The sequence below is a fragment of the Streptomyces sp. NPDC054842 genome (assembly GCF_053611025.1).
Genome location: NZ_JBSGZN010000005.1, coordinates 171,829 through 229,499 on the forward strand (window position 1 = coordinate 171,829; position 57,671 = coordinate 229,499).

Sequence of the window (57,671 nt, forward strand, 5' to 3'; positions counted from 1 at the left end):
CCGCTGCCCGTCCTCGTTCCGCTCGGCGGGGCGATCTCGGACTACGCGGACGTGCTGCTGGACGACGAGCAGCCCGACCGGGCGGCCTCCGCGCTCGCCTCCGGGCTGGCGGAGGCCGCCCGTACCGCGCTGATCGACTTCCGCGAGGTGCGTCCGGGCGGCGCGGTCGAGCGGATCTACGAGGGATGGAGCGGGCCGCGCAGGAGCGTGCGGGACTCCGTCTGCATGGAGCTGCCGGCCCTGCCGATGGAGGAGCTGCTGGACCGGCTGCCGGCGTCGCGCGCCCAGCGGGCCCGCGCCAAGCTGCGAAAGCTCGCCTCCCTCGGCATCGAGCACCGTGTCGTGGGGCACGACGAGGTGGACGCGGCGCTGCACCGGCTGCTGGAGCTGCACCGGCTGCAGTGGCAGGGCCGCAAGGTGACGTCCGAGCACGTGCGGGCCCGGTTCGCCGCGCATCTGGTGCGGTCGGTGAGCCGGATGGCGCGCTCCGGGGACGCCCTGGTGACGGAGTTCCTGCTGGACGGCACGGTGGTCGCGGTCGATCTGACGCTGCTGTCGCCGGGCCTCGCGGGCGGCTACCTGTACGGCTCGGACCCGCTGCTGCGGGACCGGAAGGCGGACGTGGCCACGATGCTGCTCCAGGCGACCGCGCGGGAGGCGGTCGACGGCAGGCGGAGCGTGCTGAGCCTGCTGCGGGGCGCCGAGTCGTACAAGTACCGCTGGCGCCCCGAGACGGTCGTCAACCGGCGGCTGCTGCTGTCCCGCCGGCGTACGGCGCCGCTGTTCGCGGCCGTCCTGGCCGGGGTGGGCGCCCGCGGTCTGTGCAGGGACCTGGTGCACCGCTGGAGGGAGCGCGGTGGCGACGGGTCCTGAACGGCCCGTCGCCGTGCGGGGACTGCCCGGTGAGGGGCGCGCCCGGCACGCGCCCCTCACGAGGTCACCGGTTGCGCGACCACCAGTCGAAGCGCAGGCAGAGCTTGCCGCCGATCCAGTGCTCGACCCAGTCGCCCAGTTCCACCGGCGAGCAGTTCTCCGGGTGGCCGGGGGTCGGTTTCGTCGGAGGTGTCACCGGGGGCGTCTTGGTCGGCGGGGCCGTGGGGTCGGGCACCGGATCGGTGCGGCCGGAGAGCATCGTCCGGTAGATCTCCGACGCCCTGGGGTTGTCGTCGCACTGCCACACGCCGTGCGGGCAGTAGTCGGTGACGGTGTTGTACAGCGGCTTGTGCTCGTCCATCCACGCGAGCATGCGCTTCATGTACGTCGCGTTGTCGCCGTTGCGGAACAGGCCCCATTCCGGATAGGAAACGGGCTTGCCGTGGGCCTTCGCGAAATCGACGTGCGCCTGGAGGCCGAACGGTTCCTTGACCTGTTCGTCGAATGACAGACCTCGCGGCTGGTCGTACGCGTCCATGCCGATGATGTCGACCGTGTCGTCCCCCGGATAGCACTGCGTCCAGGGAATGGCGTCCCGGCCGCGGTTCGGTGTGAAGTCGAACCGGAATTTCTGGCCCGGCACCGAACGCATGGTCGTGACGATTCTGTTCCAGTACTTCTTCCACGCCTCCGGATCGGGACCGCAGCGATGGGTGTAGGTAATGCCGTTCATCTCCCAGCCGAGCACGACGACGGTGTCCGGCACCTTCAGCGCGACCAGCCGCTCGGCGAGGGCGCGGAAGTGCCGGTCGTACGCGCCGGACGCGCCCTGGGCCAGCAGTTCGCGGACCTCGGCGTCGGGGACGTGCTCCTCGTTGCGCTCCATCATCGGGACGTTGAGGACCAGGAGCCGGTCGGCCTTCTGGCGGCGCCAGTTGGCCCAGGCGTCGAGGAAGCCGGGCGCTCCCTCGATGTTGCTCCAGCGGTCGCCGGGCAGGTAGGTGTGGGCGACGCGCAGTTCGGCGCCGCCGAGCCACTGGCTGAGCCGGGCGATCCGGGCCACGCCGCGGGGGCCGTAGTCGAGGTAGGCGCCGAAGGCGGGGCGGGGGGCCGCGGGTTGCGGCGTGCCGGAGGGCTCGGCCGTCGGTGCCGGCGGGACGGCCGGCGGGGTGACGGGCGGGGTGACGGGCGCGGGGAGCGTCACGGGTCCGGTGCCCGGGGGCGCCGGTGCCGCGGCGGGTGTCGCCGGGGCGGGTGCTGTCGCGGCGGGTTGCGGCGCCGGCGGGTCCACGGCCCTCAGGGCCCCCGTACCCGCGGCGTGCACCGGTCCCGATGCCAGGGCGAGCGACGTGACGATCGCGGCCGCGACGAAAGCCGACCGTCCGGCCCGGGGCCGTTGCTGCTGTGCGGCCATACCTGCTCCTCTCTCCACGCTTCTCCGCTGTCTCTCCGTCGAGCTGTGCGTTCACGCTTCTCTGTTCACTGACACTCAGTCATATGAATGCGAATTCCGCCAACCGAGGTTCGGGCCTTCGAGTGCCCCCATCGCCCGCACGGGTGAACCGATCAGAAGGAAAAGTCCGTGTCGCTTCTCGACAGCCGCGTCCCCGCCGTTCTTCTGCGGATCGACCGGAATCCCTTTCACCACGGGACACTGGGGGCCGTGCGTTCGCTCGGCCGTGCGGGCGTGGACGTGCACCTGGTCGCCGATTCCCTGCGAAGTCCCGTACACAGATCGCGATTTGTGCGGGAGATGCATCCGCCGCCCGCACCCGGCGCGTCCCCTCATGACATCGCCGCCGTGCTGCACCGGGTGGCGGCCCGGATCTCCCGCCCCGCCGTCCTGATCCCCCTGGACGACGCGAGTGCCGTCGCGGTGGGCCATCTGCGCGAGGAGCTGGCTCCGGCCTACCTGCTGCCGCGTCAGCCCGGCGGACTCGCCGAGCGCGTCGCCGACAAGGCGGAACTGGCCGACCTGTGCGCGCGTATGGACATCGCGCACCCGCCGACCCTCGTCCCGGAGAGCCCCGCGCAGGCCGCCGCGGCGGCCTGGCGGCTGGGGATGCCGGTGGTGGCGAAGTGGAGCCGTCCGTGGCGGGTGCCGCCCGGGACCGGGCTGCGCAGCACGGTCCTCGTGCGTTCGGCACAGCAGGCGCAGACGCTGTACCTGCGGGCGGCGGAGGCGGGCAGCCCGCTGCTGCTCCAGGCGTATCTGCCGCCCGGACCCGACCGCGACTGGTTCTTCCACGGGTACGCCGACCGGTCGGGGGCCGTGCGCGCCGGCGGCCCGGGCCGCAAGCTGCGGGCCCGGCCGCGGACCGCCGGACTGACCGCGGTCGGCCAGTGGACCGCGAACCCGGTACTGCGGGCGCTCGCCGAGCGGCTCACCGGGGAGCTGGGCTACCGCGGCATCTTCGACCTCGACTTCCGCCGGGACGGCGCGACCGGCCACTACCACCTGCTGGACTTCAACCCCCGGCCCGGCGCCCAGTTCCGGCTGTTCACCGACGCCACGGGACTGGACGTCGTACGCGCCCAGCACCTGGACCTGACGAACCGTCCGCTGCCGGACCCGGCGCCGCGCCCGGGGCGGACGTTCGTGGCGGAGAACTACGCCCCGCTGACCGCCCTGGGCGCGCCGCCCGGCGGACGGGAGCTGGCCTGGCACGCGTACGACGACCTCCGTCCCGGCCTCGCGCTGTGGACCCTGTGGTCCCGCCACGTGGCCGTGCGCCTGCTGGACCGTGCGCAGGCCCCGCGGCCGGCCGCGCCGCTCCCCCGGCTCGTACGGCAGCCGGACCCGCGCGACCTGGCGGCCGACCGCGTGAGCCCGGCGGGCGACGGCGCGGTCCCGCTGACCGACGACGAGAAAGCGAGCAGCTGCTGATGTACGACCTGCTGGTGGTGGGGGCCGGTCCCTACGGCCTGTCCATCGCCTCCCACGCCGCGGCCGCCGGTCTGGACCTGCGTGTGCTGGGCAGGCCCATGGCGTCCTGGCGGGACCACATGCCCCGCGGGATGTTCCTCAAGTCGGAGCCCTGGGCGTCGAACCTGTCCGACCCCGCGGGCCGGCTGCGCCTGGACGCGTACTGCGCGGAACAGGGCGTCGGGGCCCGGCACGGCGAGCCGATCCCCGTCGAGACGTTCGCCTCGTACGGCCTGTGGTTCGCGCGCCACGCCGTGCCGGGCGTCGACGAGCGCACGGTGACGCGGATCGCGACGGTCCCGGGCGGTTTCGAGGCGGTCACCGAGGACGGCGAGGTGCTGCGCGCGCAAACGGTGGCCCTGGCCGTGGGCGTGCTGCCGTTCACCGAGATCCCGGCGGCGCTGCGCGGTCTCGGCCCGGCGTACGTCTCGCACAGCAGCCACCACAGCGATCTCGGCCGTTTCCGCGGCCGGGACGTCACCGTGGTCGGCGGCGGCCAGGCGGCCCTGGAGACGGCGGCGCTCCTCGCCGAACAGGGCACCCGGGTCCGGGTGGTGGCCCGGGCGGGCCTGCTCCACTGGAACGACGTGCCGCCGCCCTGGGAGCGCCCGTGGACGCAATCGCTGCGCGCCCCGCACAGCGGCCTCGGCTGCGGCTGGCGCAACTGGTTCTACGCCGAGCGCCCGGGGTTGTTCCGCAGGCTCCCGGCGGCCACCCGGGCCCGGGTCGCGGCGACGGCGCTCGGTCCGGCGGGCGCGTGGTGGGTGCGCGACCGGGTGGAGACCGCCGTCGAGGTGCTGCTCGGGCACGAGATCGCGGCGGCGTACGGCGACGGCGGCGCCGTACGCCTGGAGACGGTGAGCCGGACCGGTGAGGCGGCCGTGCTGGACACCGAGCACGTCATCGCGGCCACCGGGTTCCGGGCGGGCTGCGAGCGGCTCGGTCTGCTGGCGGACGACCTGCGGGGAGGTCTGCGCACGGTCGCGGACGGATCGCCCCACGTCGGACGGGACTTCGAGTCCTCGGTGCCCGGACTGTTCATGGCCGGACTGGTGACGGCGGCGGGTTTCGGGCCGGCGATGCGCTTCGTGCACGGCGCCTCGTTCACCGCCGGGACGCTGGTGCGAGGGGTGCGCCGGCGGCTGCGCACCGGGGCGCGGGGCGGGCTGATCCCGGCTCCCGCGCGCCGTTCGCCGGACGCGCTGGACGCGGCCGGGCGCTGAATCGGGCCTGGGTGCCGGGCACGGCGCGTCCGGCACCCAGGAACGCTACCGGCGGGACGCGGTCCGGCCGCGGCGGTACAGGACGGTCCCGCTGATCAGCAGCGCGGCGCCGGCGGCCGCCGCGGTGAGCACGTCCTCGCCGCCGGTGCGAGCCAGCGCGGACGACGCTGCGGTGGTCGAGTTGACCAGGCTCTCCGACGTGGCGATCCGAGGCACCGCCCGGGTCTCCACCGGGGAGGTGATCGGCCGGGGGCCGGACGGGGTGTCCGGCAGCACACCGGGCGGGGTGTGCGGCTGCCCGGGGGTGTGCGGCTGCTGCGGCTTCCCGCCGGACCGTCCCGGCTCCTCGCCGCACACGTTGCCGAACACCGGGTTCAGCAGCCCGATCACGTCGGCGGAGTTGCCGCACACGTTCACCGGTACGTCCACGGGCGCCTCGGCGTCGTTGCCGCCGCCGACCCCGGGCGAGCCCTGCGTGCCGCCGTGAGCCGAGGACCCGGAGTGCCCGTGCCCGGACGAAGGACCGTGCGAGCCGGGCGCGTCGCCGTACCCGCCCCCGTCGTGCCCGCCCCCGTGGTGGCCGGAGCCGTGGCCCCCGCCGTGGCCCCCGTGCGGGGCGGGCCGGTGGGGCGCGCCGTGGGAGCCGTGCCCGCCCTGCTTGGCGGGGCCGTTGGCACAGGAGTTGCCGAAGGACGGGTTCAGCGCGCCCACCACGTTGACGGAGTTGCCGCAGGCGTTCACCGGAACGTCCACGGGCACGGCCACGTTGTTGCCCGAGCCGACACCGGGTGAGCCCGACGCGGCCCCATCCGCCTGCGAGTCGGCGAGTGCGGGGGTGCCGTACATGGACAGAATGCCCGTCGCGGCGGCGGCCACGACCATTCCCCTGCTCAGGGTCTGTCGCATCGTTGTCTTCCTGCTGGTAGAAGTGGGAAAGCCGGCCTTGGAACCGTGTAGGTCGTCCAAGGCCGGCATGACCGAGCCGGGAGGCAGGTGCGCTCCGAGGTCAGTCGTTGACGCAGGTGTTGCCGAACGCCGGGTTCAGCAGACCGATCACGTTGATCGTGTTGCCGCACACGTTGACGGGAACGTGCACGGGGACCTGGACGACGTTGCCCGAGAGGACACCCGGGGAACCGACCGCGGCACCCTGGGCGCCGGAGTCCGCGAAGGCCGGGGCGGCCATACCGAGAGCCATGATGGCGCCGGCGATGACAGCTGCGCTCTTCTTGTAATTCACGTGCTTTCCCTTCTCTGCGGTCATGCCCCTGTGACGGCCGAAACCGAGCGAGCACATTGGGAACGGCTCGCAGCACGACCTGCATGCGGTAAACGAGGGGCGGAGGCCCGAAGAAACTACGGAACGAAAGCCGCTTGATAATTCACTCGAACGCTCCGCACGAAAACCGGCGACGCCGGTGGAATACACGTGGGCAAAAGCCCGGGTGGCCCGCACGGAAACTCGCGGGCGACCCGGGCTGCACCGGGAACGTCTCAGTCTTCGCCGTTGGCGGAGAGGACGGAGAGGTCCTCCAGGACGTGCGAGAGGGCACCGTCCCGCTTGGCCTGCGTCGAGTTGTCGTCGCACTGCTGAGCCAGGTCGTCCGACAGGATCGGCACGTCCTGGATCGGGACGATGTTGATGACCGCGACGTTGATGTCTTCCAGGCCGACACACGGCTTGTTGAGCGTGCCCTCGACCAGCGACAGCTGCGGGCTCATGTCACCCTTGGTCGCCGAGTTGCCGAAAGCCGACGTCGCGCCGTTGCCGTTGGCAACGGACGGTCCGGCGTCGTCACCGATGGCAAGGGCCTGGGGAGCAGCCGCCACCGTCATACCGATCACAGAAGCGGCGGCCGCCGCGGCGACCATAGCCTTCTTGAGCACTGCGTGTTCCTTTCCTCGTAGCGACGCACTGTCGTACTGCCTCATCAACCCGGCGCCGCGGGATTAGTTGCGGGGGTTCACCCGGTTGGACGCCACGAGTTCGGGACGATGACGAGAAATCAAGGGTTCCAGTGGGTAGAGGCACGCCGCCGCGTATCCGCCGGGTGGGTGAACGACAGAAACCATCCTTGCCAAACGGAGTTGGTCATGGCGCTCCGGTGGACGGGGTTTCTTCAGAAGGGACTGGCCAGTGATTAAAAAGGTTATTGCCGCTGCGGCGATCACCGCTTCCGTCGTGGGTGCCTCCGCTGCCGCGGCTCCGACGGCGATGGCGATCGGCGACGACAACGGGCCGGCCATCGCGAACGGCAACGCGGCCATGCAGAGCTTCGGCAACTCGGCCACGTACGGCAACATGAGCCCCCAGATGGCGCTCATCCAGGGCTCCTTCAACAAGCCCTGCATCGGCCTGAACGACATCAACGTTCCGGTCGTCAACCTCATCCCGATCCAGGACGTGCCGATCCTGTCGGACGACCTGAACCAGCAGTGCACGGAGAACTCCACGCAGACCAAGCGCGACGGAGCGCTGGCGCACCTGCTGGAGGACGTGTCGATCCTGTCCGCGAACAGCGAGGACTGACACTCCGGCACGCGCGGGGCGGGGCCACCGATCACGTCGGTGGCCCCGCCCCTTTTGCGCGTGTCAGCGCTCCTGCCGGTAGAGCGCCTCGATCTCGTCCGCGTACGCCGCGACCGCCGCGTGCCGCCGGACCTTGAGCGAGGGGGTCAGCAGGCCGTTGTCCTCGGTGAACTCGCCCGTCACCAGTCGGAAGGCGCGGATCGACTCGGCGCGGGAGACCGCCTCGTTGGCGTGGTCCACGGCCTTCTGCACGTCGGCGCGCAGCCGGGGGTCGGTGACCAGCTCGGACAGCGGGGTGCCGGCGGGCAGGCGCCGGACGGCGAGCCAGTGGGCCACGGCCTCCGGGTCCAGGGTGATCAGGGCGGCGACGTAGGGGCGGTTGTCGCCGACGACGAGGCACTGGCCGACCGGCGGGCGGCTGCGCAGGCGGTCCTCCAGGACGGCCGGGGAGACGTTCTTGCCGCCGGAGGTGACGAGGATGTCCTTCTTGCGGCCGGTGAGGGTGAGGTAGCCGTCCTCGTCGAGGGCGCCGAGGTCGCCGGTGGCGAACCAGCCGTCGCGCAGGACCGCTTCGGTGGCCTCCGGGTCGTTCCAGTAGCCGCCGAAGACGACGCCGCCGCGGACGAGGACCTCGCCGTCGTCCGCGATGCGGACCGCGGTGCCGGGGACCGGGAGGCCGACCGTGCCGGGGCGGGGGCCCAGCGGCGGTACGACGGTCGCGGCGGCGGTGGTCTCGGTGAGCCCGTAGCCCTCGTAGACGGTGATGCCGGCGGCGTGGAAGAAGAGGCCGAGGTCGCGGTCGAGCGGGGAGCCGCCGCTGATCGCGTAGCGGGTGCGGCCGCCGAGCTCCCGGCGCACGCGGCGGTACACCAGCAGGTCGTACAGGGCCCAGGCCGCCCACAGGCCCGGTCCCGGGCCCCTGCCGCGGCCGAGGAGCTGGTCGAGGTGGGCCCGGCCGAAGCGGACCGCGACCCGGTCTGCACGCTCGAAGGAGGCGCCCCGGCCGATCTTCTCGGCGGTCGCGCGGCCGGTGTCGTGGATCTTCTCGAAGAGGTACGGGACGCCCACGAGGAAGGTGGGGCGGAACTCCCGCAGGGCGGGGCGGAGTTCGTCGGGCTTGATGCCGGGGCAGTGGCCCAGCTCGATGCGTGCCATGAGGCAGGCGATCTGGAGGGAGCGGCCCAGGATGTGGGCGAGCGGGAGGAAGAGGAGGGTCGAGGCCGCCCGGCCGGTGACCGCCCGGAAGACGGGGTGGAGCAGTTCGACGGTGTTCGCGGCCTCGGCGTGCAGGTTGGCGTGGGTGAGGACGCAGCCCTTGGGCCGTCCGGTGGTGCCGGAGGTGTAGCAGAGGGTGGCGACCGTGTCCGGGGTGAGGGCGGCACGGCGCTCGGCGACCACCTCGTCGGGGACGGCCCGGCCGGAGCGGGCGAGGTCGGCGAGCGCGCCGGCGTCCAGCTGCCAGACGCGGGGCGGCTCGGGGTGTCCCGCGGTGGCGGTGGCGACGGCCGCCGCGTTCTCCGGGGTCTCGGCGAGGACGAGGCGGGCGCCGGAGTCCCGCAGGATCCAGTCGATCTGGTCCGGGGAGGAGGTGGCGTAGACGGGGACGCTCTGGCCGCCGGCCGCCCAGACGGCGAAGTCCAGGACGGTCCACTCGTAGCGGGTGCGGGACATCAGGGCGACCCGGCCGCCCGGTTCGAGTCCGGCCGCGATCAATCCCTTGGCGGTGTCGGTGACTTCGCGGGCGAAGGCCGCCGCGGTGACGGGCTGCCAGGAATCGCCCCGGCGGTGGCGCAGCACCACGGCGCCGGGTGCCTCGGCCGCGTTGGTGTACGGCAGGTCGGCGGTGCTGCCGGTGGCGGGCGGCGGTGCCAGCGGGGCGGAACGGGCCTCGCGGACCGCGCCGGTCTCGTCCCGGACCAGCTCGATCGCGCCGCGGGTGGCGAGGCCGGTGCCGCGCCTCGCCCGTTTCAGGTCCTTGCTGCGTACGCCCATGACGGCTCCCGGTCGCGGCTCGTGCGGAGGTTCGGGTGCGGGGGTGCGGGGGTGCTGGAAGGTACTTACTCCGGGGTCAACTTACTCGTGCGTAACAGAAAATCAATGGGTCGCGCACGCTCCTCCCGGAGCTGTCGCCCGTGGGTCCTCGACCTCCGATGGCCTCGCCTCCTTTGCGCCAAAGGGAGTTGTGAGCCCCGTGGGGCCTTGCGTGCTGAGCGGTTCGGTTCGACGCTGGCGGTTCTTGTTGTCTTACGTGCGGAGCCGCAGCGTGAGTGCAGACAGTCCGACCACCAGCCGGCCGAGCCGCCGGACCCTCCTCCTGGCCGGCGGGGCCCTTACGGGGTGGACCGCTTTCACCGCGCAGAAGGGGGCGTTCGCCGCCACGGCCGCCGCCCGCGCGGGAGAGCCCGAGTGGGACGCGCGACCGGGCGTCTTCCAGATCGGCCGCGAGGCCGCGCGGGCCCGCCTCGTGCCGTACGCGAGTGCCGCCGACGCGCTGCGCGGGCGGTTCACCGAGTCGCCGTACCACCGCTCGCTGAACGGGACTTGGCGCTTCCACTGGTCGAGGAACCCGGACCGGCGGCCCGTCGGCTTCGAGGCCCCCGGCTTCGACGACAGCGGCTGGGACCACATCCCCGTCCCGTCCAACTGGGAGATCGAGGGCTACCCGGAGCCCATCTACCTCAACGTCAGGTACCCGTGGACCGGCTACGAGACGCCCGCACCGCCGGAGGTGCCGAAGGACTTCAACCCGGTCGGCTCCTACCGCCGTACCTTCACCGTGCCCCGGGGCTGGGCCGGGCGGCGGACGCTGATCTCGTTCCAGGGCGTGAAGTCGGCGTTCTTCGTGTGGGTCAACGGGGAGCGGGTCGGCTACAGCGAGGACAGCTACACGCCCGCCGAGTTCGACATCGGCCGCCACCTGCGGCCGGGGCGCAACACGCTCGCCGTGGAGGTCTACCGCTGGTCCGACGGCAGTTGGCTGGAGGACCAGGACATGATCGACCTGTCCGGGATCTTCCGGGACGTCTACCTGTACTCCGTCCCGCCGGTGCACGTGCAGGACCTGTTCGTGCGCACCGAGCTGGACGCGGCCTACCGGGACGCGGTGCTCGCCGTCGACGTGACCGTGCGCGACCGGGGCGGTGAGCGGCCGGACGGGTACCGGGTGACGGCCGAGCTGTTCGACGCGGACGGGCGCCGGGTACCGGTCCGGGGGCTCGGCGGGGACGTCGGGTTCGGTGACGGCGACGCGGAGGTCCGGCTGCGGGCGGACGTGGCGGCGCCGGCGCTGTGGTCCGCCGAGGAGCCGAACCTGTACACGCTCGTCGTCACGCTGGCCGACGGATCGGGCCGGGCGGTCGACGTGCACGGCACCCGGGTCGGCTTCCGGGAAGTCGGCTACGGGCCCGGCCGGTTCACGCTCAACGGCAGACCGCTCATGTTCCGGGGCACCAACCGCCACGAGACGGACCCCGACCGCGGGCAGGCCGTCGACGAGGAGCGGATGCTCCAGGACATCCGCCTGATGAAGCGGCACAACATCAACGCCGTCCGCACCTCGCACTACCCGAACCACCCCCGGTGGACGGAGCTGTGCGACGAGTACGGGCTGTACGTCGTCGACGAGACCAACCTGGAGACGCACGGGGTGCGGGACACCGTGCCCGGTTCGCTCCCCGAGTGGACCGACGCCTGCGTCGACCGGCTGCGCTCGCTCGTGGAGCGCGACAAGAACCACGCCTGCGTGGTCGTCTGGTCCCTCGGCAACGAGGCCGGGCAGGGCTCCAACTTCCGGGCGATGGCCGACTGGGTGCACGCCAGGGACGCCTCCCGCCCCGTCCACTACGAGGGCATGAACGCGGTCGCCGACCTGCACAGCGAGATGTACACCAGCCCCGCCGGGGTGGAGCGGTACGGCAGGTCCGGCGACCCGAAGCCGTTCATGCTGTGCGAGTACACGCACTCGATGGGCAACAGCGGCGGCAACCTCCGGGAGTACTGGGACGTCTTCGAGCGCTATCCCAACCTGCACGGCGCCTTCGTCTGGGACTGGGCGGACCAGGCGATCCGGCTGCCCGTTCCCGGCGACGCCCGGCACACGTACCTGTCGTACGGGGGCGACTGGCACCCGGGCCACCCGACGGACGGCAACTTCTCCTGCAACGGGCTGGTGGCCGCCGACCGCTCGCTCCATCCGGGTCTCGCCGAGGTGAAGAAGTGCTACCAGCCGGTGGGGATCGCCGCGGGCGACCTGTCCGCGGGGAGGGTGAAGGTCCGCAACAAGCACCTCTTCAGCGGCCTGGACGCCTACGAACTGCGCTGGTCCGTCACCTGTGACGGCACCCGGGTGCAGCACGGCACCCTCGCCGCGCCCTCCGTCGCCCCGGGTTCCGAGGGGACCGTCCGCATCCCGTACCGCAGGCCCGCGGCGCCGGAGCCGGGAGCCGAGTACTTCCTCGACCTGTCCCTCGTGCTGCGCGCGGCGACGCGCTGGGCGGCGGCCGGGCACGAGGTGGCGGCGGAGCAGCTGGCGCTGGACTGGCACGCGCCCGCCCGGCCGGCCGCCGCCCCCCGGGGCCGCCTCACCCTCGCGGAGACCGCCACCGAGGTCACGGTGAGCGGGCGGGACGTGGAGGTCGTGCTCTCCAGAAAGTCCGGGACGCTCTCCGCGTACACCTGGCGGGGACGGCCGCTGCTGGTCGAGGGTCCGGTGCCGAACTTCTGGCGCGGGCCCACCGACAACGACATCGGCCGCAAGTTCCCGGCCGCCGCGCGGACCTGGCGGGCGGCGGGCACCGGGCGGACGGTGACGTCGGTCGAGGCCCGCCGGTCCGCCCCCGGTGAGGTCGTCATCGAGGTCGGCTGCACCCTGCCCACCGCGCCGGGCGCCTCCACCTGGCACACCGTGTTCACCGTGCGCGCCGACGGCGAGGTCCGGGTGCGGCACACCCTCGACGCCGCGTCCGGGCTGCCGGACCTGCCGATGGTGGGCGCCCTGCTGACCGTTCCGGCCGGTTTCGAGCGCCTCGACTGGTTCGGCCGGGGGCCGCACGAGAACTACCAGGACCGCAAGGCCGCCGCGTTCGTGGGCCGTTACCGGTCGACGGTGGACGAGCAGACGGCGCCGTACGTCCGCCCTCAGCAGATGGGCAACATGACGGACGTGCGGCGGCTGTCGCTGACCGCCCGTTCCGGTGACGGGCTCACCGTGGCCGCCGACCCCGCGGACGGCGAACCGCTCCTGGAGACCAGCGCCCTGCACCACTCGCCGTTCGACCTCGACGGGCCCCGGCACCCGCACGAGCTGAAGCGGCGGGACGAGACCGTGCTGCTGGTCAACCACCGGCAGATGGGCGTCGGCGGGATCAACTCCTGGGGCGCGGCGCCGCTCGGGGAGTACGTGCTGCGCTCCGGCAGGACGTACACGTACGCCTACCGGCTGCGGCCGGCGTAGGACGCGCGCGGCCGGACGGGTGCGGGGCCCGTCCGGCCGGGCGCGCTCAGTCCCGGAGCCGGTCCGCCCGGCGGATCGCGTCGGCCAGCCCGCGCACCGCGTCGTCCTCGGTGGTGGTGGCCAGCCGGTCGGCGCGGTCGGCGAGGGCACCGGGCCGGGGCCTCGCCGGCAGCGGGCTCCAGTGGCCGTCGCCGCGGCGGAGGTGGTCGGCGAAGTAGGCGGCCACCGCGGAGACCTGGAGGCCGGGCGGCGCGCTCCACAGGTCGTCGCCGAGGGCGGCGGCCTCCAGCCGGCCCGACTCCTCGTGCGGGGTGCGGTCGTCCGGGTCGAGCCAGCGGACGGTGGCGGTGGCGAGCGGGCCCGAGGCGCCGGGCCGGGTGCGCACGGCGTACAGGGCGGTGACCGTGTGGCCGGGGCCGGTCTCGCCGCCGTCCACCCGGTCGTCGCGGAAGTCCTCGTCGGCGACCTGCCGGTTGTCGTAGCCGACGAGGCGGAACTCCTCGACGCCCGCCGGGTCGAAGGCGACCTGGGCCTTGGCGTCGCGGGCGGCGAGGTCGACGTTGCGCGGGAGGTCCTCGCAGAAGACCTTCCGGGCCTCGTCGTCGTTCGCGACGTACGCGGTGTGGCCGTCGCCCCGGTCGGCCAGGCGTTCCATCAGGGCGTCGCCGTAGTCGCTGCCGACCCCGACGCCGAACAGGGTGATGCCGTGCTCGCGGCGGGCGCCCGAGACGCGCTCCAGGATGGAGTCCGCGTCGGTGTCGCCGGTGTTGGCGAGCGCGTCGGAGAGCAGGACGACGCGGTTGGTGGCGCCCGCGCGCAGCCCTTCCACGGCGGTGTCGTACCCGGTGCGGACGCCCTCGCCGAGGTCGGTGGAGGAGCGTGGCTCCAGGCGGCTGATCGCGGCGTGGACGCGTGCCCGCCCGGTGCCGAGCCGCGTCATGGGCAGGATCGTCTCGGCGTCGTCGCTGAAGGCGACCAGGGCGACCGAGTCGTCCGCGCGCAGCCGGTCCGTCAGCACGCCGAGGGAGTCCCTGACCAGGTCCAGGCGGCCCGGTTCCGCCATGGAGCCGGAGACGTCGACGACGAAGGTGAGGGCGGCGGGCGGGCGTTCGCCCTCGTCCCGCGAAGCCCGGGTGGCGAGGCCGACGCGGACCAGCGACCAGCCCTCCTCGTCGGTGCGGGCGCCGTCGACGGTGACCGAGAAGCCGTCGCCCTCGGGGCGTTCGTAGCCCTGGCGGAAGCTGTTGACGAACTCCTCGGGGCGGACGGTCGCCGGGTCGGGCAGCCGGCCGTCGGCGAGGGTGCGGCGGGCGTAGCCGTACGAGGCGGTGTCGACGTCCAGAGCGAAGGTGGACAGGAGGTCGCGCGGCGGCGCGAGGTCCTCTCCGGTGTCACCGGTCTCCGCCCGGCGCTCGTCGCCCCGCGGCGCGCTCGGCGGGGGTGCGGGCCAACCGGTGGGCCGCTCACGGGACTTGGCGGCCCCGTCCGCGGCCGAGTCGTGGTCCCCGCCCCCGCCGCAGCCCGCGAGCAGCAGGCCGCTCGCGACCGTCAGCGCGAGCAGCCCGCCGCGCAGTCGCCGTGCATGGTCGATCCCCATCCGTGCCCCCTCGGTGAACGGCCCGGCTCATGGCCCGTGTCTGTGACTGTGACGTCCGAGGGGGTCCGTCCGTGCGCCACGGGGTGTTGCGGATGGATCTCGAAGCGGCCACGGCGGGGGCCGCCGAGACCGGTAGGTGACGCTCCGGAGACCTACGACACGATGTCCTTGCGCCGGAAGCCCCGGAAGGCGAGGGCGAACAGGACGAGCGCGTACGTCACCGAGACGGCCGTGCCCTGGATCATGCCGCCCCACTCCGGGGTCGGCTGGAGGGCGTCCGCCCAGGCGAACTGCCAGTGCGCGGGCAGGAAGTCGCGCCAGTCGCCGAGCGCGGTCACCGCGTCCAGGACGTTGCCGACGATCGTCAGGCCGACCGCGCCGCCGACCGCGCCGAGCGGGGCGTCCGTCCGGGTCGACAGCCAGAACGCGAGCCCGGCGGTGACCAGCTGGGACACGAAGACGTACGCCACGACGATCAGCAGGCGCTGGGTCGCGGTGCCGCTGGACAGCTCGCCGCCGGTGGGGATCTCCAGCGGGCCCCAGCCGTACGCGGCCGTGCCCACCGCCAGCGCCACGACGGGCAGCAGCACCATGGCGGCGAGGCTGAGGCCGAGCGCCACGGTGAGCTTGGACCACAGCAGCCGGGTCCTCGGGACGGGCGCCGCCAGCAGGTACCGCAGCGAGGACCAGCTCGCCTCGGAGGCGATGGTGTCCCCGCAGAACAGCGCCACCGGGATCACCAGCAGGAAGCCGGCCGAGACGAACAGGTTCACCGCGGCGAAGTTCGCGCCGGACGCGGTGGCCGTGTCCATCAGCGTGACCTGGCCGTTGCGCGCCCCCGGTTCGCCGCCGATCGCGAAGGCGGCGACGAGGACGAAGGGCAGCAGCGCGAGCACGGCCCCCATCACGAGGGTGCGGCGGCGCTTCAACTGCCGTACGAGTTCGACCCGCAGCGGCAGGGTCCGCCGCGGGCGGTAGCCGTCGGCCGTCTCGGCGCGCTCGGTGAGGGTGCTCACGCGGAGCCTCCGATCAGGGTGAGGAAGGCGTCTTCGAGGCGGCGGTTGGGGCCGACCGACCGCACCGGCACGTCGAGCCGGACCAGCTCCACGACCAGGCGTTCGGCGCTGCCGCCGGGGGCGAGCCGGACCAGCAGCCCGTCGTCGGTGACGAGGGCCGAGAGCACGTCGGGCAGCGCGCCGACCTTCTCGGCGAGCGGCTCGGGCAAGGGGGCGCCGGTGCCGACCAGGAGGGTGTCGCCGGAGCCGATGATCTCGCTGACCGGGCCGGCCTGCACCAGCCTGCCGCGGTCCATCACCACCAGGTGGGTGCAGGTCTGCTCGACCTCGGCGAGGAGGTGGCTGGAGACGATGACGGTACGGCCCGCCGCGGCGTACCGGATCATCACCTCGCGCATCTCGCGGATCTGGGGCGGGTCGAGGCCGTTGGTCGGCTCGTCCAGGATCAGCAGGTCCGGCAGGCCCAGCATGGCCTGGGCGATGGCGAGGCGCTGGCGCATGCCCTGCGAGTAGGTGCGCACCGCGCGGGCCAGGGCGTCGCCGAGTCCGGCGATCTCCAGGGCCTCGTCCAGGTGGGAGTCCTCGGGCGGGCGGCCGGTGGCCTGCCAGTACAGCTCCAGGTTCTCGCGCCCGGAGAGGTGCGGGAGGAAGCCCGCTCCCTCGACGAAGGCCCCGACCCGGGAGAGCACGGGTGCGCCCGGCCGGATCGCGTGCCCGAAGACGCGGATGCCGCCGTCGTCGGGCGTGATCAGGCCCATGAGCATGCGCAGGGTCGTCGTCTTGCCCGCGCCGTTCGGCCCGAGCAGGCCGAGGATCTGGCCCTTGTCGACGCGGAAGGACAGGTCCCGGACCGCGTACCGGTCCGCGGACTTCGCGTACCGCTTGCTCAGGCCGGTGATCTGGAGCGGCACCTCGGCCAGTTCCGGGTCGGGCGGTCCGGCGGCGGTGCGGCGGCGGCCGGTGAGCAGCAGGGCGAGCGCGGCCAGGGCGCCGGCCACGGGCAGCCACCACACCCAGGAGGGCAGCGGCGCGGCGGCGGTCGTGACGCCGGGGGCGCTCGGGACCCGCAGGTCGCCCTTGAGCGAGACGGTGTACGTGGCGGGCGCGGCCGGGGAGGCGTAGCCGAGGTCCGTGGAGGCGAGGACCAGGCGCAGCCGGTGGCCCTTGCGCATCTCGTGGTCGACGGCGGGCAGGGTCAGGCGGACGTCCTTGCCCGCCCTGGCGCCCTCGACCCGCACGGGCGCGACCAGCTGGGCGGGCAGCACCTGCCGGGAGCCGCCCGGTCCGACGTCGTACACCTTGCCGAAGAGGACGGCGTCGTCGGTGGTCGACCTCACGTGGACGGTCGCCGTCGGCGAGCCGGTGATCCGCACGTCCTCGGTGAGCGGGGCGGAGGTGAATTTCGCGAACTGGCCCGGGAAGTCGATGGAGATCCCGACGCCGAGGGAGGACAGCTGGGAGATGCCGCCGGAGTCGCCGAGGCCGGGGAGGGCGGAGATGGCGGGCGGGCTGGCTCCCGCGGGGTTGCGGACGGCCTGCGCGCCTCCGCTCAGCGCGATGTCCCGCCCGCCGCTGTCCAGGCCGGGGTAGGTGTCCGCGCTCGCGCCCCGCAGTCGCGCGGCGCCGTCCGTGGAGTCGACGCCGCCGGTGCGGGTGACCCGGAAGGCGGGGCCGGTGTCGGCGCCGGCGTCGTCCTTCAGATAGCGGTCGAACCAGGCGCCGACGCGGGCCCGCACCCGGTCGGTCTCCATGTCGCCGCCGTCGTGGCCGCCGGAGATCCAGTCCACGTCGACCGGTGCGCCGTTGGCCCGGATCGCCTTGGCCGCGGCGTCGGCCTGGCCGAGCGGGAACAGCGAGTCGGTCTGGCCCTGCACCAGGAGCGTGGGCACCTTGATGCGGTCGCCGACGGCGGACGGGGAGCGTGCGTCGAGCAGGGCGCGGGCCCGCGCGTCCGGCTTCCCGGCCTCGGCGACCCGGTTGTACATGGCGCACAGCGGGGCCTCGAAGCGCTCGCAGCCGCCGCCGGAGTTGATGAACAGGCCGGCCCACAGCTTCTTGAGGACGCCGTTCGGGGAGAGGGCGTCCGCCAGGTTCCAGTAGGTGATCTCCGGGGCGATGGCGTCCACCCGCCGGTCGTGCCCGGCGGCCAGCAGGGAGACCGCTCCGCCGTAGGAGGCGCCGCTGAGGCCCACCCGCGGGTCGCCCTTCGCGTCCAGCTCGACCTCGGGGCGCTCGGCCAGCCAGTCGATGAGGCGGGAGACGTCGGCGACCTCGCCCTTCGGGTCGTTCAGGCCGATCTTTCCGGTGGAGCCGCCGAAGCCGCGCGCCGACCAGGTGAGGACGGCGTACCCGTCGCGGGCGAGCTGCTCGGCCTGTTCCCGGACGTCGGCCTTGCTGCCGCCGAAGCCGTGCGCCAGCAGGACGGCGGGGCGGCGGCCGGTGCCCGCGGTGAAGTACGACGTGTTGATCTTCACTCCGTCGCCCACGGCCATGGCTCTGTCGGCGCGGTGCACGGGCGGGGCCTCGTCCGAGGCGGCGGCCGTCCACGTGCCGGCGCCGGCGAGCACGACGACGGCGGCCGCCGCGGCGGCCCACCGTCGCGGCCCCCGCGGTGCGGGCATGCGCGGTCGGGGCAGTCGAAGATCCATGCGTCCACCGTAAGGGGGCCCGCCGGCGACCGATGCAGCCGCCGGGTTGAACCCGTCCCCCTCCCCTGGGAGTACGCTCGCGCCCCCGCGTACCGCACCCGTGGTACGAACGCCCCATGGAGATCCGCCGCGCCACCACGGTCGGGGAACTGGCCGCCGCCGAGCACCTCTTCGACCGTCCCGTGCGCCCCGAGTGGGCGCGGAGGTTCCTGGAGGCCGGGGGCCACCACCTGTTCCTGGCGTACGCGACGCCGCAGTCCGGCGGCCCGCCCGAGCCCGTGGGCTTCGTCAGCGGGGTCGAGACGGTGCACCCCGACAAGGGCACCGAGATGTTCCTGTACGAGCTGGCGGTCGCCGAGCCCCACCGGCGGCGCGGGGCCGGGCGGGCGCTGATCCGGACGCTCGCCGCCCTCGCCCGCGAACGCGGCTGCTACGGGATGTGGGTCGGCGTGGACACCGGGAACGACGTCGCCCTCGCCACCTACCGCAGCGCGGGTGGCGAGGACGACGGGACGTGCACGGTGGTGGTGTGGGACTTCGCGCCGGAGGCGCCGTCCCGGCCCTGACTAGGACTGACCGTCCTCGGGGACCGACACCAGCCAGCGGGTGTCGCGGCGCGGGCGCAGGTAGAAGGCCCAGTACAGGGTGGCGACGGCGGTGATGCCGCCGGTCCAGAGCAGGTAGCCCGTCTCCTGCTGACTGAGGATGTACGCCAGGACGCCGATCAGCAGGACCGGTACGGCGGGCCACAGCGGCATGCGCCAGGCGGCGGTGTGCCCGTGCGTCCCGCGCCGGGCGAGCAGGGCGGCGACGGCGACCAGCAGGTACATGCCGGTGACGGAGACGCCGGTGACGCCGTACAGCGTGTCCAGGTTGACGAAGCACAGGACGGCGCCGGGGATGCCGACGAGCAGGGTGGCGACCCACGGGGAGCCGAAGCGGCCGAGGCGGGACAGGCCGCGGTTGACCGGCTCGGGCCAGGCCTTGTCGCGGGCGGAGGCGAACAGGACGCGGGAGTTCTGGATGACCATGACGATGCCCGCGTTGATGATGGCGAGCGCCACGCAGAGGCTGACGAAGGTCCCGACGGCGGAGTTCGACCAGGCCGTGACCATGGTGCTGATGTCGCCGCCGGTCAGGGCCGCCAGGTCGGGGGCGCCCATGGTGATCGCGACGACCGGCACCAGGATGATCACCGTGGAGATGGCGAGGGTGGCGAGGACGGTGCGGGCGACGTTGCGGCGCGGGTTCTCCAGCTCCTCGGAGAGGTAGACCGCGGTCGAGAAGCCCTGGGTGACGAAGAGGGCGATGGCGAGGCCGGAGACGATCAGCATGGCCGTGACGGTGTCCGTGTGGCCGCCCGCGGCGGCGACCTGGAAGGAGACCAGGCTGCCGGCGCCGCGCTCACCGTGCGCGAAGCCGAGGACCGCCACGACGGCCGCCGCGATGACCTCCAGGACGAGGAAGACGCCGGTGATCCAGGCGTTGGCGCGCAGGTCGAGCAGGCCGGCCAGGGTGGCGAGCAGCATGACGGCGGCGCCCGCGTAGGACGGGTCGAGGTGCACGAGGGGGGCGAGGTAGTCCGCCGTGCCCATCGCGATCACCGGCGGCACGATCATGACGACGAGCAGGGAGAGCACGAAGACGAGCCAGCCGGCGAGGCGTCCGGCCATCGTGGAGACCATGGCGTACTCGCCGCCCGCGCTGGGGATGAGGGTGCCCAGCTCCGAGTAGCAGAACGCCACGGCGATGCAGAGAAGCGAGCCGATCGCGATGGTGAGGGCGGTGGCCGTGCCGAGGGACGAGAAGAGGTCGGGCACGACCACGAACAGCGTCGAGGCCGGGGTCACGCAGGAGAGCGTCAGCAGGGTGCCGCCGACGATCCCGATGGAGCGCTTGAGCTTGAGGGGGCCGCCGGGCGCCGTGGGGGCGGCGGCCGGGACGGCGGTCTCGACAGGGGGGAGCGTGTCGGTCATGGAGCGGTTCCGATCGACTCGTGCGTCAGGTGTTTCGGGCGGGAGCGATATCGCCTCCGGCGGCTCGCGTCGTTCATCTCTTCGTCCGCTCCCGGCGCTGAATGGAACCCCGACGAAAACCAGCACGTCAATGGCTGTTTACCTACGGAATCCGCAGCCGTGCAGCGACCCACGTCACATCACTTTCGCAGGCGTCGACGCCCTGATATGGCAATCATCAAGCCGTTCGCGGTGGTGACCTTGCTTTCCAAGATCGAATAGCAATGTGGCCTGCGCCACCCGTTTCATCCCCTCTGAACGGGAACCGCAGCGCGGGCGTCAAAAAAAGGTGAGGCCGTCCGCAATGCGGACGGCCTCCCTGCCTGCGTCGATCACTCTCAGTGATTGCGCGGGAACCCCAGGTCGACACCGGCCGGGGTGTCCGCCGGGTCCGGCCAGCGGGTGGTCACGACCTTGCCGCGGGTGTAGAAGTGCGTGCCGTCGTTGCCGTAGATGTGGTGGTCCCCGAAGAGGGAGTCCTTCCAGCCGCCGAAGGAGTGGTAGCCGACGGGCACCGGGATCGGCACGTTGACGCCGACCATGCCCGCCTCCACCTCCAGCTGGAAGCGGCGGGCGGCGCCGCCGTCCCGGGTGAAGATCGCGGTGCCGTTGCCGAACGGCGAGGCGTTGATGAGGTCGACGCCCTCCTCGTAGGTGTCCACGCGCAGGACGCACAGCACCGGGCCGAAGATCTCGTCCCGGTAGGCGTCGGCGGTCACCGGGACCCGGTCCAGCAGCGACAGCCCGATCCAGTGGCCGTCCTTGAAGCCCTCGACGGTGTAGCCGGTGCCGTCCAGGACGACCTCGGCGCCCTGGGCCGCCGCGCCCGTCACGTACGAGGCCACCTTGTCGCGGTGGGCCGCCGTGATGAGGGGGCCCATCTCGGAGGCCGGGTCGTTGCCGGGACCGATCTTGATCTTCTCTGCGCGCTCGCGGATCTTGGCCACCAGCTCGTCGCCGACCGCGCCGACGGCGACGACCGCCGAGATCGCCATGCAGCGCTCGCCGGCCGAGCCGTACGCGGCCGACACCGCGGCGTCCGCGGCGGCGTCCAGGTCGGCGTCGGGGAGGACCAGCATGTGGTTCTTGGCCCCGCCGAGGGCCTGCACCCGCTTGTGGTTCGCGGCGGCCGTGGTGTGGATGTGGCGGGCGATCGGCGTGGAGCCGACGAAGGACACGGCCGCGACGTCCGGGTGCTCCAGCAGGCGGTCGACGGCCACCTTGTCGCCGTGCACGACGTTGAAGACACCGTCCGGCAGGCCCGCCTCGGACAGCAGCTCGGCGATCTTCATGGACGCCGACGGGTCCTTCTCGGACGGCTTCAGCACGAAGGTGTTGCCGCAGGCGATGGCCATCGGGAACATCCACATCGGCACCATGGCCGGGAAGTTGAACGGCGTGATACCGGCCACGACGCCCAGCGGCTGCCGGATGGAGGACACGTCGACGCGGCTGGCGACCTCCGTGGACAGCTCGCCCTTCAGCTGCACGTTGATGCCGCAGGCCAGCTCCACGATCTCCAGGCCTCGGGCGACCTCGCCGAGCGCGTCCGAGTGGACCTTGCCGTGCTCGGCGGTGATCAGCTCGGCGACCGCGTCCCGGTTCGCGTCGAGCAGCGCCCGGAACCGGAAGAGGATGTTGGTGCGCTGCGCGAGCGAGGACCGGCCCCAGGTCGCGTACGCCTCCTTGGCGGCGGCCACCGCCGCGTCGACCTCCTCGACGCTCGCGAAGGCGACCTCGGTGGTGACGGCGCCGGTCGCCGGGTCCGTGACCGGGCCGTACGCACCCGACGTGCCTTCGGCGGGCTTGCCACCGATCCAGTGGTTGACGATCTTCGTCATGCCAGAAACTCCCTCACAGATGGCGGCGTCGGGTGGTGACGTGCCGGTCGTACTCGTCGCGCGCCTTGACCGCCGACGGGCGGGTCGCGGTCTCGGCCACAGGTACATCCCACCAGGCCTGGGCCGGAGGCGCGCCCGACACTGTGTCTGCCGTTTCGGTCTCCACGTAGACACATGTGGGAGTGTCCGCGGCCCGGGCCACGGCCAGCGCCTCCCGCAGCTCACGCACGGTCTTCGCCCGCAGGACCCGCATGCCGAGGCTGGCCGCGTTGGCGGCGAGGTCCACGGGCAGCGGCGCCCCCGTGTAGGCGCCGTCGCCCGACCGGTGGCGGTAGGCGGTGCCGAAGCGCTCGCCGCCCACGGACTCCGAGAGGCCGCCGATGGACGCGTACCCGTGGTTCTGCAGGATCACCACCTTGACCGGCACGTTCTCCTGGACCGCCGTGACGAGTTCCGTCGGCATCATGAGGTAGGTGCCGTCACCGACCAGCGCCCACACGGGCCGGCCGGGCGCCGCCATCCGCACCCCGATCGCGGCCGGGATCTCGTAGCCCATGCACGAGTACCCGTACTCCACGTGGTACTGGTCCCTGGACCGCGCCCGCCACAGCTTGTGCAGGTCGCCGGGGAGCGAACCGGCCGCGTTGATGAGGATGTCCTCCTCGTCCACCAGCGCGTCGAGCAGGCCGAGCACCTGGGGCTGGGTCGGCCGGACGTCGGGGTCGTCCGTCTCGAAGGCCGCGTCGACGCGGTACTCCCAGCGCTCCTTGTCGTCGGTGTACTCGGTGACGTAGGCGGGCTCCGCGCGGTGGCCGTGCAGGGTGAGCGCCTCGGTGAGCTCCTCCAGGCCGGCCCGGGCGTCCGCGACCAGCGTCCGCCCGGACAGCTTGTGCCCGTCGTACGGCGCGATGTTGAGGTTGAGGAAGCGCACATCCGAGGCCGCGAAGAGGGTGCCGGACGCCGTCGTGAAGTCGGTCCAGCGGGTGCCGACGCCGATCACCAGGTCGGCGGTGCGCGCCAGTTCGTCGGCGGTCGCGGTGCCGGTGTGGCCGATGCCGCCGACGTCCTGGGGGTGGTCCCACCGCAGGGAGCCCTTGCCGGCCTGGGTGGAGGCGACCGGGATGCCGGTGGCCGCGGCGAGTTCCGCGAGGGCGTCCTCGGCGCGGCTGTGGTGCACCCCGCCGCCCGCGACGATCAGGGGGCGCCGGGACTCGCGGACGGCCCGCACCGCCGCGGCCAGTTCACCGGAGTCGGGTGCCGGGCGCCGGACGGTCCACACCCGCTCCGCGAAGAACTCCTCCGGCCAGTCGAACGCCTCCGCCTGCACGTCCTGCGGCAGCGCGAGGGTGACCGCGCCCGTCTCCACCGGGTCCGTGAGCACCCGCATCGCCTGGAGCGCCGCCGGGATCAGCGCCTCGGGGCGGGTGATCCGGTCGAAGTACCGGGACACCGGGCGCAGGCAGTCGTTGACCGACACGTCGCCCGCGTACGGGACCTCCAGCTGCTGGAGGACCGGGTCGGCCGGGCGGGTGGCGAAGACGTCGCCGGGCAGCAGCAGCACCGGCAGGTGGTTGACCGTCGCGAGGGCGGCGCCGGTGACGAGGTTCGTGGCGCCGGGGCCGATCGACGTCGTCACGGCGTGCGTGGACAGCCGGTTGCGCTGGCGCGCGTAGCCGACGGCCGCGTGCACCATGGACTGCTCGTTGCGGCCCTGGTGGTACGGCATCTCGTCCGCGTACTCGACGAGTGCCTGGCCGATCCCGGCGACGTTCCCGTGGCCGAAGATGCCCCAGGTGGCGCCGATCAGCCGCTGCCGCTCGCCGTCCCGTTCCGTGAACTGGGAGGCCAGGAAGCGCACCAGCGCCTGCGCGACCGTCAGACGGGTCATCGGTATCCCTCCGCGCTCTCTCCGTGTCCGGGGTGGAAGCAGATCCGCCACTCCCGTTCCGCGCCCGGGCCGGCCATCACGTTCAGGTAGTACATGGTGTGCCCGGGAGCGGCGACGGACGGGCCGTGCCAGCCGTCGGGGACGAGGACGGCGTCGCCGGTCCTCACCTCGGCCAGCACGTCGGCGCCGCCCTCGCGTGAGGGGAACACGCGCTGGTAGCCGAAGCCGTTCGGGCCCTCGATCTCGAAGTAGTAGATCTCCTCCAGCAGCGACTCCACGCCGGGGCGGTGCTCGTCGTGCTTGTGCGGCGGGTACGAGGACCAGTTGCCGCCGGGGGTGACGACCTCGACGGCGATGAGCCGGTCGCACGCGAAGGCGTCGGCCGAGGCGAAGTTGCGCACCTTCCTGGCGCAGGTGCCGCTGCCGCGGTCTTCGACGGGAACCTCCGGCGCGGGGCCGTAGCGGGCGGGGAGTCGGCGCTCGCACTTCGCTCCTGCCAGGGCGAAGCGGCCTCCCGCACCGGAGGCGATCAGTGCCCGGGCGTCGCGGGGTACGTAGGCGAAGTCACTGACTCCGCCGAACACGCTTTCCCTGCCCAGGAGATGGAACTCCTCACCCTCCGTATGTACCGTACAACCACCTTCCAGGGGCAGCACGATCCACTCGCTGTCGCCGCTGGTGAAGATGTGCGTGCCGCCGGGTGCGAGGTCGACCACGCGCAGGCTGCTGTACTCCCAGCCCGCCCGCTTCGGGTCGATGTCGACGGCGTACGGCGGGCTCGCGGCGGCGCCGCTCGGGACGTACAGGTCGTTGCTCGTCATCCGGTCCTCACAGAAGTCCGACGGCGGTGTCCACGGCCGCGGCCACATCCCCGTCCGCCGGGTAGAGCAGGGAGCGGCCGACGACCAGCCCCTGCACGGTGGGCAGTTGGAGGGCGCCGCGCCACTTCTCGTACGCGCCCTCCTGGTCCTCGCCGACGTCGCCGCCGAGCAGGACGGAGGGCAGCGTGGAGGTCTCCATGACGCGGGCCATGTCGTCGGGGTTGTCGGTGACGGGGACCTTCAGCCAGGTGTACGCCGACGTGCCGCCCAGGCCGCTCGCGATCGCGATGGACTTGGTGACCGCCTCGGCGCCGAGGTCGTTGCCCAGCGCCCCGGTCGCCGGGTCGCGGCGGCACAGGAACGGCTCCACGAACACCGGGAGCCGGCGCGCGGCCATCTCGTCGACGACGCGGGCGGCGGACTCCAGGGTCCGCAGCGAGCCCGGGTCGTCGTAGTCGATGCGCAGCAGCAGTTTGCCCGCGTCGAAGCCGAGCCGCTCGATGTCCTGGGGGCGGTGCCCGGTGAACCGGTCGTCCAGTTCGAAGGCGGCGCCCGCGAGGCCGCCGCGGTTCATCGAGCCGAGGACGACCTTGTGGTCCAGGGCGCCGAGCAGCAGCAGGTCGTCGAGGATGTCGGCGGTGGCGAGGACGCCGTCGACCCCGGGCCGGGACAGCGCGAGGCAGAGCCGTTCCAGCAGGCCGGCGCGGTTCGCCATGGCGAACCTGCGGTCGCCGACGGCCAGCGCGCCCCGGGCCGGGTGGTCCGCCGCGATGATCATCAGGCGGCCGCCGCCGTCGACCAGGGGGCGCCGGGGGCGGCGGGCCGCGGCCTCGGCGACCGCCTCGGGGTGGTGGGCGCGCACGCGGACCAGCTCGGACACGTCCACCGGGCCGAGGGGCCCCGGAGCGGCGCCTCGGCCGTCGCCGCCGCCCTCCTCCTGCCGCGCCCCGCCGACGGGTCCCGCCCTCACCGCACCGCTCCCGCGGCGAGCGCGCCCTCGACCTCGTCCGGGGTCGGCATGGCCGAGGAGCACTCCAGGCGGGAGGCGACGATCGCGCCCGCCGCGTTCGCGTACCGCATGATCCGCTCCAGGTCCCAGCCGGCCAGCAGGCCGTGGCACAGGGAGCCGCCGAAGGCGTCGCCGGCGCCGAGGCCGTTCAGGACGGTCACCGGCAGCGGCGGGACCTCGGCGGACGTGCCGTCGCGGTGGACGGCGAGGACGCCCTTGGGGCCCTGCTTCACCACGGCGAGTTCGACACCGGCCGCCAGCAGGGCGCGGGCGGCGGCGTGCGGGTCGCGCTCCCCGGTGGCGATCTCCACCTCGTCCACGTTGCCGACGGCGACGGTGGTGTGGCGCAGGGCCTCGGCGTAGAACGGGCGCGCCGAGCCGGGGTCCTGCCAAAACATGGGGCGCCAGTCGAGGTCGAACACCGTCGTGCCCGTCCGGGCCCGGTGGGCGAGCGCCGTGAGCGTCGCGGTGCGGCTGGGCTCCTCGCTCAGTCCCGTGCCGGTCACCCAGAAGACGGAGGCGGCGCGCACCGCCTCCAGGTCGAGCTCGCCGGCGCCGATCTCCAGGTCCGGCGCCTTGGGCTGCCGGTAGAAGTAGAGGGGGAAGTCGTCCGGCGGGAAGACCTCGCAGAACGTGACCGGGGTCGGCAGCCCGGCGACCGGCGTCACCCAGCGGTCGTCCACGCCGAAGTCCCGCAGCGCCTCGTGGAGATACGCGCCGAAGGGGTCGTCGCCCGTACGTGTGATCACCGCCGTGCGCCGGCCGAGCCGGGCGGCGGCCACCGCGACGTTCGTGGCCGACCCGCCGAGGAACTTCCCGAAGGACGTCACCCGGGCCAGCGGCACGCCCGTCTGCAACGGGTAGAGGTCCACGCCGATCCGCCCCATGGTGATCAGGTCGTACGCCATCGAGATCCCTTCGCTTGGGCTGTCCCCAGGTCTAGCGTCGCCCGGGGAGCCCTGTCAACGCTTTGTCCAGACATTCGGACCAGGGCTTGACACCTCCCGGGGGCGGTCCGAAGCTGACGCCCATGACGTCGTTGTCACCGCAGCCATCGCCCGAGCCGTCACGCCCGTCGTCACCCGGACCCGCACGCCCTTCGTCACCCGAGCCGTCACCGCGGCCGTCGCCTCCGTCCTCACTGTCCCGCATCCGGATCGGTTCGGCTCCCGACTCCTGGGGGGTCTGGTTCCCCGACGACCCGCGACAGGTCCCCTGGCGGCGCTTCCTCGACGAGGTCGCCGCGTCCGGATACGAGTGGATCGAGCTGGGCCCCTACGGCTATCTGCCGACCGATCCCGCCGTCCTCGCGGAGGAGACCGCGCGCCGCGGGCTCACGGTCTCGGCCGGCACGGTGTTCACCGGCCTGCACCGGGGCCCGGCGGTGTGGGAGTCCACCTGGGCGCACGTCTCGGCCATCGCCGAGCTCACCCGGGCGATGGGCGCCGAGCACCTCGTCGTCATCCCCTCCTTCTGGCGCGACGACAAGACGGGCGCGGTGCTGGAGGACAGGACCCTGACCCCGACGCAGTGGCGCAGCCTCACCGCCCAGACCGAGCGCCTCGCCCACGAGGTGCGGGAGCGCTACGGGCTGCGGATCGTCGTCCACCCGCACGCCGACACGCACATCGACAGCGAGGAGAACGTCACCCGCTTCCTGGACGCCACGGACTCCTCGCTCGTCTCGCTGTGCCTGGACACCGGGCACTACGCCTACTGCGGCGGCGACAGCGTCAAGCTCATCGAGACGTACGGCGAGCGCATCGGCTACCTCCACCTCAAGCAGGTGGACCCGCTGGTCCTGGCCGAGGTCCGGGCGGGCGAGGTGCCGTTCGGGCCCGCCGTGGCCCGCGGGGTCATGTGCGAACCGCCGTCCGGCGTGCCGGCGCTGGAGCCCGTCCTCGCCGCCGCGCAGAAGCTCGACGTCGACCTCTTCGCGATCGTCGAGCAGGACATGTACCCGTGCCCGCCGGACAAACCGCTGCCGATCGCGCAGCGGACCCGGGCGTTCCTCCGGTCCTGCGGGGCCTGAACGCGCGAGGCGCGCGGGTCCGGGCGCCGGGCTGACTGCGGAACCGGCCCCTCGGTCCGACGCGGGCCGAGGGGCTACGGGGGCCGAGGGGTCAAGGGCCGGCCGTTCCCAGGGGGCTCAGGGCGTCCAATGCGTCACTCGTGTCACAAAGACCCGCTTCCTGTCACACATGTCGCGTATACGCGGGTCTTGGGTCACACCCGGGCGACAGGGCCAGCCTCCCGTCACGGAGTGTCGTTCAACGGGCACAGGCTTTGTGATCGCCAGCGAAGCGCCCGGCTCCCCCGACGGCCGCCCCCGGCCGCCGCCGCGGCGCGCGCAGGGAGGTGCCACTGATGACCGACCGTCGGCTCTGGTCGTACAAGGAGATCGCCGCGCACATCCGGGTGCAGCCGGACACCGTGAGGTCGTACCGCAAACACGGCCTGCTGCCGCCACCCGACCATGTGGAGGGCGGGAAACCGTACTGGTACGCCGACACCGTGCGGGCCTGGGTCGCCTCCCGCCCGGGCAACCGCGGGCGCCGGGAGGACTGACCCCGGGGGTACGGGCCCGCGCAGGCGACAGAGCGCCGCCCGCGGCCGGTCCGGCGGGCGGGAAGCCGGGCCGGGGCTGCGCCGCGGGCCCGGATGCGGGCGGTGGGCCGCTCGGCGACGGCGATTCGGCCACTCTCCTCGCCCTCAGGCCCACGGTTCGATGACCGTGACCCCGGAGCCCGGGGCCGTGCCCATCGCCGCCAGCGCGGCCGGTGCGGCGTCCAGCGGGACGGTGGACGTGACGAGCAGATCGGGGCGCAGCACACCGGCCCGCACCAGCTCCAGCATCCGGGGGTAGGCGTGCGCCGCCATCCCGTGGCTGCCCAGCACTTCGAGTTCGAGGCCGATCACCCGCGCCATCGGAACCGGGGTGGAGCCGGTCGGCGAGGGCAGCAGGCCCACCTGCACGTGACGGCCGCGGCGGCGCAGGCCGTTCACGGAGGCCGCGCAGGTGGCGGGGGAACCGAGGGCGTCCAGGGAGAGGTGGGCGCCGCCGCCCGTCACCTCCCGCACCGCCTCCGCCGTGTCCGCGGCCCCGGAGGCGTCGACGCACTCGGCCGCCCCGAACGTCCGCGCCAGCTCCAGCGCCCGGGCGGAGACGTCCACCGCCACGACCCGCGCGCCCGAGGCCGCCGCGATCATCACGGCGGACAGCCCGACGCCCCCGCACCCGTGCACGGCGACCCACTCCCCCGCCGCCACCCGCCCCTGCGCCACGACCGCGCGGAACGCCGTGGCGAACCGGCAGCCCAGCGAGGCCGCCGTCCCGAAGGACAGCTCCTCGGGCACCGCGACCAGGTTCACGTCGGCGTGGTCCAGCGCCACGTACTGCGCGAAGGACCCCCAGCGGGTGAAGCCGGGCTGGGTCTGGCGCTCGCAGACCTGCTGGTCGCCCGCCGCGCAGGCGGGGCAGGTGCCGCAGGCGCAGACGAAGGGCACGGTGACCCGGTCCCCGGGGCGCCATCCGGTCACCCGCGCGCCCACGGCCTCGACGACCCCGGCGAGCTCGTGACCGGGCACGTGCGGCAGGGTGATGTCCGGGTCGTGCCCCTGCCAGCCGTGCCAGTCGCTGCGGCACAGCCCGGTGGCCCCGACGCGCACCACGACCCCGTGCTCGGCCGGTGCCGGGTCCGCCACCTCGCGCACCTCCGCCGGCTCGCCGTACCGCTCGAACACCACTGCCCGCATCCGTCCCGCCCCTCACCCGGAGACCGTGTCCGCGGGGAACGCTATCCGCGTAGCCCGGTCCTGTCCCGGTCCGGTCGCGTCCCACCCGACCGTTTAGTACCCCCTAGGGGTATAGTGTGGAGTGCGGTGAGTGGGAACCCGCATCTCACAGGTCCCCCACCCGCCCCGGAACGCCCCCTGCCTCGACGAGGAGCAACGCCATGACCGCCCAGACCGGCACCCCGCACTCCGTCACGACCGTCTACCGGGTGAGCGGCATGAGCTGCGGCCACTGCGAAGGATCCGTCTCCAGCGAGATCTCGGAGATCGCCGGCGTCGACTCGGTGAAGGCCGTGGCCTCCTCCGGCGAGGTCACCGTCGTGTCCGCCGCGCCGCTCGACGACGACGCCGTACGCGCCGCCGTGGACGAGGCGGGCTTCGAGCTCGTCGGCCGCGCCTGACCCCGCCCGACCCCGGCTGCGGCACCGTCCGCAGCACCTCGTCCCCGCACCGGGCCGTACCGGCCGGCAGACACCGACTCCGTACGGCCCGGCCCATCGACTGGAGCCGGACATGACCACCGCAGCAGCCAGGACCCCGGCGGCGGACACCCCCGCACCGCCCGTCCCGGCCTCCGAGGTCGAACTCGTCATCGGCGGGATGACCTGCGCCTCCTGCGCGGCCCGGGTCGAGAAGAAGCTCAACCGGATGGACGGCGTCACCGCCACGGTGAACTACGCCACCGAGAAGGCGAAGGTCACCTACCCGGCGGGGACACAGGTCGCCGACCTCATCGCCACCGTGGTGAAGACCGGCTACACGGCCGAGGAGCCCGCTCCCCCGCCCGCCGAGGACACGGAGGCGCCCGCCGGGGACGACCACGACCCCGAACTCGCCTCCCTGCGGCAGCGGCTGACCGTCTCCGCCGCCCTCGCCCTGCCCGTCGTGCTGATGTCGATGATCCCGGCGCTGCAGTTCGACAACTGGCAGTGGCTCGCGCTCACCCTCGCCGCGCCCGCCGTCGTCTGGGGCGGACTGCCCTTCCACCGGGCCGCCCTCACCAACGCCCGGCACGGCGCGGCCACGATGGACACCCTCGTGTCCGTCGGCACGCTCGCCGCCTTCGGCTGGTCCCTGTGGGCACTGTTCTTCGGCGACGCGGGCATGGCCGGCATGCGGGACGGCTTCACGTTCACCGTCTCGCGGCACGACGGCGCGTCCACGATCTACCTGGAGGTCGCCGCCGGCGTCGTCGCGTTCATCCTGCTCGGCCGCTATCTGGAGGCCCGCTCCAAGCGGCGCGCCGGGGCGGCCCTGCGGGCGCTGATGGAACTCGGCGCGAAGGACGTCAGTGTCCTCAGGGACGGCCGGGAGGTGCGCGTCCCCGTCAGCGGGCTGGCCGTCGGCGACCGCTTCGTCGTACGGCCCGGCGAGAAGATCGCCACCGACGGCACCGTCGTCGAGGGGACCTCGGCGATCGACGCGTCCATGCTGACCGGCGAGTCGGTACCGGTGGACGTGTCCGCCGGCGACGGCGTCACGGGCGCCACCGTGAACGTCGGGGGACGCCTGGTCGTGGAGGCCCGCCGCGTCGGCGCGGACACCCAGCTGGCCCGGATGGCCCGGCTCGTGGAGGACGCGCAGAACGGCAAGGCGGAGGTGCAGCGCCTCGCCGACCGGATCTCCGCGGTCTTCGTGCCGGTGGTGCTGCTGATCGCCGTCGGCACGTTCGGTTTCTGGCTCGGCCTCACCGGTGACACGGTGGCCGCCTTCACCGCCGCCGTCGCGGTGCTCATCATCGCCTGCCCCTGCGCCCTCGGCCTCGCGACCCCTACCGCGCTGATGGTCGGCACGGGGCGCGGTGCCCAGCTCGGCATTCTCATCAAGGGCCCCGAGGTCCTGGAGTCCACCCGCCGTGTCGACACCGTCGTCCTGGACAAGACCGGGACGGTGACGACCGGCCGGATGACCCTGCACGAGGTGTACGCCGCCGAGGGCGTCGGCGAGAGCGAGCTGCTGCGGGCCGCCGGGGCCCTGGAGCACGCCTCGGAGCATCCGATCGCCCGGGCCGTCGCCGCGGGCGCCGAGGAACGCACCGGCGCCCTGCCGGCTCCCGAGCACTTCGAAAACGTCCCCGGACTCGGCGTCCGCGGGCGCGTCGGGGGACGGGAGGTCACGGTGGGACGGCTGCCGCACGGCACGCTCCCGCCCGAGCTGGCCCGCGCCCGCGCCGAGGCGGAGGCCGGGGGCCGTACGGCCGTCGTGGTCACCCGGGACGGGACGGCGATCGGCGTCCTCACCGTCGCCGACACGGTCAAGGAGACCAGCGCCGAGGCGGTACGGGCCCTGCGCGCCCTCGGGCTCACGCCGGTGCTGCTGACCGGCGACAACCAGGCGGTGGCCGAGTCCGTGGCGCGCGCCGTCGGCATCGACCGGGTCTTCGCCGAGGTGCTGCCCGAGGGCAAGGTCGAGGTGATCGAGCGGCTCCGGGGCGAGGGCCGGACGGTCGCCATGGTGGGCGACGGGGTCAACGACGCCGCCGCACTCGCCACCGCCGACCTGGGCCTCGCCATGGGCACCGGGACCGACGCGGCCATCGAGGCCGGCGATCTGACCCTCGTCCGCGGTGACCTGCGCGTCGCCGCCGACGCGATCCGGCTCTCGCGCCGGACCCTCGCCACGATCAAGGGGAACCTGCTCTGGGCCTTCGGATACAACGTGGCCGCACTGCCGCTGGCCGCCGCGGGACTCCTGAACCCGATGATCGCGGGCGCCGCCATGGCCTTCTCCTCGGTGTTCGTGGTGACGAACAGCCTTCGGCTCAGGGCATTCTCATGACGACGAGGCGGGAGTCCCTCTAGAGTCCAACGGAAGGCTCACATAAGCTCTTCACAAGGCTCGCGCAGCATCCTTACGCTTGCCCTCCGATCGACGTATCGGGGCTCTTGCGCATTTTCAGGACATACGCAAGAGACGCAGGTCACAGTGATGTGAACGTAACCAACGAAGGGGTTCGTGAGTCTAAGTTGGCGGTGTCGGCAACGTCTTGGGGGGCGGAGCCGGCATCTGGGGATGTCTTGGGGGACGTTCCCGGAACTGCGTTGCCGGGGCACGTACGCCGGAGAGCTTTGAGCGGCCCTCCCGGTCCGTACGGGTCCCGGCAGACCGCACCGCGTCACGCAGTGGTGTCACCAGTTTTGCTCGTTTAGCTCGCAGCGATTCAGGCGCTGTCCCACAGACGCCCGGCCGGATCCCGTGGGGGGAATCCGTACCGGGACAAGGAAAGCGCCCTGACTGCCGGCCCGTGGGGGGACCGGCAGCAGGGCGCTTTCCGTATTTTTCAGCTCGGTTCGCTCGCCTCCGGGGCTCCCCTTTTTTCAGGCGCTCGGTTCGCCTCCGGGGCGCGGAAGCCTGTGTCGAGGGGCCGATCGTGCTCGACCCCTCCTTCGTCGCGGCCCCCGCGCGTTCGGCCCCTCGACACAGGCGCGCCCCTTCGGCTCACTCGCTTTCGGGAGGAGCCGTCGGGGCGGTTGACCTGGAGGAGCTTCGCTGTTTAGCGGGCTTCCACCGGGACGAAGTCGCGGAGGACCTCACCCGTGTAGATCTGACGCGGGCGGCCGATGCGGGAACCCGGCTCCTTGATCATCTCGTGCCACTGGGCGATCCAGCCCGGCAGACGGCCGAGGGCGAACAGGACCGTGAACATCTCGGTCGGGAAGCCCATCGCGCGGTAGATCAGGCCCGTGTAGAAGTCCACGTTCGGGTAGAGCTTGCGCTCGACGAAGTAGTCGTCGGCCAGCGCGTGCTCCTCGAGCTTCAGCGCGATGTCGAGCAGCTCGTCCGACTTGCCGAGGGCGGAGAGGACGTCGTGCGCGGCGGCCTTGATGATCTTCGCCCGGGGGTCGAAGTTCTTGTAGACGCGGTGCCCGAAGCCCATGAGCTTCACGCCGTCTTCCTTGTTCTTCACCTTGCGGATGAAGGTGTCGACGTCGCCGCCGGACGCCTGGATGCCTTCGAGCATCTCCAGCACCGACTGGTTGGCGCCGCCGTGCAGCGGGCCCCAGAGAGCCGAGATGCCGGCGGAGATCGAGGCGAACATGTTCGCCTGCGAGGAGCCGACCAGGCGCACGGTGGAGGTCGAGCAGTTCTGCTCGTGGTCCGCGTGCAGGATGAGCAGCTTGTCGAGCGCGGAGACGACGACCGGGTCCAGGTCGTACTCCTGGGCGGGGACCGAGAAGGTCATCCGCAGGAAGTTCTCGACGTAACCGAGGTCGTTGCGCGGGTAGACGAACGGGTGACCGATCGACTTCTTGTACGCGTAGGCCGCGATCGTCGGAAGCTTGGCGAGCAGGCGGATCGTCGAGAGGTGGCGCTGCTTCTCGTCGAACGGGTTGTGGCTGTCCTGGTAGAAGGTGGACAGCGCGCTGACCACGGACGACAGCATCGCCATGGGGTGGGCGTCACGCGGGAAGCCGCGGAAGAAGTTCTTGACGTCCTCGTGCAGCAGGGTGTGCTGCGTGATCTCGCCCTTGAAGGTGGAGAGCTGGTCGACGGTCGGCAGTTCGCCGTTGATCAGCAGGTACGCCACCTCAAGGAAGGTGGAGCGCTCGGCGAGCTGCTCGATCGGGTAACCGCGGTACCGCAGGATGCCTTCCTCGCCGTCGAGGTAGGTGATCGCGGATTTATAGGCGGCGGTGTTGCCGTATCCGCTGTCGAGCGTGACCAGACCGGTCTGGGCGCGGAGCTTCCCGATGTCGAAGCCCTTGTCGCCGACGGTGCTGTCGATCACCGGGTAGGTGTACTCGCCATCGCCGTACCGCAGTACTACAGAGTTGTCGCTCACGTCATCCCTCACCGACGTTGTGCCTCTTCTTCGAGGTGCCCTGACTGTCTCTACCATCCCCCATTTGGCCCTGGAGAGTGCACTCGGGGTCGACCATTGGGCCTATTGGCGGCACTCAGTGCCGCCAACCTGCTCATCCTGCCCCCCTCCGCCCCGCTTCCGGAAGTGGAGTGTGACCTTTGTGACTCATTTGATCGATCATTTTCTTCGATACCTGCGACGGCGGGCGTTGTGACCCGTTCTCACGGGGCGCCGCGGCCCTTGGTCAGGCGTGCGCCGGGCGCGGCGCGAGGCGGTGGTCCAGGGCCGTGCACCGGCGGCCCGCGGAGACCGTGCGGACCGCCTGGCCCATCGCCTTGCGGGAGCCGACGAGGACGACCAGCTTCTTGGCGCGGGTGACCGCCGTGTAGAGCAGGTTGCGCTGGAGCATCATCCAGGCGCTGGTGGTGACCGGGATCACCACCGCCGGGTACTCGCTGCCCTGGGAGCGGTGAATGGTCACGGCGTACGCGTGGGCCAGTTCGTCCAGCTCGTCGAACTCGTACGGCACCTCCTCGTCCTCGTCGGTGCGCACGGTCAGGCGCTGTTCGTCCGGGTCGAGCGAGGTGACGACGCCGACGGTGCCGTTGAAGACGCCGTTCTCGCCCTTCTCGTAGTTGTTCCGGATCTGGGTGACCTTGTCGCCGACGCGGAAGACCCGGCCGCCGAAGCGCTTCTCGGGGAGGTCGGGGCGGGCCGGGGTGACGGCCTGCTGGAGCAGGCCGTTCAGCGCTCCGGCGCCCGCCGGGCCGCGGTGCATCGGCGCGAGCACCTGCACGTCGCGGCGCGGGTCGAGGCCGAACTTGGCCGGAATGCGCCGGGCCACCACGTCCACGGTGAGCCGGGCCACCTCCTCGGTGTCGTCCTCGACGAAGAGGAAGAAGTCCTTGAGGCCCTGGGTGACGGGCTGCCGGCCGGCGTTGATCAGGTGGGCGTTCGTCACCACCCCGGACTGCTGGGCCTGGCGGAAGACCCGGGTCAGGCGGACGGCCGGGATCGGGCTGCCGTCGGCGAGCAGATCGCGCAGGACCTCGCCGGCGCCGACGCTGGGCAACTGGTCGACGTCGCCGACGAACAGCAGGTGGGCACCCTCGGCGACCGCCTTGACCAGCTTGTTGGCGAGCAGGAGGTCCAGCATCGACGCCTCGTCCACCACCACCAGGTCGGCGTCGAGCGGCCGCTCCCGGTCGTACGCCGCGTCCCCGCCGGGCTTCAGCTCCAGGAGCCGGTGGACGGTGGAGGCGTCGGCGCCGGTCAGCTCCGCGAGGCGCTTGGCCGCCCGGCCCGTGGGCGCCGCCAGCACGATCCTGGCCTTCCTGGCCCGGGCCAGCTCCACGATCGAGCGAACCGTGAACGACTTGCCGCAGCCCGGTCCGCCGGTGAGGACGGCGACCTTCTTCGTCAGCGCGAGCCGGACGGCCGCCTCCTGCTCGGGGGCCAGCTCCGCGCCCGTACGCCCCTTCAGCCAGGCGAGGGCCTTGTCCCAGTCCACGTCGTGGAACCCCGGCATCCGGTCCTCGCCGGTGCGCAGCAGCCGCAGCAGCTGGGCGGACAGGGAGAGTTCGGCGCGGTGGAAGGGGACCAGGTAGACGGCGGTGACCGGGTCGCCGCCGTCGGGCGCCGGGACCTTCTCGCGCACGACGCCGGGGTCCTCGCCGTCCTCGCCGGGCGCGGCCAGCCCGGCCAGGCACTCGATGACGAGGCCCGTGTCCACCTGGAGGAGCTTCACCGCGTCCGCGATGAGCCGCTCCTCGGGGAGGTAGCAGTGGCCCTGGTCGGTGGACTGCGAGAGCGCGTACTGGATACCGGCCTTGACGCGCTCCGGGCTGTCGTGCGGGATGCCGACGGACTGGGCGATCCTGTCGGCGGTCAGGAAGCCGATGCCCCAGACGTCCGACGCGAGGCGGTAGGGCTGGTTCCGCACCACCGAGATCGACGCGTCGCCGTACTTCTTGTAGATGCGGACGGCGATGGAGGTCGACACCTCGACGCTCTGGAGGAAGAGCATGACCTCCTTGATCGCCTTCTGCTCCTCCCAGGCGTCGGCGATCTTCCTGGTGCGCTTGGGGCCGAGGCCGGGGACCTCGATGAGCCGCTTCGGCTCCTCCTCGATGATCCGCAGCGTGTCGACGCCGAAGTGCTGCGTGATGCGGTCCGCGAAGACCGGGCCGATGCCCTTGACCAGGCCCGAGCCGAGGTAGCGGCGGATGCCCTGGACGGTGGCGGGGAGCACCGTCGTGTAGTTCTCCACCGTGAACTGCTTGCCGTACTGCGGGTGCGAGCCCCAGCGGCCCTCCAGGCGCAGGGACTCGCCGACCTGGGCGCCGAGGAGCGAGCCGACGACGGTCAGCAGGTCGCCGGCACCACGGCCGGTGTCCACCCGGGCCACCGTGTACCCGGTCTCCTCATTGGCGTACGTGATGCGCTCCAGTACGCCTTCCACCACCGCCAGGGTCACCTGGCGGGTCCCCGCCTGATCAGCCATGCCCCGACGGTACCCGGGGGGTGTGACAGCCGTCAGCGATCGGCGACGGGGGCCTTCTTGAGCCCTTCGACGAAGGGGGCGAAGGCGGCGACCGGGAAGGTGAGCGTGGCCCGGGCAGGGGTCTTCGAGTCACGTACGGCGACGTGGGTGGGGCGGGTGGCGACCTCGACGCAGTTGTTGCCGTCACCGCCACCGGAGTAGGACGACTTCCGCCAGTTGCCAGGGCGGGTCACGGGGTGGCTCCTGACTCCTCCACCGGCTCCTTGAGCGCCTGCACGAAGGGCACGAAGGCCGTCACGGGGAAGGTGAGGGTGGCTCGGGCAGGGATTTTCGAGTCACGGACGGCCACGTGAGTGGCGGAGTTCGCGATCTCCACACAGCTGTTGCCGTCGCCTTCGCCCGAGTGGGACGACTTGCGCCAGGTCCCGGGCGAGGCCATGGGGCGGGTCACAAGCCCAACCCCTCGGGCGCCTTCTTGAGGGTCTGAACGAAAGCGTTGAAGGCTGTGGAAACGAAGGTGAGGGTGGCCCGAGCGGGCGCCTTGGTGTCGCGAACGGCAACGTGAGTGGTGGAGTTGGCGATCTCCACGCAATCGTTGCCGTCGCCCTCGCCCGAGTGGGAAGACTTCCGCCAGTTGTCGAAGACCGTCATGGGACGCCTCACAATTCCTTCGCCAGGTCGTTGATGAGTTCGCGGGACCGTCCGGGGGCGAGCGATACACCCTGCACCCTACGGAAGTTCCTTCGGTAGGTCTCCAACTGAGCGTCGGAATCGATGAAGACCGAGCCATGGGGTGCATCGCGAACCACCGTGTCCAGTCTGGGCAGCGGCCCACCTGCGTAGGTCATCGCGCTTGAGGCGTTGGCGAATCCGTCGAGGTCGAAGGGGATCACCTGCAGCGTGATGTGGTCCGCCTCGGAGGCTTCGAGAAGCCGGGCGAGCTGGGACCGGGAGGCGGAACGGCCACTGACCCTGATGCGCAACGCCGCCTCATGGATCACCACGTTGTACGGGATGGCGGCCTTCTGGCGTTCCATCCGGTGCAGCACACGCAACTCCAATTCCTCGTCCGTGAGTTCCGGGACACGAGCCGAGAAGACGGCACGTGCGTACTCCTCCGTCTGCAAAAGACCCGGCACGTACAGGACGGCCACCTGGTTCCGGTACTCCGCGTGGTGATCCAGTTCAGCCAGGTCCAGAAAGGACGTGGGCAGCAACCCCCGGTACTGCTCCCACCAGCCCCGCGTCCGGTCCGTCGCCATGGCCACCAGCGCGTCGACGAACTCCTCGTCGGTGCAGGCGTAGTGCGAGGCGAGGCGGCGCAGCCTCTGCTCGCTCACTCCCGCGAGACCGGACTCGATCTGGCTGATCTGCACCCTGTTGACCCCGAGCAGCGCCGCCGCTTCCGTCGGGGTCAGGCCGGCCGCCTCGCGGAGACGGCGCAGTTCGGTCCCCAAGCGCACCTGACGCGCCGTGGGTTCACGCCTCAGGACCATCGTCCGCTCCTTCTCCAACGAGTGCGCTGCTGCGACTCGTCCGGGGCCAGATTACGCGATCGGGTTGCTCCGTCTTATCTGTAAGACCTACCGTCAGTGACGCGACGCACACCCTGCGGCACCACCAGGACCCCGGAAGCGCACCGCCCCGTCCTGCCATGACGGGCGCGACCCTGCCACCGCCCGCTCGCCGCAACCCCCCATCCACCGAACGGAGTTGCCGCATGCCCGAACCCGAGTCGTGGGAGTACTCCCTCCACGTCCCCAACGATCTGCGCGCCGTCACCGTCAGCCGCCGCACCGTCCGCCTGATCCTCACCATGCACGGGCTGATCGGCCTCACCGACGTCGCCGAGCTGCTCGCGACCGAGCTGATCTCCAACGCCGTACGCCACACGAAGGGCCCCGCCGCCCTCCGGGTGCGCTGGTCTCCGCCGGCCACGCTGCGGATCGGGGCCTGGGACACGGACCCCGAGCCGCCCGAGCCACCGGTGCCGTCCGGACAGGAAGGGCAGGAGGGGCAGGCAGGACAGGGAGTGCACCTGGAACAGGGGCGAGGACTCGCCCTGGTGCGCGCCTGCTCCACCGGCTGGGGCTGGCATCCGCTGGCGCGGCACGGCAACCGGGGCAAGTACGTGTGGTGCGAGCCGGCCGCCGCCTGAGCGCCTCCGGAGGGGCCGGGGGGGCGGAATCACGCCGTGGGTCACGATTGAATCTCGGCCATCGCCAGCCCCTTGCCCTTCCGCATGTAATCGATTCCAATCCTCCGTGTAATCGATTCCACGAGGAGGTGGAGCGACGATGGCGAGCATCAAGGACGTCGCTGCCGAGGCGGGCGTGTCCGTCGCCACGGTCTCGCGCGTCCTGAACGACCATCCGTCGGTCAGCGCGGACGCCCGCGCCCGTGTCCTGACCGCCGTGCAGACCCTGGGCTACCGCCCGAACGCCGTCGCCCGCTCCCTGCGCACCGACCAGACCCGCACCCTCGGCCTGGTCATCAGCGACGTGCTCAACCCGTACTTCACCGAGCTGGCCCGCTCCGTCGAGGAGGAGGCCCGCGCCCTCGGCTACAGCGTGATCATCGGCAACGCCGACGAGCGGCCCGACCTCCAGGACCACCACGTCCGCACGCTGCTCGACCGCCGGATCGACGGCCTCCTCGTCTCCCCCGCCGACGGCGGCTCCCCCGGGATGCTGGACGCCGCCCGCGCGGGAACCCCGATGGTCTTCGTGGACCGCTGGATCCCCGGGGTGGACGTGCCGGTCGTCCGGGCGGACGGGCGGGCGGCGGTACGCGATCTGGTCGCCCACCTGTACGGGCTCGGCCACCGGCGGCTCGCCATCATCGCGGGACCGGCGGCGACCACCACCGGCAGTGAGCGCGTGGAGGCGTTCCGGGAGGCGCTCGCCGAGTACGGCATCGGCCTGCCCGACGCCTACACGGGCCAGGGCGACTTCCAGGCGGAGAGCGGGCGCCGGGCCACCGAGGCCTTCCTCGACCTGCCCGAACCCCCCGAGGTCGTCTTCGCCGCGGACAACCTGATGGCGCTCGGCGCGCTGGACGCCGTCCGGGCCCGCGGGCTGCGGGTCCCGGAGGACATCGCCCTCGCCGCCTTCGACGACATCCCGTGGTTCGTGCACACCGACCCGCCGATCACGGCGATCGCCCAGCCGACCGGCGAACTGGGCCGGGCCGCCGTCCGCGCCCTGGTCGACCGCATCGAAGGGCGGCCCCCGCAGTCCGTCACCCTCCCCGCCCGTCTCGTCGTGCGCCGTTCGTGCGGCGAGCCGGCACCCGTACCTCCCGTGCAAAGGAGCAACCCGTGAGCCGTACGGACGAGTTGCTGCGTATCGAAGGGATACGCAAGACGTTCCCCGGCGTCGTCGCCCTCGACAGCGTCGACTTCGACCTGCGCCGCGGCGAGGTGCACGTGCTGCTCGGGGAGAACGGCGCGGGCAAGAGCACCCTCATCAAGATGCTCTCCGGCGCCTACCGCCCCGACGCCGGGCGCGTCCTCGTCGACGGCGAGGAGGTGCGCATCCACGGCGCCCAGGACTCCGAGCGCCTCGGGATCGCCACCATCTACCAGGAGTTCAACCTGGTCCCCGACCTGACGGTGGCCGAGAACATCTTCCTGGGCCGGCAGCCGCGCCGCTTCGGGCTGATCGACCGGAAGAAGATGGAGGCCGACGCCGCCGAACTGCTCGACCGGGTCGGCGTGCGCGTGTCCCCCCGCGCCCGGGTGCGTGAACTGGGCATCGCGCGGCTCCAGATGGTCGAGATCGCCAAGGCGCTCAGCCTGGACGCACGCGTCCTGATCATGGACGAGCCGACCGCGGTGCTCACCTCCGAGGAGGTGGAGAAGCTCTTCGCGATCGTGCGCAGGCTGCGCGAGGACGGCGTCGGCATCGTCTTCATCACGCACCACCTGGAGGAGATCGCCGCCCTCGGCGACCGGGTCACCGTCATCCGGGACGGCAGGAGCGTCGGCCAGGTGCCCGCCTCCACGCCCGAGGACGAACTCGTACGCCTCATGGTGGGCCGGTCGATCGAGCAGCAGTACCCGCGCGAACGCGCCGACACCGGGGCCGCGTTGCTGACCGTCGAGGGGCTCACCAGGAACGGCGTCTTCCACGACGTGTCGTTCGAGGTGCGCGCCGGTGAGGTCGTCGGCATCGCGGGACTGGTGGGCGCGGGACGCACCGAGGTCGTCCGGGCGGTCTTCGGGGCCGATCCGTACGACAGCGGCACCGTCGAGGTCGCCGGGGCGCGGCTGCCGCGCCGCGACGTCACCGCGGCCATGACCGCGGGCATCGGGCTGGTCCCCGAGGACCGCAAGGGCCAGGGACTGCTGCTCGACGCCTCCGTGGAGGAGAACCTCGGACTGGTCACCCTGCGCTCGGCGACCCACGGCGGGCTCGTCGACCTCAAGGGCCAGCGGGCGGCCGCCGCCCGGATCGCCGGGCAGCTCGGCGTCCGGATGGCCGGACTCGGCCAGCACGTCCGCACCCTGTCCGGCGGCAACCAGCAGAAGGTCGTCATCGGCAAGTGGCTGCTCGCCGACACCAAAGTGCTGATCCTCGACGAGCCGACGCGCGGCATCGACGTCGGCGCCAAGGTCGAGATCTACCAGCTCGTCAACGCGCTCACGGCCGCCGGAGCCGCCGTCCTGATGATCTCCAGCGACCTGCCCGAGGTGCTCGGCATGAGCGACCGCGTGCTGGTCATGGCCCAGGGCCGGATCGCGGGCGAACTCCCCGCCGCCGACGCCACCCAGGACGCGGTGATGGCACTCGCCGTCAGCACACCCGCTACCGCCAACACCGGAACTACCGCAGTGGAGGACTCCCGTGGCCACTGACACGCTCAAGAGCTCATCGGGCGCCAGTGGCGCCTCGGCGGTCCGCCGCCTCCTTCTCGACAACGGCGCGCTCACCGCGCTCATCGTCCTCGTCGTCGCCATGTCGGCGCTGTCCGGCGACTTCCTGACGACCGACAACCTGCTCAACATCGGCGTCCAGGCGGCCGTCACCGCCATCCTCGCCTTCGGCGTCACCTTCGTGATCGTCTCGGCGGGCATCGACCTGTCGGTCGGTTCCGTCGCCGCGCTCTCCGCCACCGTCCTCGCCTGGACGGCCACCTCGCACGGCGTCCCGGTGTGGATCGCGGTCCTCCTCGCGGTCGCCACCGGCATCGCGTGCGGGCTGGTCAACGGCGTGCTGATCTCGTACGGGAAGCTGCCGCCGTTCATCGCGACGCTGGCCATGCTCTCGGTGGGCCGCGGACTGTCCCTGGTGATCTCCCAGGGCAGCCCGATCCCCTTCCCCGACTCCGTCTCGCACCTCGGCGACACCCTCGGCGGCTGGCTGCCGGTGCCGGTCCTCGTGATGATCGTGATGGGCCTGATCACGGCCCTGATCCTCGGCCGCACGTACATCGGGCGCTCCATGTACGCGATCGGCGGCAACGAGGAGGCGGCCCGCCTCTCCGGTCTGCGGGTGAAGAAGCAGAAGCTCGCGATCTACGCGCTGTCCGGGCTGTTCGCCGCCGCCGCGGGCATCGTGCTCGCCTCCCGGCTCTCCTCCGCGCAGCCGCAGGCCGCCCAGGGCTACGAGCTCGACGCGATCGCCGCGGTCGTCATCGGCGGCGCCTCGCTGGCCGGCGGCACGGGCAAGGCGTCCGGCACCCTGATCGGCGCGCTGATCCTCGCGGTGCTGCGCAACGGCCTCAACCTCCTCTCCGTGTCGGCGTTCTGGCAGCAGGTCGTCATCGGTGTCGTGATCGCGCTGGCGGTGCTGCTCGACACGGTGCGGCGCAAGGCCGGGGCGACCCCGACCGCCGCCGGGACGGGCGGCCCGGGCGGCCGGGCCCGGCAGGCCGGCACCTATCTGCTGGCCGCGGTGGTCGCGGCGGCCGTCGTCGGCGGCATGTCCTTCCTGCACAACGGCTCCTCGGGCGGCACCGACAAGAAGGTCGGACTGTCCCTGTCGACCCTGAACAACCCGTTCTTCGTCCAGATCAGGGCCGGTGCCCAGCAGGAGGCGAAGAAGCTCGGCGCGGACCTGACCGTCACCGACGCGCAGAACGACGCCTCTCAGCAGGCCAACCAGCTCCAGAACTTCACCAGTTCGGGCCTCGGCTCGATCATCGTGAACCCGGTGGACTCCGACGCGGCGGGCCCCGCGGTACGCGCCGCGAACAAGGCCGGCATCCCCGTGGTCGGCGTCGACCGGGGCGTCAACAAGGCGGACACGGCGGCGCTGGTCGCCTCCGACAACGTGGCGGGCGGCAGGCTCGCCGCCCGGACCCTCGCCGAGAAGCTGGGCGGCAAGGGCACCATCGCGATCCTCCAGGGCCAGGCCGGCACGTCCGCCAGCCGGGAGCGGGGCGCCGGTTTCGCCGCGGGCCTCAAGGAGTTCCCCGGCATCAAGGTCGTCGCCAAGCAGCCCGCGGACTTCGACCGCACCAAGGGCCTCGACGTCATGACGAACATGCTCCAGGCCCACCCGGACGTCCAGGGCGTCTTCGCCGAGAACGACGAGATGGCGCTCGGCGCGATCAAGGCCCTCGGCTCGAAGGCCGGCAAGTCGGTCGCCGTCATCGGCTTCGACGGCACCCCGGACGGGCTGAAGGCGGTCGAGGCGGGCACCCTGTACGCCTCCGTGGCCCAGCAGCCCAAGGAGCTCGGCCGGATCGCGGTGCGCAACGCGCTGGACGCGGCCGAGGGCAGGAAGGTCGACGAGACCGTGAAGGTGCCGGTGAAGGTGGTCACGTCCGAGAACGTGGCCGGGTTCGGCGGCTGACGCCCGGCCCGCCGGCCGGCTGCCCCGCCGGTCCGCGGGCCGTTCGCCGGTGGCCGGGCCGGGTCCGCCTCACGCGGACCCGGCCCCCACCGGCGTACGGGGGCCGGTCCCGGCTCCCGTGGACGGACGGGGTCCGCCCCGTCGACGTACGGAAAGAGTGTGCTGATGTACGACTACGACCTGCTGGTCGTGGGCTCGGCCAACGCCGACCTGGTGATCGGGGTCGAGCGGCGGCCCGCGGCCGGGGAGACGGTGCTCGGCTCCGACCTCGCCGTCCACCCGGGCGGCAAGGGCGCCAACCAGGCGGTCGCCGCCGCCCGGCTCGGCGCCCGTACCGCCCTGCTCGCGCGGGTCGGCGACGACGCGCACGGACGGCTGCTGCTCGACTCCCAGCGCGCGGCCGGCGTCGACACCTCCGGGGTGCTCGTCGGCGGGGCGCCCACCGGGGTCGCGCTGATCACCGTCGACCCGTCCGGGGACAACAGCATCGTCGTCTCGCCGGGCGCGAACGGGCGGCTGACGCCCGCCGACGTCCGCGCGGCGGAGGGGCTCCTGCGGGCCTCGCGGGTGGTCTCGGCGCAGCTGGAGATCCCGCTGGAGACGGTCGTGGAAACCGTACGGAGCCTGCCGTCCGGCTCCCGCTTCGTCCTCAACCCGTCGCCGCCCGTGCCGCTGCCCGCCGAGCTGCTGGCGGCCTGCGACCCGCTGATCGTGAACGAGCACGAGGCCCGCGTCCTGCTCGGCGGGGCGGCGGGACGCGAGCCCGGGGATTGGGCTCGGGCGCTGCTCGCCCTCGGTCCGCGCTCGGTCGTCGTCACACTGGGCGCCGCCGGCGCGCTGGTGGCGGACGGGAGCGGGACGGTCCGCGTCGCGCCGGTGACGGTGGAGGCGGTGGACACCACGGGGGCGGGCGACGCGTTCACCGCGGCGCTGGCCTGGCGGCTGGGCGCGGGGGCGTCCCTGCCCGTGGCCGCCGCGTACGCGGCCCGGGTCGGCGCCGCCGCCGTCACCCGGGAGGGCGCCCAGGTGTCCTTCCCGACCGCCGAGGAGGTCGGCGCGCCGTGAAGAGGGCCGGGATACTGAACCGTCATCTCGCGGGCGCCATCGCCGAGTTGGGCCACGGGGACGGGGTGCTGGTGTGCGACGCGGGGATGCCCGTCCCGGACGGGCCCCGGCTGGTGGACCTGGCGTTCCGGGCCGGGGTGCCGTCGTTCGCCGAGGTCCTGGACGGGCTGCTCGCGGAGCTGGTGGTGGAGGGCGGGACGGCCGCCCACGAGGTGCGGGAGGCCAACCCGGAGGCGGCGGCGCTGCTCCGCTCGCGGCTGCCCGTACTGGAACTGGTGTCCCACGAGGAGCTGAAGTCGCGTTCGGCGGGCGCGCGGCTGATCGTGCGCACCGGGGAGGCGCGTCCGTACGCGAACGTGCTGCTGCGGTGCGGGGTGTTCTTCTGAGGAGTCCGGCGTACCGGGGCCGTGAGGCGCGTGGTCGCGGCCGTCCGCCGGGGCAACGCTCTCAGGTCCGGGGATTTCGAAGGGGCCCGGTCCGTCGACCGGGCCCCTTCGGCTTTCCCCTCCGTATCAGAACCCCCGCGATCCCCCCGGATCCCCCTCCAAGAGTCCTGACGCAAGCTAGACCCGCGGACTCCCGGAAGGGTTGCACGGACTTCCGAAGTTTTTTCGCGGGATCCGTCGGCACCCCGCGAGAACCCCTCGGGAGCCCCTCGGGAGCCCCGGGGACGACGCATTGCGAACAAGTCCGTGTTACGTCCTGATCGTGTCACTTGACGGCCAACGGCGTTGCCGCTGCAACGCGTTATGGGTCACGATGTTCGACGTACTGGTGAGTCATACGCGATACACGGGGGTGGATACGTGAAGTTCGACATGGGGGCCACGACCCTTGCGGACCTGGGCAAGAGCACGGTCGGATCCAGCGACGACCTGGGCACCCTGATCAAGTGGCTCGTGCAGGCCGCGGAGCCGCTGGAGGGGAAGTTCAACGGAGCCGGCAAGGCCGCGTTCGACTCGTTCAAGAACCGCGCGGACGAGATCACCGACGCGCTGAACGGTTCGCTCGGCGCGATCCTCGGCGGCCAGGGCGGGATGGACACCGCGTTCGGCACCGGTGACACCGAGCAGCAGGACAACGCCCACCAGAACATGGGGCAGGCCAACTTCGACGCGGCCCGCTTCGGCGCCCGATAAGACGACTCAGGGGGATCTGAATCATGGGTCAGAACCAGGACCGCCGCTCGTACGACACCGGCGCCTCCACCGAGGTGCAGGGCAGTCTCCAGGGCATCATCGGCCAGCTGGAGCGCGTCCTCGGGGACCGCGACCGCGCGGTGCAGGCCGCGATGGCCGAGTTCCAGGCCGACGGTGTCTCCGACGACTACCACGGCAAGGAAGTCCGCTGGAACCGCGCGGCGAACGAGGTCCGCGACATCATCCGCCTCGTGCGCACGACGCTGGAGCAGAACGACGGCACCGCGCAGGCGACGCTCGCCAAGGCGCGCGCCGCGGTCGACAACATCGGCTGAGGCCGGCCGGCCCGGGCCGCGGCGGACGTCCGCGGCCCTGGGCCCGGCACACCGGGCCGCGGCGGGGGAACCGCGGACGGGATCCCCCGGATCCCGGCGAACGGCACGTCCATGCCGAAGGGAACACGGTGACGGCCCAGGAGTACGACAGCCAGCTGCTGGAGTCCGTGTCGGTACGGCGCCGGCGGCTGCGGGACGCCCTGCTGTTCGGGGCGCAGCGGCAACGCCGCGCGGTGGACGAGCGGTTGGGGAAGATGTTCGCCGGGGTGGTGATCGCGGCGGTGCTCTGCGCGGGATGCGTGGGGTGGTCGTTCGTGTCCCACCGGATCATCGGGAAGAGCCCGAACGGCGGCCCCGTACAGCCCTCCCCGGGCGTCTCCGCCCCTGCGTCCCCGGGGTCCTCCCCGCAGCCCTCCGCTTCCTCAGCGACCCCTTCTACCCGGTGACAGGAACGACATGGTGATCTCCACGGGCGCTTCGAGCCGGACCGCGCCGACGGGCCGCACGGCGTTGAGCCGGGTCACCCTGGTCGGCGAGCGACGGCGGGTGGATCTCGTCCTGCCGTCCCGGGAACCCGTCGGGCTGCTGCTGCCCGAGGTGCTGCGGCTGCTGGGCGACCGGGTCTCCGAACGCCCCGAGCTGCGTCACCTGGTGACCGCCGACGGCTCCGCGCTCGCGCACGACGGCACGCTGGAGTCCGCGGGGGTGCCCGACGGCGCCGTGCTGCGGCTGGTGCGCGCCGAGGACGCGCCCTCGGCGCCGGTGGTGCACGACGTCAGCGACGAGACCGCCGACGACCTGGACGTCCGTGCCTGGCGCTGGCGGCCCGCCGTCCGGCGGATCGTGGCGGGGCTCGCGACCGTCGGCTGGGCGCTCGTCGCCGGTGTCGTCGCGCGGGCGCACTACGCGCACGGGTCCGTCGGCGCCGTGCTGCTCGCCGTCGCCGCGGTGTGCCTGCTCGGCGGTGCGCTGCTCGGGCGGGCGGGACGGCGCGGGCTCGCGGCCACGCTGCTCACCACCGGCGGGGCGCTGGGGGTGCTCGGTGCCCGGACGCTGGGCGACGCCCGCGACTGGCCGGGCGCGGTGCAGGCGGCGGGAGCGGTGGCGGCGGTCGTCGTGACGCTCGTCCTGCTCGGCCGGTTCACGCCGCTGGGCCGGGGCGGGCTCGTCGGCGGTGCCGCGCTGGCCGCGACGGGCGTCTGCTGGGAGGCGGCCGTCGCCCTCCAGCCCGGCATGTCGGGCGCCGGGGAACAGGCCCGGGTCGGCGCCGTGCTCGCCGTCGGGTCCGTCGTCGTCCTGGGGCTGCTGCCCCGGCTGGCGCTGATGGCGTCGGGGCTGTCCGGTCTCGACGACCGGCGCTCGGGCGGCGCCTCGGTGAGCCGGTACCAGGTGTCCGCGGCGCTCGCCGCCACCCACCGGGGACTGGCGCTGGCGACGGTCACGGTGGCCGTCTCGGCGGTCGCCGCGGGTGTCCTGGCGCTGCGCGAGCCCACCGTGTGGACGGTGCTGCTCGCGGTCGTCACGACCGTGGTGGCGGCGCTGCGGGCCCGCGCCTTCCCGCTGGTCGCGGAGGTGGTGGTGCTGCTGGCGGCGGCGGCCGTGCTCGCGGTGCGGCTGCTCCTGGTGTGGCTCGACCGCTCCGGGGCGGCGGGGCCGCTGGCCGTGCTGGCGGGCCTCGCGGTGCTGCCGCTGCTGGTCCTGTCGGTGCAGCCCGCCGAGCACGTGCGCGTGCGGCTGCGGCGCGTCGGCGACCTGCTGGAATCCGTCGGGGTGATCGCCCTGTTCCCGCTGGTTCTCGGCGTCTTCGGCGTGTACGGACGACTGCTCGACACCTTCGCGTAAGGGGCGGACATGGCGCAGGAACAGGGACGGGGAGGGGACTGGCAGCGCGACGTGCTGCGCCGGCTGGGACAGACCACCGGGGAGCCCCGGGCCGTGGGCGACACCGGTGTGCCCGCGACGGCCGGCGACTCCGGTACGGCCGCCGCACCGGACGGTGCCGCGCGCAACCCCGCCGCCACCGCGCCGACGCCCGGCCCGGGGCACGCCGGTGTTCCCGGCGCCGGGGCCCCCGGCGGGCGGCGGGGCGAGCCCGCGCTGCGTCTCGTGCATCCGCCGCGCCCGGGAGCGGAGCCCTCCGCTGCCACGCCGCCCGCCGCACCGGGCGCCGAACCGGCGTACCCCGCCCCGCCGTTGGAGACCGCGCCCCCCGCCCCGGCCCACCCGGACCCGCACGCGGCATCCGCGCCCGTACGCCCCGCGCCGTCGCAGGCCCACCCGGACCCGCACGTGGCGCCCGCCCCCGTACGCCCCGCGCCGTATCCGGCCCACCCGGACCCGCACGCCGCGCCTGCGCCCGTACGCCCCGGGACGTCACCGGCCCTTCCGGACCCGCACGCGGCGCCCGCCGCCGTGAACCCCGCGCCGTCCCCGGCCCCCGCGCACCCGGCCCCTTCGGCCGCGGCGGGTGGCGGGAACCCCGGGGACAGTCCCGTGCCGCGGGGGCCGCACGATCCCCGGCTGCCGGAGTCGGCTCCGGAGGCCGTGCCGACCGTCGACCCGCGGCTCGCCCGCGCCCTCGGCCGGCCGCAGCACGGGGACTCGCTCACCCGGCGCACCGGACGCTCGCTGCGCCGGCTCACCGCGTCCGCCGCGCAGGACGTGGCGGAGGAGACCCGGATGGCCCGGGAGCTCCAGCAGCCGGTCACCACCGGGCGGGTCATCGCGGTGACGTCGATCCGCGGCGGCGTCGGCAAGTCGACGGTCTCCGCGCTGCTCGGCCGGACCTTCAACCACTACCGGCACGACCCGGTGCTGACCCTGGAGGCCGACGCGGCGCTCGGCACGCTGCCCGTGCGGATGGGCGCCGAGTCCGTGCGCTGGGCCTGCGCGGACCTGGCGCAGGTCCTCAGCCCCTCGATGCGGCTGAACGACGTCACCGGCTACCTGGTGCCGGTCGCGGACGGCGGCTGGCTGCTGCCCGCGAGCCGGGGCCGCGTCGGCGCCCCGCTGGACGTCCCCACGTACCGCACGGTGACGCTGGCGCTGCGCCGCTACTTCGCGGTGACGGTGGTGGACTGCGAGAGCCTGCCCGGCGAGGTGGCCCGTACGGCGATGGACACCGCCCACGCCCGGGTGGTCGTCGCCCCGACCACCGCCGAGGGCGTCAACGGCACCCGCCAGGTCCTCAACTGGCTGGCCCAGCTGCCGCACGCCGCGCTCGCCTCGACGGTCGTCGCGCTCACCGCCGGCTCGCCCGACCTGGTGCTGGACGTCAAGGCCGCCACCGCCCACCTGAAGGAGACGGGCGTCACCGTGATCCCGCTCCCCTACGACCGTCATCTGGCGGGCGGCGGCCCGATCCGCACCGAGCTGCTCGGGCAGACCACCCGCGACGCCACGGTCCGCCTCGCCGCCGAGGCCATGCGGCGCGCGACGAGGGTGCGATGAGCGTCCGCCGTACCGCCGCGCCGCGTCACGCCACAGGAGCCGTACGAGAAAGGGTCCGTCCGTGACCCAGAGTCTGATACACCGGCCCGCCCGCTCCACCCGGCCGCTCGCGCCCGCCGGGCCGCGCACGGTGGAGCCGCCGCCGAACCTGCCCGAGGGCAAGCTGGGGAACGCGGCGACGGCGCTGCTGCCGATGGCCGGCGTCATGGGTTCGGTCGTCATGATGACCGTCATCCGCAACAGCCAGTTCGCGGCGCTCGGCGCGATGGTGCTGGTCATCGCGCTGCTCGGCGCGGTCGGGCTGTTCCTGTCGCAGCGCGGCAAGGCGCAGCGCACCCGGCGGGCCCAGCGCGAGCGGTACCTGGAGTACCTGGAGGAGCTGCGCGAGGACTTCGGGGCGGCCGAGCGGGAGCGGCGGCAGCTCGCCCGGGTCCTCAACCCGCCCCCGGAGGCGCTCTACGACCTGGTGCGGGACCCGGCGCGGCTGTGGGAGCGGCGCCGTCAGGACCCGGACTTCCTGCGGGTGCGGGTGGGCACCGGCGACGTGCCGGTGCAGGACCTGGCCATCGGCTCCGACTCCGGCGGCGTGATGACCCCGCCGGACCCGTTCATGCTGAACGAGGCGCGGGCGCTGCTGGCGCGGTACTCGGTCGCCAGTGACTGCCCGCTGACGGTGCCGCTGGACCGGGCGGGCAACGTCAGCATCGTCGGTGACCGCGAGGGGGTGCTGCGGGTCGCCCGCGCGCTGCTCGTCCAGGCCGCCGTCACGCACGCGCCCGACGACGTCGCGATGGCGCTCGGTGTGCCGGGCGACCGGCTGGCCGAGTGGGAGTGGGCCAAGTGGCTGCCCCACGTGCTGGATCCGCAGGAGCAGGACGGTCCGGTGGCCGCCCGCCGGATCGCCCCGAGCCTGCCGCAGCTCGCCGCGCTGTGCCGGCACGAGCTGGGGCAGCGTGCGTCGTACGCGGCGGAGGTGCGGCGCGGGCTGTCCGGCCGCGACGCGCTGCGGCTGACGAGCCGGCTGCTGGTGGTGAGCGACGAGTACGGCGCGACGGCCGCCGAGCTGCCGCGGCCCGACGCGGCCGTGGAGCTGCGGGACATGGGCGTCACCGTGCTGCACCTGCTGGAGCGGCAGGTGCACGAGCCGGACCAGGTCGGCGTCCGCATCCGCGTCGACGGCGACCTGGTGACCGTGGAGGACCTGCGGGAGCCGTCCCCCGTCGCGCAGGGCACGGCGGACGCGGTGAGCCCCGCGGGCGCCGAGGGGCTGGCGCGGCTGCTCGCCCCGCTGCGGCTGTCGGCGGAGTCCGCGGCCGAGGGGACCCCGGTGTCCGGGCCCGTCGACTTCCCGGGGCTGCTCGGCGTCGAGGACCCGGCCGCGCTGGACCTGGAGCGGCTGTGGGCGCCGCGGGGCGAGCGGGAGTTCCTGCGCGTGCCGATCGGCCTGACGGACCGTCACGAGCCGGTGCTGCTCGACCTGAAGGAGTCCTCCGAGCTGGGCATGGGGCCGCACGGGCTGTGCGTGGGCGCGACCGGTTCCGGCAAGAGCGAGCTGCTGCGCACCCTGGTCCTCGCGCTCACCGCGACCCACGCCCCCGAGGACCTGGCGCTGGTCCTGGTCGACTACAAGGGCGGCGCGACCTTCGCGCCGTTCACCGAACTCCCGCACGTGGCCGGGGTGATCACCAACCTGGAGAACCAGGCCGGGCTCGTCGAGCGCGTCCACACCAGCCTCGCGGGCGAGGTCAAGCGCCGCCAGCAGGTGCTGAAGGACGCCGGGAACGTCGCCGACATCGGGCACTACGCGGCCCTGCGCGCCGCCGGGCGCCCCGACCTGGAACCGCTGCCGCACCTGTTCGTCGTCATCGACGAGTTCGGTGAACTCCTCACCGCCAAGCCGGACTTCATCGACCTGTTCCTGTCCATCGGCCGCATCGGCCGCTCCATCGGCGTGCACCTGCTGCTGTCCAGCCAGCGCATCGAGGGCGGCAAGCTGAAGGGCCTGGACACCTACCTGTCGTACCGCCTGGGCCTGCGCACCTTCTCCGCCGACGAGTCGCGGACGGTGCTCGACACCACCGACGCCTTCCACCTGCCGCCGCTGCCCGGCTTCGGTTACCTCAAGGTCGACACCTCGCTGTACGAGCGGTTCAAGGCCGGGTACGTGTCCGGCGCCTACCGCGGTCCGGCGCTGCGCGACCAGCAGGACGACGAGCCGCTCGCCTGGCCCTACCCCGCCTTCAACACGCTGGACGCGGCCCCCGCCGAGGGCGCCGCGGAACCCGCGGCCACCAAGCGGGAGACCGGGCCGACCGTGATGTCCGTGATGGTCGGCCAGCTCACCGGCGCGGCGCCGCAAGTGCGCCGGATCTGGCTGCCGCCGCTGCCGGACGCCGTCACGCTGGACGCCGCCGCGGGGCCCGTCGAGGTGACCGGACGCGGGCTGCACCTGGCGGCCGGGCGGGCCGGGGCCATGCGCGTGCCGCTCGGGGTGCTGGACGACCCGGCCAGCCAGTGGCAGGGCAAGTGGCTGCTCGACCTCACGGTCGCGGGCGGGCACGTCGCCGTCATCGGCGGTCCGCAGTCCGGCAAGACCACGCTGCTGCGCACCCTCGCCCTGTCGCTGGCGACCACGCACACCCCGTACGACGTCGCCGTGTACGGGCTCGACCTGGTCGGCGGCGGTCTGTCGGCGCTGGCCGGGCTGCCGCACGTCGGCGGGATCGCGGGCCGCGCCGACCACGAGCGGGCCGCGCGGACCGTCGCCGAGGTGCGCGCGATGCTGGCCGCCCGCGAGGACCTCTTCCGCGAGCACGGCATCGACTCCGTGGAGCAGCTGCGCCGGCTGCGCGCGCAAGGGCGGCTGACGGAGCTCGGCTCGACCGACGTCGTCCTGCTCGTCGACGGGTTCGGGGCGCTGCGCGACGAGTTCGCCGACCTCGACGACTCGGTGACCGACCTGCTCAAGCGCGGCGGCGGCTACGGCATCCACGTGGTCGCCGGCATGCTCCGCTGGAACGACGTGCGGATCGCGACCCAGTCCATGTTCGGCACGCGCGTGGAGCTGCGGCTCAACGACCCGGCCGACTCCTCCGTCGACCGCAAGCTGTCCGAGACGCTGTCCGCGGACACCCCGGGCCGGGTCCTCACCGACGGGAAGCTGTTCGCGCAGGTCGCGCTGCCGCGCATCGACGGCTCGCCGTCCACGGACGACATCGGCCCCGCGCTGGAGGAGGCCGCGCGCACCATCCGGGCCACCTGGCACGGGGACGTGGCGCCGCCCGTACGGGTGCTGCCGACCCGGATGCCGGCGGCGCAGCTGCTCTCCGTGGCCGCCGAGCCGCGGCGGGTGCCGATCGGCGTCGACCAGGACGCGCTGGCGCCGGCCCTCCTCGACCTGTTCGGGAGCGACCAGCACCTGCTGGTCCTCGGCGACAACGAGTGCGGCAAGACCAACCTGCTGAAGCTGATCGCCGGGCAGCTCGTCGAGCGGTACAGCGACGAGGAGCTGGTGTTCGGGGTCTTCGACCCGCGCCGCGGGCTGCGCGGGGTGATCCCGGAGGCGTACCGCGGCGGCTACGCGCACAACGCGAAGCTGTCCGCCGCGCTGGCCTCCGGGATCGCGGCCGAGCTGGAGAAGCGGCTGCCGGAGAGCGCGGACCCGGACACGCTCGGCACGGAGCCCGCCTTCAGCGGGCCGCGGATCGTGATCCTGGTCGACGACTACGACATCCTGACGACCGCGGGGCAGCAACCGCTGAACCCCTTCCTGCCCTACGTCTCCTCCGCGCAGGACATCGGGCTGCACTTCGTCATCGCCCGCCGCGTCGCCGGGTCCTCCCGCGCGCTGTACGAACCGCTGCTGACGACGCTGCGCGAGACCGGCACCGCGGCGCTCGTGATGACCGGCGACCGGACCGAGGGACAGCTCTTCCCCGGCCTGTACGCCTCCCCGCAGCCGCCGGGACGCGGCACGATCGTCCGCCGCGGCCGCCGGCACCAGCTCGTCCAGACCGCCCTCTCCGACACCGAGGAAGCAGACCGCCCGTGACCAAGGACGTCATCGCCCTCACCCCGAAGATGCCCGACATCTGGGACCTGCTGACCGGCCTGTACGCGGGCGGCCCCGACCTCGGGGTGTCCGCGGCGGCCGACGGCGCGGTCGTGCAGCTGCACGGTCCCGGGGGCCGCCCGCTCGTCTCCGTCGAGGCGCCGGTGCTCGTCCAGGTGCCCGGGGAGGCGCGGCGCCTGCTCGGCCCGTCGGCCGACGGCGTGCCGCTGCCGTTCTGGTGGACCGAGGCCCGCGCCGCGACGGCGGTCCCGGAGGCCGAACGGCTCGCCGCCTCGGTCTGCGGGCGCCTCAACGCCCTGCTGGGCGGCGTGACCTGGCCCGCGGGGGCGGCGCGCACCGAGGTCGTGGACACCTCCGCCGTACCGGCGCCGGAGACCGGGCCCGGCGCGGACGGAAAGCCCCGGGAGGGCGCGGACGGAAAGCCCCGGGAGGATGCGGACGCCGGCGGTGCGCCGGACGGGGACGGAGAGGTGACGGCGCGCGCGGCGGTGGGGCTGCCCGCAGTGGACGTGCTCACCGACAGCACCGCCGTGGTCCTGGCCGACCGTCCGGTGGTCGCCCTGACCTCCTGGCTCTCGGAGGTCCTGCGCGAGGCGTCCGGTTCGCGCCGGGCCCTGCAGATCGTCACCCCGCCCGACGTGCGGCTGAGCCCGGCCGCCCGCACCACGCTGGCGCAGGTGCCCAACCGCTGGGTCGTCCAGGACCCGGACTGCGGGTACTACGACGGGCTGTCCGGGGCCGTGCTGCGCTGGCAGGACGGCACCTTCACGCCCGCCCTGACGGCCGACGGGAGGTCGACGGTGGCCAAGGCCTTCTCGCCGGCCGGCCCCTCGGCCGGGCGGCAGCTCCACGTCGCGTTCCGCACGCGGCACGCGGCCGACCCGAACCTGCTCCTGGGCGGGGCGCTGGAGACGGCGTGGCGGACGCTGACCGGCGCCCCGCCGGCCGGCTGGGGCACGGCGGAACCGGTCAACCTGCCGTGGTCCACGCGGCAGTTGACGGACCTGGCGCAGGAGCGCGCTCCGCAGGCCACGCACCTGGTCGGCGTGGGCTCCCCGGACCGCCCTGCGGTCGGGACACTCCGGGTGACGCGGACCGGAGCGGGGGTGGAGGAGGACGTGCACCTGACGCTCGGCTACGGCGCGGACGAGGAGCTGCCGCTGGACGCCGTCCAGGGCCTCGCCGGGACCCTCGTCGGCGAGCACGGCCTGGTCACGATGCTCGTCTCGGTGCGCCGGGCGAGCCGGGACCTGATGACGCCGCCGCGACTGGAGGCCCCGCCCGTGCCGTTCGCGTTCACGCTCGGCCCGGACGACGTGCGCGCCGTCGGTCTCGACCACGCCGGCCGCCCGCCCGTCGCGCTCCAGCCGGTCCGGCTGGGTGCCGCGGCCCGGCCCGCGCTGCACTATCCGCTGGGCGACGGGACGGACCCGCAGTCGTGGACGACGCTCCAGCACCTCACCCGGCACCTGAAGCGGGGCTGACGGGCGGCCGGTGAGCGGTCACCGGCCGCCCCGCTCACATGGCGTGCGCCGCGAACCGCGCCGCCGTCTCCGCGAGCACCTCGCGGCCGTCCCGCGCCCACAGCCCCTCGTTGAACAGCTCGACCTCGATGGGGCCGCGGTAGCCCGCCGCCTCCACGTACCCGCGCCACTCGCGCAGGTCGACGGCGCCGTCACCGAGCTGCCCGCGCCCGTTGAGGACGCCCTCGGGCAGCGGGGTGACCCAGTCGGCGAGCTGGAAGGTGTGGATGCGGCCGCCCGCGCCGGCCCGGGCGACCTGGGCGGGCGCGGTGTCGTCCCACCACAGGTGGTAGGTGTCCACCGTGACGCCCACCTGGTCCGCCGGGAAGCGCTCCGCGAGGGACAGGGCCTGGGCGAGGGTGGAGACGACGCAGCGGTCGGCGGCGAACATGGGGTGCAGCGGCTCGATCGCCAGCCGCACACCCCGCTCGGCGGCGTACGGGCCCAGCTCCGCGAGGGCGTCGGCGATCCGCTCGCGGGCGCCGCGCAGGTCCCTGGAGCCCGCGGGCAGGCCGCCGGAGACGAGCACGAGCGTGTCCGTGCCGAGGGCCGCCGCCTCGTCGATCGCCGTCCTGTTGTCGTCCAGGGACCGGGCCCGCTCGTCCGCTCCGGTCGCCGTGAGGAAGCCGCCGCGGCACAGCGTGGTCACGGTGAGTCCCGCGTCGCGCACCAGCTTCGCCGCCGCCTCGACCCCGTACGCCTGGACGGGCTCGCGCCACAGACCGACGCCGGGCACGCCGAGCTGTGCGCACGCGTCCACGAGGTCGGGCAGCGACAGCTGCCTGACCGTCATCTGGTTGATCGAGAAACGGGAGAGATCAGCGGTGCTCACTGGGCGACTCCGTGCAGGGCGAGCAGGTGTTCCATACGGGACCGGGCCAGCTCCGGGTCGGGGAACAGGCCGAGTCCGTCGGCGAGTTCGTAGGCGCGCGCCAGGTGCGGCAGGGAGCGCGCCGACTGGAGGCCGCCCACCATGGTGAAGTGCGACTGGTGGCCCGCGAGCCAGGCGAGGAGGACGACCCCGGTCTTGTAGAAGCGGGTCGGCGCCTGGAACAGGTGCCGGGACAACTCGACCGTGGGGTCCAGGAGTTCGCGGAAACCCTTGGTGTCACCGGTGTCCAGGACGCGCACCGCCTCGGCGGCGAGCGGTGCGAGCGGGTCGAAGATGCCGAGCAGGGCGTGGCTGAAGCCCTGTTCGTCGCCCTCGATCAGCTCGGGGTAGTGGAAGTCGTCGCCGGTGTAGCAGCGCACGCCCCGCGGGAGCCTGCGGCGCAGCTCGACCTCCCGCCGGGCGTCCAGGAGGGAGACCTTGACGCCGTCGACCTTGTCGGGGTGCGCGGCGATGACGTCGAGGAAGGTCTCGGTCGCGGCGTCGAGGTCCGCGGAGCCCCAGTAGCCCTCCAGCGCCGGGTCGAACATCGGGCCGAGCCAGTGCAGGATCACGGGCTCGGCGGACTGGCGCAGGAGATGGCCGTAGACCGCGAGGTAGTCCTCGGGGCCCTCCGCCGCCGCGGCCAGCGCCCGGGACGCCATGAGGATCGCCTGTGCGCCCGTCCCCTCCACGAGCGCGAGCTGCTCCTCGTAGGCCGCCCGCACCTCGTCCAGCGAGCCGGCGGCGATCTGGTCGGTGCCCGCCCCGCAGGCGATGCGGCCGCCGACCGCCTTCGCCTCGGCGGCGGAGCGCCGGATCAGCTCGGCGGCCGTGGGCCAGTCCAGGCCCATCCCGCGCTGCGCGGTGTCCATCGCCTCGGCGACCCCGAGGCCCCGCGCCCACAGATGGCGGCGGAAGGCGAGGGTCGCGTCCCAGTCGACGGCGGCCGGGGAGTCGGGGCTCGTGTCGGCGTACGGGTCGGCCACGACGTGCGCGGCGGAGAAGACCGTACGGGAGGTGAGGGGGCCGCCGGACGAGAGGGCGAGCGGCTCGGAGCGCGGGGTGTAGGTGACCAACTCCCCGCCTGGGCGCGGCAGTCGGAGGGTCACAGCGAGATCTCCGGCACGTCGAGACGGCGGCCCTCGGCGGAGGAGCGCAGGCCCAGTTCGGCGAGCTGGACGCCGCGGGCGCCGGCCAGCAGGTCCCAGTGGTACGGCGCGTCCGCGTAGACGTGCCGCAGGAACAGCTCCCACTGCGCCTTGAAGCCGTTGTCGAACTCGTCGTTGTCCGGGACCTCCTGCCACTGGTCGCGGAAGGAGTACGTCGCCGGGATGTCCGGGTTCCAGACCGGCTTCGGCGTCGAGGCCCGGTGCTGGACACGGCAGTTGCGCAGGCCCGCGACGGCCGAACCCTCGGTGCCGTCGACCTGGAACTCGACGAGCTCGTCCCGGTTGACGCGCACCGCCCAGGAGGAG

47 protein-coding genes (2 of these 47 only partly in view) are annotated in these 57,671 nt (G+C 73.3%); 23 read left to right on the plus strand and 24 right to left on the minus strand.

The genetic code is table 11. The annotated features are described in order from the left end of the window. On the plus strand, positions 1-873 hold the 3' portion of the coding sequence (locus tag ACWGIS_RS06215) for a GNAT family N-acetyltransferase (protein WP_453361271.1). Its footprint begins 219 nt before the window's first position; only the last 873 of its 1,092 coding nucleotides appear in the window; the start codon falls outside the window, past its left edge; it ends in the stop codon at positions 871-873. Between the two features lie 64 nt (positions 874-937). On the opposite strand, the gene ACWGIS_RS06220 is transcribed toward ACWGIS_RS06215, so the two are convergent. Continuing rightward, complete coding sequence (locus tag ACWGIS_RS06220) at positions 938-2,287, minus strand: glycoside hydrolase family 26 protein (RefSeq protein ID WP_453361222.1); 1,350 nt, start codon at positions 2,285-2,287, stop codon at positions 938-940. Positions 2,288-2,455: 168 nt separating this feature from the next. On the opposite strand from ACWGIS_RS06220, the gene ACWGIS_RS06225 reads away from it, so the two are divergent. Further along, the gene (locus ACWGIS_RS06225; RefSeq protein WP_453361223.1) at positions 2,456-3,760 is read left to right on the plus strand and encodes a carboxylate--amine ligase; all 1,305 of its coding nucleotides are present in this window, start codon (positions 2,456-2,458) and stop codon (positions 3,758-3,760) included. After that, positions 3,760-5,022, plus strand: a complete 1,263-nt coding sequence (locus tag ACWGIS_RS06230) for an NAD(P)-binding domain-containing protein (RefSeq protein ID WP_453361224.1) — start codon at positions 3,760-3,762, stop codon at positions 5,020-5,022. Before ACWGIS_RS06225 ends, ACWGIS_RS06230 begins: the two co-directional genes overlap by 1 nt. A 45-nt stretch (positions 5,023-5,067) precedes the next feature. On the opposite strand, the gene ACWGIS_RS06235 is transcribed toward ACWGIS_RS06230, so the two are convergent. The 3 genes from ACWGIS_RS06235 to rdlA all read right to left on the minus strand — a co-directional run bounded on the left by ACWGIS_RS06235 (position 5,068) and on the right by rdlA (position 6,909). Then, entirely contained in the window at positions 5,068-5,928 is an 861-nt protein-coding gene (locus ACWGIS_RS06235; RefSeq protein WP_453361225.1) for a chaplin, read from the minus strand. Between the two features lie 100 nt (positions 5,929-6,028). Then, a complete protein-coding gene (locus ACWGIS_RS06240; RefSeq protein WP_453361272.1) occupies positions 6,029-6,220 on the minus strand; it encodes a chaplin in 192 nt (63 codons plus the stop codon). 296 nt (positions 6,221-6,516) lie between these two features. Beyond that, complete coding sequence (gene rdlA / locus ACWGIS_RS06245; protein ID WP_402382651.1) at positions 6,517-6,909, minus strand: rodlin RdlA; 393 nt, start codon at positions 6,907-6,909, stop codon at positions 6,517-6,519. Between the two features lie 250 nt (positions 6,910-7,159). Here rdlA and ACWGIS_RS06250 point away from each other — a divergent pair, with 250 nt between their 5' ends. After that, a complete protein-coding gene (locus ACWGIS_RS06250) occupies positions 7,160-7,552 on the plus strand; it encodes a rodlin (RefSeq protein WP_453361226.1) in 393 nt (130 codons plus the stop codon). A 63-nt stretch (positions 7,553-7,615) separates the two neighbouring features. Here ACWGIS_RS06250 and ACWGIS_RS06255 read toward each other — a convergent pair whose 3' ends face one another. Beyond that, positions 7,616-9,544, minus strand: a complete 1,929-nt coding sequence (locus tag ACWGIS_RS06255) for an AMP-dependent synthetase/ligase (protein WP_453361227.1) — start codon at positions 9,542-9,544, stop codon at positions 7,616-7,618. 271 nt (positions 9,545-9,815) lie between these two features. Here ACWGIS_RS06255 and ACWGIS_RS06260 point away from each other — a divergent pair, with 271 nt between their 5' ends. Continuing rightward, positions 9,816-13,004: a glycoside hydrolase family 2 TIM barrel-domain containing protein gene (locus tag ACWGIS_RS06260; RefSeq protein ID WP_453361228.1), complete on the plus strand. Its 3,189-nt coding sequence runs from the start codon at positions 9,816-9,818 to the stop codon at positions 13,002-13,004. 46 nt (positions 13,005-13,050) lie between these two features. Here the strand turns inward: ACWGIS_RS06260 and ACWGIS_RS06265 are convergent, their stop codons facing one another. The 3 genes from ACWGIS_RS06265 to ACWGIS_RS06275 form a co-directional block, all read right to left on the minus strand. Then, positions 13,051-14,601, minus strand: a complete 1,551-nt coding sequence (locus ACWGIS_RS06265; RefSeq protein ID WP_453361229.1) for a YfbK domain-containing protein — start codon at positions 14,599-14,601, stop codon at positions 13,051-13,053. Positions 14,602-14,753: 152 nt separating this feature from the next. Next, a complete protein-coding gene (locus ACWGIS_RS06270; RefSeq protein ID WP_453361230.1) occupies positions 14,754-15,617 on the minus strand; it encodes an ABC transporter permease in 864 nt (287 codons plus the stop codon). Then, a complete protein-coding gene (locus ACWGIS_RS06275) occupies positions 15,614-18,265 on the minus strand; it encodes an alpha/beta fold hydrolase (RefSeq protein ID WP_453361231.1) in 2,652 nt (883 codons plus the stop codon). Before ACWGIS_RS06275 ends, ACWGIS_RS06270 begins: the two co-directional genes overlap by 4 nt. 116 nt (positions 18,266-18,381) lie before the next feature. Here ACWGIS_RS06275 and ACWGIS_RS06280 point away from each other — a divergent pair, with 116 nt between their 5' ends. Further along, positions 18,382-18,831, plus strand: coding sequence for a GNAT family N-acetyltransferase (locus ACWGIS_RS06280; RefSeq protein ID WP_453361232.1), 450 nt, complete (start codon positions 18,382-18,384; stop codon positions 18,829-18,831). Here ACWGIS_RS06280 and ACWGIS_RS06285 read toward each other — a convergent pair whose 3' ends face one another. The 6 genes from ACWGIS_RS06285 to iolC all read right to left on the minus strand — a co-directional run bounded on the left by ACWGIS_RS06285 (position 18,832) and on the right by iolC (position 26,747). Continuing rightward, positions 18,832-20,241 carry an APC family permease gene (locus ACWGIS_RS06285; RefSeq protein ID WP_453361233.1) on the minus strand — a complete coding sequence of 470 codons (1,410 nt, stop codon included), beginning with the start codon at positions 20,239-20,241 and terminating at the stop codon, positions 18,832-18,834. A 377-nt stretch (positions 20,242-20,618) separates the two neighbouring features. Then, complete coding sequence (gene mmsA / locus ACWGIS_RS06290; RefSeq protein ID WP_453361234.1) at positions 20,619-22,121, minus strand: CoA-acylating methylmalonate-semialdehyde dehydrogenase; 1,503 nt, start codon at positions 22,119-22,121, stop codon at positions 20,619-20,621. 13 nt (positions 22,122-22,134) lie between these two features. Then, complete coding sequence (iolD, locus tag ACWGIS_RS06295) at positions 22,135-24,009, minus strand: 3D-(3,5/4)-trihydroxycyclohexane-1,2-dione acylhydrolase (decyclizing) (protein ID WP_453361235.1); 1,875 nt, start codon at positions 24,007-24,009, stop codon at positions 22,135-22,137. After that, positions 24,006-24,830, minus strand: a complete 825-nt coding sequence (iolB, locus tag ACWGIS_RS06300; protein WP_453361236.1) for a 5-deoxy-glucuronate isomerase — start codon at positions 24,828-24,830, stop codon at positions 24,006-24,008. Before iolB ends, iolD begins: the two co-directional genes overlap by 4 nt. 7 nt (positions 24,831-24,837) lie before the next feature. Then, positions 24,838-25,716: a Cgl0159 family (beta/alpha)8-fold protein gene (locus tag ACWGIS_RS06305; RefSeq protein ID WP_453361273.1), complete on the minus strand. Its 879-nt coding sequence runs from the start codon at positions 25,714-25,716 to the stop codon at positions 24,838-24,840. A gap of 80 nt (positions 25,717-25,796) precedes the next feature. After that, entirely contained in the window at positions 25,797-26,747 is a 951-nt protein-coding gene (gene iolC / locus ACWGIS_RS06310) for a 5-dehydro-2-deoxygluconokinase (protein ID WP_453361237.1), read from the minus strand. 122 nt (positions 26,748-26,869) lie between these two features. Between iolC and ACWGIS_RS06315 the strand changes: the two genes are divergently transcribed. Then, positions 26,870-27,871, plus strand: a complete 1,002-nt coding sequence (locus ACWGIS_RS06315) for a sugar phosphate isomerase/epimerase family protein (protein WP_453361238.1) — start codon at positions 26,870-26,872, stop codon at positions 27,869-27,871. Between the two features lie 335 nt (positions 27,872-28,206). Next, entirely contained in the window at positions 28,207-28,407 is a 201-nt protein-coding gene (locus ACWGIS_RS06320) for a helix-turn-helix transcriptional regulator (protein WP_355788220.1), read from the plus strand. Positions 28,408-28,551: 144 nt separating this feature from the next. Here ACWGIS_RS06320 and ACWGIS_RS06325 read toward each other — a convergent pair whose 3' ends face one another. Continuing rightward, entirely contained in the window at positions 28,552-29,595 is a 1,044-nt protein-coding gene (locus tag ACWGIS_RS06325) for a zinc-dependent alcohol dehydrogenase family protein (RefSeq protein ID WP_453361239.1), read from the minus strand. Positions 29,596-29,795: 200 nt separating this feature from the next. On the opposite strand from ACWGIS_RS06325, the gene ACWGIS_RS06330 reads away from it, so the two are divergent. Both ACWGIS_RS06330 and ACWGIS_RS06335 read left to right on the plus strand, forming a co-directional pair. Next, complete coding sequence (locus tag ACWGIS_RS06330; RefSeq protein WP_453361240.1) at positions 29,796-30,035, plus strand: heavy-metal-associated domain-containing protein; 240 nt, start codon at positions 29,796-29,798, stop codon at positions 30,033-30,035. A gap of 112 nt (positions 30,036-30,147) precedes the next feature. Then, positions 30,148-32,412, plus strand: a complete 2,265-nt coding sequence (locus ACWGIS_RS06335; protein WP_453361241.1) for a heavy metal translocating P-type ATPase — start codon at positions 30,148-30,150, stop codon at positions 32,410-32,412. 715 nt (positions 32,413-33,127) lie between these two features. Here ACWGIS_RS06335 and ACWGIS_RS06340 read toward each other — a convergent pair. The 6 genes from ACWGIS_RS06340 to ACWGIS_RS06365 all read right to left on the minus strand — a co-directional run bounded on the left by ACWGIS_RS06340 (position 33,128) and on the right by ACWGIS_RS06365 (position 38,437). Continuing rightward, positions 33,128-34,417 (minus strand): citrate synthase, encoded by a 1,290-nt coding sequence (locus tag ACWGIS_RS06340; protein WP_121402961.1) that lies wholly within the window; start codon positions 34,415-34,417, stop codon positions 33,128-33,130. A 265-nt stretch (positions 34,418-34,682) separates the two neighbouring features. Then, positions 34,683-36,941: an SF1B family DNA helicase RecD2 gene (gene recD2 / locus ACWGIS_RS06345; RefSeq protein WP_453361242.1), complete on the minus strand. Its 2,259-nt coding sequence runs from the start codon at positions 36,939-36,941 to the stop codon at positions 34,683-34,685. A 32-nt stretch (positions 36,942-36,973) separates the two neighbouring features. Next, positions 36,974-37,174, minus strand: a complete 201-nt coding sequence (locus tag ACWGIS_RS06350) for a DUF397 domain-containing protein (protein WP_453361243.1) — start codon at positions 37,172-37,174, stop codon at positions 36,974-36,976. Further along, the gene (locus ACWGIS_RS06355; protein WP_453361274.1) at positions 37,171-37,380 is read right to left on the minus strand and encodes a DUF397 domain-containing protein; all 210 of its coding nucleotides are present in this window, start codon (positions 37,378-37,380) and stop codon (positions 37,171-37,173) included. The genes ACWGIS_RS06350 and ACWGIS_RS06355 overlap by 4 nt, the downstream gene beginning before the upstream one ends. A gap of 8 nt (positions 37,381-37,388) precedes the next feature. Further along, positions 37,389-37,592 carry a DUF397 domain-containing protein gene (locus ACWGIS_RS06360; protein WP_453361244.1) on the minus strand — a complete coding sequence of 68 codons (204 nt, stop codon included), beginning with the start codon at positions 37,590-37,592 and terminating at the stop codon, positions 37,389-37,391. A gap of 8 nt (positions 37,593-37,600) precedes the next feature. Then, positions 37,601-38,437 (minus strand): helix-turn-helix domain-containing protein, encoded by an 837-nt coding sequence (locus ACWGIS_RS06365; RefSeq protein WP_453361245.1) that lies wholly within the window; start codon positions 38,435-38,437, stop codon positions 37,601-37,603. A 224-nt stretch (positions 38,438-38,661) separates the two neighbouring features. Between ACWGIS_RS06365 and ACWGIS_RS06370 the strand changes: the two genes are divergently transcribed. The 13 genes from ACWGIS_RS06370 (at position 38,662) to ACWGIS_RS06430 (ending at position 55,286) form a co-directional block, all read left to right on the plus strand. Then, a complete protein-coding gene (locus ACWGIS_RS06370) occupies positions 38,662-39,099 on the plus strand; it encodes an ATP-binding protein (protein WP_453361246.1) in 438 nt (145 codons plus the stop codon). Positions 39,100-39,238: 139 nt separating this feature from the next. Further along, the gene (locus ACWGIS_RS06375) at positions 39,239-40,264 is read left to right on the plus strand and encodes a LacI family DNA-binding transcriptional regulator (RefSeq protein WP_453361247.1); all 1,026 of its coding nucleotides are present in this window, start codon (positions 39,239-39,241) and stop codon (positions 40,262-40,264) included. Next, positions 40,261-41,799, plus strand: coding sequence for a sugar ABC transporter ATP-binding protein (locus ACWGIS_RS06380; RefSeq protein WP_453361248.1), 1,539 nt, complete (start codon positions 40,261-40,263; stop codon positions 41,797-41,799). The genes ACWGIS_RS06375 and ACWGIS_RS06380 overlap by 4 nt, the downstream gene beginning before the upstream one ends. Beyond that, the gene (locus ACWGIS_RS06385; protein WP_453361249.1) at positions 41,789-43,741 is read left to right on the plus strand and encodes an ABC transporter permease/substrate-binding protein; all 1,953 of its coding nucleotides are present in this window, start codon (positions 41,789-41,791) and stop codon (positions 43,739-43,741) included. Before ACWGIS_RS06380 ends, ACWGIS_RS06385 begins: the two co-directional genes overlap by 11 nt. Positions 43,742-43,906: 165 nt before the next feature. Continuing rightward, a complete protein-coding gene (locus tag ACWGIS_RS06390) occupies positions 43,907-44,806 on the plus strand; it encodes a ribokinase (protein WP_453361250.1) in 900 nt (299 codons plus the stop codon). Further along, positions 44,803-45,192, plus strand: a complete 390-nt coding sequence (gene rbsD / locus ACWGIS_RS06395; protein ID WP_453361251.1) for a D-ribose pyranase — start codon at positions 44,803-44,805, stop codon at positions 45,190-45,192. The genes ACWGIS_RS06390 and rbsD overlap by 4 nt, the downstream gene beginning before the upstream one ends. Positions 45,193-45,612: 420 nt before the next feature. Then, positions 45,613-45,945 (plus strand): hypothetical protein, encoded by a 333-nt coding sequence (locus ACWGIS_RS06400; protein ID WP_121402950.1) that lies wholly within the window; start codon positions 45,613-45,615, stop codon positions 45,943-45,945. 23 nt (positions 45,946-45,968) lie between these two features. Continuing rightward, positions 45,969-46,280: a pore-forming ESAT-6 family protein gene (locus ACWGIS_RS06405; RefSeq protein ID WP_121402948.1), complete on the plus strand. Its 312-nt coding sequence runs from the start codon at positions 45,969-45,971 to the stop codon at positions 46,278-46,280. Positions 46,281-46,408: 128 nt separating this feature from the next. Next, the gene (locus tag ACWGIS_RS06410) at positions 46,409-46,726 is read left to right on the plus strand and encodes a hypothetical protein (RefSeq protein ID WP_453361252.1); all 318 of its coding nucleotides are present in this window, start codon (positions 46,409-46,411) and stop codon (positions 46,724-46,726) included. Between the two features lie 10 nt (positions 46,727-46,736). Further along, positions 46,737-48,122 carry a type VII secretion integral membrane protein EccD gene (eccD, locus tag ACWGIS_RS06415; RefSeq protein ID WP_453361253.1) on the plus strand — a complete coding sequence of 462 codons (1,386 nt, stop codon included), beginning with the start codon at positions 46,737-46,739 and terminating at the stop codon, positions 48,120-48,122. Positions 48,123-48,131: 9 nt separating this feature from the next. Continuing rightward, positions 48,132-49,730: a hypothetical protein gene (locus tag ACWGIS_RS06420; RefSeq protein ID WP_453361254.1), complete on the plus strand. Its 1,599-nt coding sequence runs from the start codon at positions 48,132-48,134 to the stop codon at positions 49,728-49,730. Between the two features lie 61 nt (positions 49,731-49,791). After that, a complete protein-coding gene (gene eccCa, locus ACWGIS_RS06425; protein ID WP_453361255.1) occupies positions 49,792-53,781 on the plus strand; it encodes a type VII secretion protein EccCa in 3,990 nt (1,329 codons plus the stop codon). Continuing rightward, positions 53,778-55,286 (plus strand): DUF6177 family protein, encoded by a 1,509-nt coding sequence (locus tag ACWGIS_RS06430; RefSeq protein WP_453361256.1) that lies wholly within the window; start codon positions 53,778-53,780, stop codon positions 55,284-55,286. Before eccCa ends, ACWGIS_RS06430 begins: the two co-directional genes overlap by 4 nt. 34 nt (positions 55,287-55,320) lie before the next feature. On the opposite strand, the gene ACWGIS_RS06435 is transcribed toward ACWGIS_RS06430, so the two are convergent. The 3 genes in view from ACWGIS_RS06435 to ACWGIS_RS06445 are tightly spaced (each overlapping or abutting the next) and all read right to left on the minus strand, a layout consistent with a single transcriptional unit that may run on beyond the window. After that, positions 55,321-56,157 carry a sugar phosphate isomerase/epimerase family protein gene (locus tag ACWGIS_RS06435; RefSeq protein WP_453361257.1) on the minus strand — a complete coding sequence of 279 codons (837 nt, stop codon included), beginning with the start codon at positions 56,155-56,157 and terminating at the stop codon, positions 55,321-55,323. Next, complete coding sequence (locus ACWGIS_RS06440; RefSeq protein ID WP_453361258.1) at positions 56,154-57,305, minus strand: dihydrodipicolinate synthase family protein; 1,152 nt, start codon at positions 57,303-57,305, stop codon at positions 56,154-56,156. The genes ACWGIS_RS06435 and ACWGIS_RS06440 overlap by 4 nt, the downstream gene beginning before the upstream one ends. Then, positions 57,302-57,671, minus strand: the end of a protein-coding gene (locus ACWGIS_RS06445; RefSeq protein WP_453361259.1) for a Gfo/Idh/MocA family protein. 782 nt of this gene lie beyond the right edge of the window; the window shows 370 of its 1,152 coding nt (coding positions 783-1,152); its start codon lies beyond the right edge, outside the window — the gene reads right to left on this strand; it ends in the stop codon at positions 57,302-57,304. Before ACWGIS_RS06445 ends, ACWGIS_RS06440 begins: the two co-directional genes overlap by 4 nt.

What these genes read in the sequence shown, in the direction of transcription:
- mmsA (WP_453361234.1), bottom strand. Translation starts at nt 22,121, where the DNA reads ATGACGAAGATCGTCAACCACTGGATCGGTGGCAAGCCCGCCGAAGGC.
- ACWGIS_RS06375 (WP_453361247.1), top strand. Translation starts at nt 39,239, where the DNA reads ATGGCGAGCATCAAGGACGTCGCTGCCGAGGCGGGCGTGTCCGTCGCC.
- ACWGIS_RS06265 (WP_453361229.1), bottom strand. Translation starts at nt 14,601, where the DNA reads ATGGGGATCGACCATGCACGGCGACTGCGCGGCGGGCTGCTCGCGCTG.
- ACWGIS_RS06405 (WP_121402948.1), top strand. Translation starts at nt 45,969, where the DNA reads ATGGGTCAGAACCAGGACCGCCGCTCGTACGACACCGGCGCCTCCACC.
- ACWGIS_RS06370 (WP_453361246.1), top strand. Translation starts at nt 38,662, where the DNA reads ATGCCCGAACCCGAGTCGTGGGAGTACTCCCTCCACGTCCCCAACGAT.
- ACWGIS_RS06330 (WP_453361240.1), top strand. Translation starts at nt 29,796, where the DNA reads ATGACCGCCCAGACCGGCACCCCGCACTCCGTCACGACCGTCTACCGG.
- ACWGIS_RS06335 (WP_453361241.1), top strand. Translation starts at nt 30,148, where the DNA reads ATGACCACCGCAGCAGCCAGGACCCCGGCGGCGGACACCCCCGCACCG.
- ACWGIS_RS06280 (WP_453361232.1), top strand. Translation starts at nt 18,382, where the DNA reads ATGGAGATCCGCCGCGCCACCACGGTCGGGGAACTGGCCGCCGCCGAG.
- ACWGIS_RS06230 (WP_453361224.1), top strand. Translation starts at nt 3,760, where the DNA reads ATGTACGACCTGCTGGTGGTGGGGGCCGGTCCCTACGGCCTGTCCATC.
- iolD (WP_453361235.1), bottom strand. Translation starts at nt 24,009, where the DNA reads ATGACCCGTCTGACGGTCGCGCAGGCGCTGGTGCGCTTCCTGGCCTCC.
- ACWGIS_RS06355 (WP_453361274.1), bottom strand. Translation starts at nt 37,380, where the DNA reads ATGGCCTCGCCCGGGACCTGGCGCAAGTCGTCCCACTCGGGCGAAGGC.
- recD2 (WP_453361242.1), bottom strand. Translation starts at nt 36,941, where the DNA reads ATGGCTGATCAGGCGGGGACCCGCCAGGTGACCCTGGCGGTGGTGGAA.
- eccD (WP_453361253.1), top strand. Translation starts at nt 46,737, where the DNA reads ATGGTGATCTCCACGGGCGCTTCGAGCCGGACCGCGCCGACGGGCCGC.
- ACWGIS_RS06240 (WP_453361272.1), bottom strand. Translation starts at nt 6,220, where the DNA reads ATGGCTCTCGGTATGGCCGCCCCGGCCTTCGCGGACTCCGGCGCCCAG.
- ACWGIS_RS06255 (WP_453361227.1), bottom strand. Translation starts at nt 9,544, where the DNA reads ATGGGCGTACGCAGCAAGGACCTGAAACGGGCGAGGCGCGGCACCGGC.
- ACWGIS_RS06360 (WP_453361244.1), bottom strand. Translation starts at nt 37,592, where the DNA reads ATGACGGTCTTCGACAACTGGCGGAAGTCTTCCCACTCGGGCGAGGGC.
- ACWGIS_RS06420 (WP_453361254.1), top strand. Translation starts at nt 48,132, where the DNA reads ATGGCGCAGGAACAGGGACGGGGAGGGGACTGGCAGCGCGACGTGCTG.
- ACWGIS_RS06320 (WP_355788220.1), top strand. Translation starts at nt 28,207, where the DNA reads ATGACCGACCGTCGGCTCTGGTCGTACAAGGAGATCGCCGCGCACATC.
- ACWGIS_RS06365 (WP_453361245.1), bottom strand. Translation starts at nt 38,437, where the DNA reads ATGGTCCTGAGGCGTGAACCCACGGCGCGTCAGGTGCGCTTGGGGACC.
- ACWGIS_RS06285 (WP_453361233.1), bottom strand. Translation starts at nt 20,241, where the DNA reads ATGACCGACACGCTCCCCCCTGTCGAGACCGCCGTCCCGGCCGCCGCC.
- iolC (WP_453361237.1), bottom strand. Translation starts at nt 26,747, where the DNA reads ATGGCGTACGACCTGATCACCATGGGGCGGATCGGCGTGGACCTCTAC.
- ACWGIS_RS06235 (WP_453361225.1), bottom strand. Translation starts at nt 5,928, where the DNA reads ATGCGACAGACCCTGAGCAGGGGAATGGTCGTGGCCGCCGCCGCGACG.
- ACWGIS_RS06275 (WP_453361231.1), bottom strand. Translation starts at nt 18,265, where the DNA reads ATGGATCTTCGACTGCCCCGACCGCGCATGCCCGCACCGCGGGGGCCG.
- ACWGIS_RS06315 (WP_453361238.1), top strand. Translation starts at nt 26,870, where the DNA reads ATGACGTCGTTGTCACCGCAGCCATCGCCCGAGCCGTCACGCCCGTCG.
- ACWGIS_RS06220 (WP_453361222.1), bottom strand. Translation starts at nt 2,287, where the DNA reads ATGGCCGCACAGCAGCAACGGCCCCGGGCCGGACGGTCGGCTTTCGTC.
- ACWGIS_RS06325 (WP_453361239.1), bottom strand. Translation starts at nt 29,595, where the DNA reads ATGCGGGCAGTGGTGTTCGAGCGGTACGGCGAGCCGGCGGAGGTGCGC.
- ACWGIS_RS06390 (WP_453361250.1), top strand. Translation starts at nt 43,907, where the DNA reads ATGTACGACTACGACCTGCTGGTCGTGGGCTCGGCCAACGCCGACCTG.
- iolB (WP_453361236.1), bottom strand. Translation starts at nt 24,830, where the DNA reads ATGACGAGCAACGACCTGTACGTCCCGAGCGGCGCCGCCGCGAGCCCG.